Source organism: Salinicoccus albus DSM 19776 (assembly GCF_000385175.1).
In the GTDB taxonomy this organism is placed as follows: Bacteria; Bacillota; Bacilli; order Staphylococcales; family Salinicoccaceae; genus Salinicoccus; species Salinicoccus albus.
The window spans coordinates 1-57,671 of the sequence record NZ_ARQJ01000033.1 but is presented as its reverse complement, the minus strand read 5'-3'; the positions used below and the strand labels follow the sequence as shown (position 1 = coordinate 57,671).

Genomic DNA, 57,671 nt, shown 5'->3' with positions numbered 1-57,671 from the left:
TTACAGAAAGGTTATCGATGCCCGAAGGCATGTGTTCATAAGAAATATCATAATCTTCAATAATCTGCAGCAGTCTCCTCGTAAAACCGACCTGCTGGTTCATCAGATATTTTTTCAGTGTTATGGAGGTGAAACCTTCGTCGCAGCTGATGCCGATGACTGGCATCTCAGGAATGAATTCCCTGTCCGCAACAATTTTTGTACCTTCGATTTCCGGCTGATTCGTATTGCGTATCATAATCGGGGTTTTATTTTCATAGAGCGGCTGAATAGCTTCATCATGGAATACACTGAACCCGGAATATGATAATTCACGCATCTCTCTGTAGGTGATCTCCTTGATGGCGTGGGGGTTTTCAATCATCCCTGGATGTGCAGAGTAGATATGGCTGACGTCAGTGAAGTTTTCATATAAATCTGCATCGGTCCCCCGGGCAACTATTGCACCTGTAATGTCTGAACCGCCTCTGGGGAAGGCCACGATGCGATCATTTTCAGATACGCCGAAAAACCCTGGGATAACCAGGACATGTTCCTCATAGTTCAATTTTGACAGCGCATCATATGATCCAGCCAGCAGCTGTGCATTAGAAGGTTCATCCGTAACTTTGATGCCGGCTGCTTTTGGTGATACATATCTGGCAGGCACGCCCGACAGGTTCAAATAATCGCTGAGCAGCTGTGCATTGAAGTCCTCGCCGCACGATTTTAATGCATCGAGCAGACGGTTTTCGTCATCGATGGTATCCAGGTAGTGATTCAAAGTTTTTCTGTAAGTTAAGAGCAGCGATTCCGACAGCCCCAGTTCATTAATGATGGACTCAAATCTTTCGATGATTTGATTGATCGCCTCGTTCGTATCGAGTCCGGTTACCTTATTCCTGCGAAGTGCGATCAACAGATCCGTCACTTTGACATCACCATCGAAACGTTTGCCTGGAGCAGAAACGACAACGATGCGTCTGGTTGGATCATCTTTGATAATATTCGCTACTTTTTTCAATTGTTTGGCTTCAGAGAGGGAACTGCCTCCGAATTTTACGACTTTCATATATAAAACACCCCGTCAATTGGATTTTAGCAATAATAATACATGAAAAATTATGAATTGTGTAGACTTTTCTATATAATAGACCTTGAACTTTTTAATTTTACGGGGTAATATGTTATCTTAAATGATAATTTAAAATAGGAGGTCTAATGACAATATGAATATTGCTTTACTCGGTTTGGGTACAGTAGGCAGCGGTGTCGTCAATGTACTGACAAACAACAGTGACAAGATTACCAAGCTTACAGATGAAAAGATCATCATCAGCCACATACTTGTCAGTGATGTGGATAAACAGCGTGATGCCGATACAGGTGCGGCTGTCATTACTGATGATGTCAATGATATTATAGAAGATGACACCATTGATATTGTCATTGAGGTCATGGGCGGGATCGAAAAGACAAAGGATCTCTTGCAATCGTTTCTCAAACGGGGCGTTCACGTGGTCAGCGCCAACAAAGATATGCTGGCCGAACATATAGATGTACTGACTGAAACGGCAAATGAAAATAACGCCACACTGGCTTATGAAGCCAGTGTGGCCGGCGGACTCCCGATTGTCCGAAGTATTGAAAACAGCCTGAACAGCAACAGGATTACAAAAGTGCTTGGTATTCTGAACGGTACGACAAACTATATTCTGTCAAAGATGGCGATTGACGGCTGGGAATACAACAAGGCACTGGCGGATGCCAAAGAGAAAGGCTATGCAGAAACAGATCCCACAAATGATGTGGAAGGCATCGATGCCAAGCGGAAGATTGTTCTGCTTTCCCGTCTGGCGTATGATAGAAAGATTAATATGAGTGAAGTGCAGGTCAGGGGAATCAGCGATGTCAGTATCGTGGATATTGACAATGCAGCCAGGGAGAACCTGACTTTGAAACTCCTCGGTAAGAGCACGTATGATGCGGGCGGGCTCTGCGTCAGTGTAGAACCGGTGCTGCTGCCGTCAACGCATCAGCTTGCCAGTGTAAACTATGAGATGAATGCGGTCTATGTGAATGGCAATGCCGTTGGAGAAACAATGTTCTACGGTCCGGGAGCGGGCAGCCTTCAAACAGCTTCAGCTGTGGTCTCTGACCTGATCAACGTCATCCGGTATAAAGATGCCGGGGTGAAAAATTTTGCACCGGATGAAACCGTTGAAGTGAATCCAGATTCAGGAGCCGGCAGACACTATATCAGATTTGCCAACGAACAAAATGAAGCAGAAGCTGCACTTAACGGGATGTCGGTGGAATTTAAAATAGTGGACAGCGATGAGTTTGTAATCATTACAGAAGCAATTACGAACAAACAATTAGATGATTTGAAAGCAGATAGATTACTTGATATCAAAGCGTCATATCAAATTGATGGAGTTGAATAGCATGTTAAATTGGCAGGGTGTGCTTGAGGAATACAAAGACTTTCTCCCCACAGGAACAGAAACACCGGAACTCACGCTGTATGAGGGCGCCACACCTCTCATACATCTGAAAACACTGAGTGCCCAGTATGGTGCGGAAATTTATGCCAAATATGAAGGCGCCAATCCGACCGGTTCATTTAAAGACAGAGGCATGGTCCTGGCGGTTGCCAAAGCAAAAGAGCAGGGGGCACACACAGTCATATGCGCTTCTACAGGGAACACATCGGCCTCTGCAGCTGCTTATGCAGCGCGTGCAGGGCTGAACACGATTGTGGTCATTCCGGAAGGCAAAATTGCACTCGGTAAACTGGCGCAGGCGATGATGTACGGTGCCAGGATCGTATCGATCGAGGGCAACTTCGATGAAGCGCTGAAAGTGGTACGCAAGATTGCCGAAGAGAAGGATGGCATCACACTTGTCAATTCTGTGAATCCTTACAGGCTCGAAGGGCAGAAAACATCGGCTTTTGAAATCGTCGATCAGCTTGGCAGTTCTCCGGACTATCTGACAATCCCGGTAGGTAACGCGGGGAATATTTCCGCTTATTGGAAAGGATTCAAGGAGTATAATGAGAAGAAAAATGCTGCACTGCCCAGAATCTATGGTTTTGAAGCTGAAGGTGCAGCCGCGATCGTCAACGATAAAATCATAGAACAGCCGGAAACCGTGGCCACTGCCATCCGCATCGGCAATCCGGCAAGCTGGGAATTTGCCAAGGCTGCCCGGGACGAATCCGGCGGCATGATTGAAGCAGTATCGGACGACGAAATTCTCAATGCATATGAGACACTTGCAGCAGCCGAAGGGGTTTTTGCAGAACCCGGGTCCAACGCAAGTGTCGCCGGCATGCTGCGTTCACTGGAGAACGGTAAGATAGAACAGGGGGCTACGGTTGTGACAGTATTGACCGGAAACGGGCTTAAAGATCCTCAAACGGCTGTTGATCAAATTACTCAAAAACCAAAAGTCCTGCCAAATGATGAGGACCAGATCATAAAGTACATCGAAGGTATCACAGAAGATGGAAGCTACTGAGTTTAAAATACCGGCAACCAGTGCGAATCTGGGCCCGGGGTTTGATTCGATCGGTTTGGCGCTGGAGAAATTCCTTTATATCAAAGCGGAAAAAAACGACCGGTGGGAAATGAAATTTGAACGTGAAAGTCTTGAAGTCCTTCCTTCTGATGAGACGAACCTCTGTATTCGGACAGCGATGAATATCGCAGGAGAGTATCATAAAACACTGCCCAAGCTCAAAATCACCATGGACAGCGAAATACCGCTGACACACGGTATGGGCAGCTCTGCGTCAGCCATTGTTGCAGGCATAGAACTCGCCGATCAGTTCTGCGGTTTACATTTGAGTGAATATGAAAAAGTGCAGAGAGCCAGTGAAATCGAAGGACATCCGGATAATGTGGGACCTGCTGTAACAGGCGGTTTCTTTGTTGGATATTATAAAAACGGGGAACTTTTCTATTATAGTCATGACTTGAAAGGTCTGGCCGCCATTGTCAGTATACCTGGGTATGAAATCGATACGAAAGCGGCAAGAGCCGCTCTGCCGCAATCATACATAAAGCAGGATGCTGTGGATCAGAATGCCGTAACCAACGTCCTGCTGATGGCCATGATCAACCAGGATTACAACACGATGGGGCAGCTGATGATGAAAGACAGTTTTCATGAGCCATATCGCAGATATCTGATCCACGAATATGATGAAGTCAAAGCTGTTTCACTGAATCATGGCGCCCATGCAACAGTCATCAGCGGTGCGGGCCCCACACTTCTGACGCTGTGTGACACGAATGATGCAGCGCTTATAGTGGATGCATTATCCGTCATCCCGGATTGTGTCCATGAAGTGATTGATATACACACGAAGCGATAGAACAGGCGCATGGGAGTTCCCATGCGCCTGTTTTCAATTATCATTATACCTTTTCACGACACGTTCCCACATATCATAGGAAGCATGCTGTGCATGGGTGTCGTATATATAACTGACAGCCATGACTTCATCAACATGATACTGATTCTGGAACAGCCTCAGCTTCTCAAGTACCGTTTCCTCTGAACCCAGCATGGCTACAGGGAATCTGCTTTCGACTGCCTGCTTTTCCTGCGGGGACCATAATTCTTCCATATCATCCACAGGCGGCTGCAGCTTTTGACGGCCGCCGCGCATGATATTAAGAACAAATTGAGACATCGTCGTATTCAAATAGTTGGCGGCTTCATCCGTATCCGCACAAATAACATTCAGACAAGCAATTTTGTATGGTTCCGACAGTTGATCGGAAGGTTCAAATTCCCGTTCATAAATTTTAAAAGCTTCTCCCATCTGCTGGGGCGCAAAGTGGGCAGCAAATGCATAAGGCAGCCCGAGTCTGGCTGCCACGTGCGCTGAATCAGTCGAAGAACCAAGTATATACAGCGGGATATTGGTGCCTGTACCCGGAAATGCAACCACCTGTGTCTCCTCGACAGATAGATATTTCTTTATTTCCCCGACCTCAGAACCAAAACTGTAGACCCCTTCATGATTATTCCGCCGGATGGCAGAAGCTGTCCGCATATCAGTGCCGGGTGCGCGCCCGAGTCCAATATCCAGACGATCTCCAAATATTGCATTCAACGTACCGAATTCTTCAGATACAACCAGGGGAGAGTGGTTGGGCAGCATGACACCGCCGCTGCCCACACGGATATCATTCGTACTGTTCAAAATATGATGGATGAGCTGTCTTGTCGCTGATGAAGCAATGGTGGTCGTATTATGGTGTTCAGCCACCCAGTAGCGCTCATAACTACTCCCATCGACATGTTTGGCCAATTCAACCATGTCTTCTATCGCTTGAGAAACATCTTTCCCTTCACGCACTGGCACAAGGTTAAGGACAGATGTAGATAATTTCTCCATCATTTCAACGCCTCCTCTTTTAAAACAATTATCAGTGAATGTGTTTGAATTGTCTAACGAACGAGTTTGGAAAGTATAAAAATTGGCTGTTCCATGTTAGAATCTAATAATGTATAATAATGCTATTTAAGAAAGTGAAAGGTGATATCAGTGGGAGTATATGCAGATTATGCAGCAACAACGCCTCTGGATAAAGATATAATTGAAAATGTGATGGTTCATTCTGATGAATTTGGCAATCCATCCAGTATCCATAAACTCGGCAAGCGTGCGAAAGCACATCTTGAATCCTCACGCAGGGCGGTTGCTGATCTGTTGAATGCTTCCCCGCAGGAAATCATCTTCACCAGCGGTGCGACTGAAGCAAACAATATGGCAATCAGAGGGATTGTATCAAAATATGACCGTCCCCATATAATTACCACAGAAATAGAACATGCTTCAGTGCTCAACACTTATAAATCGCTGGAAGCACACGCTGAAGTCAGCTATATAAAAACCGATGAGAACGGTGTCATGAATATGGATCACTTCAGACAGGAACTGAGAGAAGATACGAGACTCATTTCCGTTATGTTTATTAACAATGAAACAGGTGTCATGCAGCCTGTCTATGAAATCGGGCAGATGCTGCATGACCACGCCGCACTGTTTCATGTCGATGCTGTCCAGGCATTCGGCCATATTGGCGTTGATGTCAAAAATCTGGGTATCGACCTTCTTTCCCTCAGCGGCCACAAGATTTACGGACCGAAAGGGGTCGGCGTGCTCTATCGCAAAACCGGGGTGATGATGACACCGTTGATTACGGGCGGTTCCCAGGAAAAAGATGCCAGAGGCGGCACAGAAAACAGTATGTTCATCTATGCCATCAGCCAGGCGATGCAGAAAGCACACGATGGCAGAACTGAGAGAACGATCAGGGAAATGCAGATGAAAGAGAAATTTCTCAATGATCTTACACAAGCTGAAATCCCGTTCAAGGTAAATGGTGACGTCAACCAGTCAGCCACCCATATCATTAATCTGTACTTTCCGTGGGCAAAATCGGAATTTCTGCTCACTGCACTTGATATGGCGGATATTTATATTTCCGCAGGATCAGCATGCCATGCGGGGACGGTTGAACCCTCCCATGTGCTCGCGTCAATGTATGGTGAGGATGAACGGGTAATGAAATCTTTGAGATTCAGCTTTTCCCATCTGACAGAAACTGAGGAGATCGAGCGGATTACAGAAGCGTTAAAGGAAATATACGAGAGATTGGTATAGATACATTTTGAAAGGATGTTGACAGTGGATAATTCAAAAACAACTGTAGTGGTAGGCATGAGCGGAGGTGTAGACAGCTCTGTTACGGCTAAATTGCTGAAAGATCAGGGGTACAATACCATAGGGATCTTCATGAAGAACTGGGACGACACAGACGAGTTTGGCATGTGTACTGCAACAGAGGATTATGAAGATGTGAGACTGGTCGCCGAGGAAATCGGCATCCCGTATTATTCGGTCAATTTTGAAAAGGAATATTACGACAGGGTCTTCCGTTATTTTCTCGATGAATACGAAAAAGGAAGAACGCCGAACCCGGATGTTATGTGTAATAAAGAAATTAAATTCAACGCGTTCCTGGACCATGCGATGCTGCTCGGTGCTGATTATGTCGCCACAGGACATTATGCACGGGTGGAACATGGAAGTGACGGTGTCAGGATGCTGCGGGGCATCGATGATAATAAAGATCAGACGTATTTCCTGAACCAATTGTCGCAAAGACAGCTTGCGCGCGTGATGTTCCCGCTCGGTCATTTGAATAAGTCCGAAGTGAGGGAACTGGCACAATCCTATGATCTGGCGACCAAGGACAAAAAAGATTCAACGGGCATATGTTTCATCGGTGAAAGGGACTTTAAGGAGTTCCTCAGCGGTTATCTGCCGGCGAACCCCGGACGTATGATCGATATGGACACGGGCGAAGATAAAGGCCAGCATGACGGTTTGATGTACTATACTATCGGCCAGCGTCAGGGACTGGGCATTGGCGGAGACAGCGGCCCTTATTTTGTTGCGGGCAAGAATCTTGAAACCAATGAACTTTACGTCGTGTCAGGCGCTGATAATCCTGCCTTGGATGCGTCCAGTCTCACGGCATCTGAACTTAATCTGATCAATGACATGCCGGAGACATTTGAATGTACAGCCAAATTCAGATACCGCCAAAAAGATGTTCCGGTCACAGTGAACAGGCTGTCGGACGGCAGGGTGAATGTGGATTTCCATGAATCGTCACGGGCAATCACACCAGGCCAGGCTGTTGTATTATACGACGGTGATGTCTGTCTTGGCGGTGCCACGATAGATACGGTCTATATGAATCAAAAAGAACTGGAGTATCTTGGATAATGGGTCTGGAATACGAAAAACTGATGCGTGACGGAAAAATGGAAGCGGCGATAGAAGCAATTTTCAATTCAATCGAGGCAGAACCCCGGGAAGAAGTTCATTATATCAATGGTGCAAACATGCTTCATAAGGCAGGCAGAGATCAGGAAGCGGAAAATTTTCTGCAGAAAGCCATCACTTTGAATTCTGGCAGTACAAGCGCATATTATTCCCTGGCAAACATCTATTTTGACAGCGAACGATACTCTGAAGCAGTGAGGCTGTATCTGCTTGCTTACAGCAGAAATCCTGAGGACGGCGATCTGAATTTCATGCTGGCCATGTCACATGTCCATCTGGATTCACCGGAGAAAGCGATTCAATTTTTTGAAGCGGCGCATAATGCCAAACCGGATGATTTGGATATATCATTTCAGTATGGTCTTCTGTGCTGCCAGGTCTCGCTGTATGACCCTGCGGAAAAACTGCTTGGCAAAGTGATCGATAAGACGGATCATGCCGACGCAGAGTACAACATGGGGCTGTTAAAACTGATGAAATATGATGATCAGAATGCTGCAATACATCATTTCAGAAATGCATCAGAAATTCAAAATGATCATCATCTTGCCCATCATGCACTCCGTAAGCTGACTGAAAGCAATGGATAGTGACAACCAAGGACAGTGATTTTGTATGGAACAATCGACAATTTATGATGACACTTATGTGACCGGTGAAGTGGAGCGTGTCATTTTCTTGAGTGAACAGACCCGTTTTGCCGTCCTTAAAGTGAATATTACCGAGACGAATACCCATTTCAATGACGACGTTATTGTGACGGGATATTTTCATGCAGTTACAGAAGGGGAGAGCTACCGCTTTTCAGGCAAAACAACTAATCACACCCGGTATGGCGAACAATTCAGTGCCGACTCTTTTAAGAAGGCACTGCCCAACACAGTGCGGGGCGTCATACATTACCTGTCGGGAGACACTTTTCCGGGCATCGGTGAAAAGACCGCAAAAAAAATCGTGGACACCCTTGGAGTGGATGCCCTTGAGAAAATATCCGACGACCCGGCAGCTTTAAAAACGGTCGACGGATTATCCGGAAACAAAATCGACATGATCCACAGAACGATACTGGAGAACCGCCAGACGGAGCAGATGATCATCAAGCTGACAGAATTGGGCTTTGGCGCCCGGATGAGTGCCAGGATCTTAAAGACCTACGATGAAGACACTCTGAATATCATTGATAAAGAACCCTACAGGCTGGTCATGGATATTGAAGGCATCGGTTTTGCGACAGCGGACAGGATTGCGCTCAGCTCCGGGATAACCTTGGATGACACCGGCAGGCTGAAAGCGGGGATCATGTATGTCATGGAATCGCTGGTCATGTCTGACGGACATACCTATATCAGAATGGAGGATCTGGTCAGTTCCGCTGATGAGCTCCTTGCGAAAGATGATACAAGCTATTTCGCCGATACGGAGATCATTGATGCTGTCCATGCATTGTGCGACAGTGATCAGCTGATCGATTTTGAAGGCAGTATTTACATCCCGTCGTTGTTTTATTCGGAGTATAAATCCGCGGAACAGATATACCGGCTTGTTAATGACCGTACTGACATATCAATCAGTACTGAAAAAGCGGGAGAAACGGTTGAGGAAGTCGGAGATCATTTTGATATTTCATATAATAGGAAACAAAAAGAGGGGATCATCCGGGCGCTGACACAAAAGATCTCAATAATTACGGGCGGACCCGGTACAGGTAAGACAACCATTGTCAAAGGCATCATCAATGCTTATCACAGAATTCATAAACTTAAGGACTATGGCGAATATTCAGCCGATGAATATCCGGTCAAACTTATCGCACCGACCGGCCGCGCCTCCAAACGGTTAAGTGAAACTGCCGGCATTTCAGCATCCACAATACACAGATTGATCGGCTGGGGCATGGAGACTGGTAAAGACGAACTGATCGATGCGGATCTGGATGCGGAGCTGATTATCATCGATGAAATGTCCATGGTTGATACTTGGCTGTTCTACCAGTTCATGCGCAATGTAAAACCTTATACCATACTTGTTTTTGTCGGGGACCGGGACCAGCTGCCCTCGGTCGGTCCCGGTACTGTATTTAAAGATCTGATAACATCGGATGTCATCCCAGTGACTGAACTGGATACCATCTATCGTCAAGGGGAAGGCTCCTCAATCATCCGTCTGGCGCATGAAATCAAAGAAGACAGACAGATGGATATACGGCAGAAATTCACCGATCGGCTGTTTATCCCGGCCGGGATAAACCAGATCCCCGAACTCGTAGAAAATGTCGTGGACAAGGCAGTGACTAAAGGGTATGATATGCGTGATATCCAGGTGCTTGCCCCAATATACAAGGGAAATGCTGGCATCACAAAACTCAACCAGATACTCCAGCGGATTTTAAATCCCGGTGAAGATGATAAGAATGAAATCGAGTTTGGTGATCTGCGCTTCCGTGAAGGTGATAAAGTCATCCAGCTTGTTAACAGAGCGGAGGACAATGTATTCAACGGGGACTCCGGGATCATTGACTCTATATTATTCAAAGATCAGGATGGAGCGGAGAAAGATACCATTACGGTTGACTTTGACGGCATTCATATCGCCTATGAAAGAAAAGAACTGATAGAACTTTCACATGCATATTGTACAAGCATTCATAAGGCACAGGGCAGCGAATATCCCATAGTCATTATGCCGGTCGTTAAAAGCTATCGGCATATGCTGATGAAGAACATCGTCTATACCGGCATCTCCAGAGCCAGGGAGTCCCTGATTATATGCGGGGACGACACCGCTTTTTACGATGCCTTGAAGCGGGAAGGTATTCAAAGGAATACATCGCTCACGGAAATGATCCATACCGTCTTCGGTATGGATGTAACGGGCAGTGACAGGGAAAACGCCTTGCCTGAAGAGACGGTTTTGACCGAGGAGAATATGGTAAGGATACCGGCGATGATCAACATGGGTGAGGTGTCACCATACGATTTTAATTGACACAGTATCCGTTTGAATCTATAATCATTGACAAGTGAAAAACTGGACTATCAATTCTTAGGAACGTAATTTTACAGAGACATTGTGGCAGCTGGAAACAATGATACGCCTTTTGACGTGCTGTAGTTCAGTAAAATGAGATAATCTTAGAGTGATGGCATCTGCCATAACCTGGGTGGTACCGCGGTTAAGACCGTCCCTTTATTGAGGACGGTTTTTTTATTCCGTAATTTGACAAGGAGTGAAAACAATGGAGCAATTATCAGGAAATGAAATCCGAGACCTTTTTATCAATTATTTCAAAGAAATGGATCATATGGTAGAGCCGAGCGCGCCGCTCGTGCCGATCGGTGACGATTCGTTACTGTGGATCAACTCAGGTGTAGCGATAATGAAAAAATACTTTGACGGCAGAGTGAAGCCTGAGAATCCTAAAATAGTCAACGCTCAAAAATCAATCAGGACCAATGATATTGAAAATGTAGGGTTCACAGCCAGACACCACACCTTCTTTGAAATGCTCGGCAATTTCTCGATTGGAGATTATTTCAAGAAAGAAGCAATCGAATATGCCTGGGATTTCCTGACAAATAAAAATTGGATCGGTTTTGATGAAAATCTGCTTTATGTCACAGTCCATCCTGAAGATGAGGATGCCTATGGTATCTGGAGAGAGACGATTGGACTGGCACCGGAGCGGATCATACGTATTGAGGGCAACTTCTGGGATATCGGTGAAGGCCCGTGCGGCCCGAACAGTGAGATATTCTATGACCGGGGAGATGCTTATGGGAGCGGAACTGCCGCTGAAGAGATGTATCCGGGCGGAGAAAACGAAAGGTATCTGGAAATCTGGAATCTTGTGTTCAGTGAATTCAATCATAATAAGGATGGTTCGTACACACCCCTGCCTAAACAAAATATTGATACTGGTATGGGACTCGAACGTATCGCAAGTGTCATGCAAGATGCTCCTACGAATTATGATACGGATCTGTTCACACCAATCCTTAAGAAAATCGAAGCGCTGAGCGGCATTAAATATGGGACAGACAGAAAAACAGATGCAGCATTTAAAGTGATCAGTGACCATATCAGAACAGTGAGCTTTGCTGTTGCGGACGGGGCGCTGCCTTCTAACGAGGGCAGGGGCTATGTGTTGAGAAGGCTGCTCAGACGGGCAGTCAGATTCAGTAAGGATCTGAAGATAAAAAGGGCTTTCATGTTTGAGCTTGTAGATACTGTGTCTTCAGTCATGAGCGGATTCTACCCGAATGTTGCCGATCGGAAAGATTTTATCAAGGAAGTCATCAAAAAAGAGGAAGAGAGATTCCTTGGCACTCTGGATGAAGGGATACGCATTTATGAAGGCCTTAAGGAGAAAGCTCTGGAACATGGTAGAATTATCAAAGGTGAAGATGCCTTCAGACTTTATGACACCTACGGCTTCCCCTTTGAACTGACTCGGGAATATGCCGAAAATGACGGATTGAGCATCGATGAAGCCGGATTTAAAGCTGAGATGGATAAACAGAGGGAAAGAGCGCGCAATGCAAGAAAATCCGGAGCATCCATGCAGGTCCAGTCTGAAACTCTGGCAAACATCGATTCTGACAGCATATTTACAGGCTACAGTTCAAAATCAGAACATGCGAAACTGCTTCATATTATCAATGAAGATGAAGCAGTCAGCCAGGCCGAAGCGCCCGGCACCGTCGAGCTCATTTTTGATAAGACACCGTTCTATGCAGTCAGCGGCGGGCAGGTGGCAGATAAAGGCATCATTTCCGGCAGCGGCACTGAGCTGGAAGTGACTGAAGTCTATAAGGCACCGAACGGTCAAAATGTTCATGTCGCCGATCTTAACACTGGGATAATCAAAAGAGAGCAAGGATACGACCTTGAAGTGGACCGTGATGAACGGAAATTTATCGTGAAGAACCATACCGCGACTCATCTGCTGCATCAGGCTTTAAGAGATACGCTCGGAGACCATGTCACTCAGGCAGGTTCGCTCGTCGAAAGCAGCCGGCTGCGTTTTGATTTTTCCCATCTGGACGGTCTTTCTTCCAAAGAACTCAAAAAGATTGAAGATACAGTCAATCGGAGCATTTTTGAAAACCTTGAAGTGTCAATCTCGCAGATGCCGATGGAAGAAGCCAGAGAAAAAGGGGCGATGGCCCTTTTCGGGGAAAAATATGGCAGTACTGTCCGCGTCGTCGATATTAATGCGTATTCCGTCGAACTGTGCGGCGGTATCCACGTAAGGAATACCTCCGAAATCGGTTTATTCAAAATCACATCTGAGACAGGAATCGGTGCGGGGATAAGAAGGATAGAAGCGGTCACAAGCAAGCATGCTGTCCGCCTGTATCAGGAAAAAGAAGATCGTTTATCTGAAATCGCTTCTCTGTTGAAAGTCAAAGAAGACCAGACAGAAAAAAGGATAGATGCACTGCTTGATGAAAATAAAACACTCAAGGAGGAGAACCGGGCGCTTAAGTCTGAAGTGCAGGACGAGAAGCTGGCCAATATCGATGATATGATCGAAGAGATCAATGGTGTGAAACTGATTGCCAGCGTTGTTTCCGCCGACAACGCAAAAGAACTCAGAGGGACCATGGATAATATTAAATCTAAAGCCCAGGATGCAATCATCGCCCTGGCTTCAGTTAATGATGGCAAAGTATCTCTTGTGGTTACTGTACCAAAAGTGCTGACAGACAGATATAAAGCAGGAGATATCATGCAAGGTATGGCCGCCGAAGTTGACGGCAAGGGCGGCGGACGTCCCGATATGGCCCAGGGCGGCGGCACGAACCCCTCTAATGTAACAAATGCATTACAATTTGTTAAAAATCATCTTTGACGTTCAATAGATTCCTTAAAAATGCTATAATGAAGGGCAAATGCTAGTAATGATGGGAGTGCTGAATTTGAATCAATTCGACGAGACAAGGAAGTTCAGTGTTGAAGATACGCAGGCACATAATGTAAAAGAGATTCTGACTAACGTCTACAAAACTTTGGAGGCGCGCGGATACAATCCAATCAACCAGATTGTGGGTTATCTTCAAAGTGGAGATCCTGCGTACATTCCACGCCATAATGAAGCGCGCAACAACATACGCCACGTTGACCGCGATGAAATTATGGAAGTTCTCGTGAGAACATACATCGAGCAGGAGATCAATGAGTAGGACACTCGGCCTGGATGTAGGCACTAAAACAGTAGGAGTGGCGCTCAGCGACGCTTTTGGCTGGACTGCTCAGGGACTGACAACTTTAAAGATTGATTCTGAAAACGGAAACTACGGTATAGACAAAGTCGAAAAGATTACCAAAGAGAATGATGTCACCAAAATCGTAGTCGGACTTCCAAAACATATGAATAACAGCATCGGTGAAAGCGGGGAACGATCCATACACTTTAGTAAATTGCTTGAAAATAGACTGCCAGATGTTAAAATACTATTGTGGGATGAGCGTCTCAGTACTGCAGGTGCTGAGCGGACACTGCTTGAAGCCGATGTATCCCGTAAAAAACGAAAAGCTGTAATCGATAAAATGGCTGCTGTTTTCATACTGCAGGGCTATCTCGATAATCCAGTAAAAGGAGAATGAATCATGAGCCAGGAAGAAATGGATTTCAATACAGATGAAGAGCTGCTGACTCTGTATGACGAAGAAGAAAATGAAGTACTTTATCGAAAAATGCTTGAATTTCATCATCCTGAATTTGCTAAGGATTATGTAATCCTGGCTGAAGAGGGCAATTTCTCAAACGACGAGGAAGAAATAGAGCTGATTCCAATGATCAATGTTGTGGATGAAGATGGTGAAGGCGGCAAGTTCCTTCCGGTTGAAACTGACGAAGAGTGGGACATGATTGAAGAAGTGGTCAATACTCAAATGGATGAACCTGAAGAGTAAATCATTGACATGTGATTCAGAATGGCTTCCAATTGCTAATTGGAAGCTCTTTTTGAGATAGGAGTTTAGTATGAGCAGACATGATGATATTAAATTTTCAAAAAATGTATCTTCCTACCTGTCCTTATTCATAATCGCTGCATTGTCGGTTATAATTATCGTCGTTATAATTATGCTCTATATGTACTTCCAGTCCAGTACGGAACCGCTGGATCCGAACTCGACCGAGACGCAGCAGGTGACGATTGAAGAGGGCGCCTCAGCAAGCATGATCGGCCAGCAGCTGGAAGAGGAGGAAATTATTAGAAATGGCACTATGTTTCAAATATTTCTTCGGCTAAACAACATTACGAATTATCAGTCAGGAGAATATGATTTATCTCCGGCGATGGACTTTGAACAAATTGCCCGGACGCTCGAGACCGGCAGTGTTTATGAGGAAGTACAGTATCGTCTGACAATACCGGAGGGCTATTCGGTCGAAGAGATCGCTGCCCGTGTTGAAGAGCAGCTGCCCGTCTCATCAGATCAATTTCTTGAACTGATGAATGATGAGGAATTTATACAGTCCCTGATCGAAGACTATCCGGACATGCTGAGCGAAGAAATTTTGAATGAGGAAGTGAAGTATCCGCTGGAAGGTTACTTATATCCTGCGACCTATGAGATAACCCAGGAAAGCCCGGACCTTCAGGCTCTAATAAGAAATATGCTCGATGCAACACAGAATAACAGTTATTCGGTATACACTTCAGCAGACGGTTATACGATCAATTATGAAGGTGAAGAGACTGACTTGTCTTTCCATGAATTTCTGACATTTTCTTCTATCATTGAAGAAGAAGCGACTTCAGTCGCAGACCGTTCAAGAATTGCCAGTGTTTTCCTCAACAGGATGAGTGAGAACCCGAGCATGCCGCTGCAAACTGACCCTACAGTCCTCTATGCTATCGGAGAACATCAGGAAACAACTACGTTTGAAGATCTTGAGGTTGAAGATCCTTATAATACCTATATCAACAGCGGCCTGCCGCCGGGACCGATTGCTTCCCCCGGTATGGAATCACTGCAGAGTACCATGAACCCTTCGGATACCGATTACTACTACTTCCTTGCCGATAGTGAAGGAAACAACCACTTTGCTGAAACGTTCGAAGAACATGTGGAAAATCGGGAAGAGTATATTAATAATGAGTAGAAAGATAAAATCTTCTTTTCAAGTGAATTAAACTATGCTACTATAAAACATGATAAATACAGCAACTGATAACTCTGTTATCAGTTGTATTTTTTATATGTGGTGAGAATATTGGATATATATGATTATGTTGCAGCGCTGAACAGTTCGGACGAATTGTTTGTGGATGTACACACAGATGCTGTTGAAAACAATGTCCCGATCATGGACCGGGATGCGCTTGAGGTGATGAAGCATTATATACATCTGACGGGGACCAGGCATATCCTTGAGATTGGCACTGCCATCGGTTACAGTGCATTGCATATGCTATCTGTCCATCCCGGTGTTTCAGTGGTGACGTTAGAAAAGAATGAAGACAGCCACCGGGCTGCAGAAGCAAACTTTGAAAAATATAATGTCACCGATAGGGTGAAACCAATACTTGGTGATGCCGCCGACACTTTGCATAAAGAAATTGCTGATCGTACTTTTGATATGCTTTTTATCGATGCTTCCAAGGGCAACAACCAGAAATTTTTTGAAATGTACAGCCCTTTCATTAAACAGGGCGGGCTTATCCTCGTTGATAACTTTCTTCTCAGGGGGATGGTGGTCGACAGGCATATACAGTCCAAAAACAGACGTAAAATGCAGGCCAGGGTGGATGCTTTCAATCAACATATCGCATCCTCCGAAATGTTCAGTTCATTTTTACCGGTGGGGGATGGACTTTTGGTCATCAGTAAGAATAAAGAGGTAAAAAACAGATGAAAAAGCCGACGATAATAGGCATAGCCGGTGGCTCGGGTTCAGGCAAGACATCCGTTACAAGAAAGATCATGGAGGCGTTGGACGAGCACAGTGTCGCACTGATTGAGCAGGATTATTACTATAAAGATCAGAGTGACAAAACATTCGAAGAAAGGCTCAATACAAACTATGATCACCCATTCGCTTTTGACAATGATCTTCTGACAGCCCATATCAGCCAGCTGCTCAAGCGTCAGCCGGTAGAAGTGCCGACATACAATTATGAAATACACACAAGGAGTGACACAACGATCTATGTCGAACCCAGGGATGTGATCATCATCGAAGGTATATTTGCTCTGGAAAATGAATCGTTGAGAGATCTGATGGATGTAAAAATATACGTGGATACTGATTCCGATATCAGAATTCTGCGGCGCCTGCAGCGGGATATCGAGACCCGTGGCAGAACACTCGATTCTGTCATCAATCAGTATTTGAATGTTGTGCGCCCGATGCATCTTCAATTTATCGAACCGACAAAACGTTTCAGTGATGTAATTATACCCGAAGGTGGAGAAAATAACGTAGCAATCGATTTAATCACGACCAAGATCAGAACTTTATTGAATAAGTAACCAATTTAATTTTACGAATACATGGAGGAATATTTAATGGATATGCAAAAAGAATTTCCAATGACACAGAGCGGATATGTACAACTGCAGGAGGACCTGGAAGAACTTAAAACTGTCAAACGGCCTGATGTGGTCGAAAAGATAAAAGTGGCGAGAAGTTTTGGCGACCTTTCCGAAAACTCAGAGTATGATGCCGCGAAAGATGAACAAGGCTTTATCGAACAGGAAATTACAAAGATTGAGGACATGCTCCGCCATGCGAAGATCATTGAAGACAACGGGAATAATAATATCGTGCAAATCGGCAAGACAGTGACTTTCAGCGAGGTGCCTGACGGAGATGAAGAAAAATATCAGATTGTCGGCAGTGCTGAAGCCGATCCGTTTGAAGGGAAAATTTCAAATGAATCTCCGATAGCAAAAGCCCTGCTTGACGCTGAGCTGAATGACTCCGTCATCGTGCCCCTCCCTGACGGCAGCGAGATGACAGTGAAGATTATTTCCATTGACTGATCATCAGGGTGTCATTGGAATCATCGGCGCCATGAAAGAAGAGACGGATATCCTCAGGGAGTGGATGGATGTATCATCTGTCGATACTGTCGCACACGCCGATGTTTACAGAGGCACACTCGAAGGCAGGGAAATTGCGCTTGTTGAGAGTGGTATCGGCAAGGTGAATGCGAGTATCATTACGGCACTCATTATCGACAGATATGATATAAAGATTGTCGTCAATACAGGTGTGGCCGGCGCTTTGTCAACAGCACTGGATGTCACCGATATGGTGGTAAGTACAAATGTACTGCACCATGATGCGGATGCATCCGAATTTGGTTATGAACCCGGGCAGCTGCCAGGCATGCCAAAGTTTTATATTGCAGATAAAGGTTTGAATAAGCTGGCGTTACAGGCGGTCAAAAAGAACACTGAAATTACGGGGCACAGCGGCCTGATAGTCAGTGGTGATGCTTTTGTCGGCAGTGCGCCACAAAAAGGAATGATCACTGAAAAATTCAGACAGGCGCTTGCCGTGGATATGGAGTCTGCCGCCATTGCACAGACATGCTATCAGCATTCGACAGCATTTGTCATCATCCGCTCCATATCCGATAAAGCGGATGATACCGCCGATATGTCATATAATGAATTTTTATCTAAAGCTTGTATTCATTCGTCTGAAGTTGTAAAATCATTACTGAAGGACTTGTAACTGGAGGGATATCCGTGACTTTTCTTATGATTATTGCATTCGTCATTACAGTTGTAATCGGATACTTGATATACAGGGATACCGAAACAGAGGATAATGAAATTAACGAGTAATCCATAAGTGCCTTAATTTATTAAGGCGCTTTTATTTTTGTGTTAAAATATAATAAAGCCCGATTGAGGTGCAAAATGTTGAACTTTTTGGAAAAGTATTTTCTGCCAAGCGATTATTTTGTCAATTTCAATATCATAACACCTGAATATTTGAAAGAACGTAATATAACGGCTGTCATTACCGATCTGGATAATACGCTTGTCGGATATGATGAGCCGCACGCTAATGAAACGGTGACCAGGTGGTTTAAGTCCATGAAAGAAAATGATATAAAGATTACGATAGTATCAAACGGCAATAAAGTCCGGGTGAGTGAATTTTGTGACCCGCATGATATCAACTACATCTTCAGTGCCAAAAAACCGCTGGGCAGGGGGTACAGAAAGGCAGTGAGAATGATGGGCACCAGAAAATCAGAAACGGTGATGGTCGGCGACCAGCTGATGACTGATATTCTAGGTGCGAACATGGAGGGTGTAAAAAGCATACTTGTGCTTCCTGTCAAAAGCAGGGACGGCTGGTCCACACGGGCCAATCGCAGTATCGAAAGAATTATTATGAGATATTTTAACCGCAAAGGTTTAATCAATTGGAGGCAGTAAAATTTGGAAGACGTAAAATGTATCGGCTGCGGGGCAGTACTTCAGTCTGAGCATGAACACCAGCCGGGGTATATACCCGCCAGCGGCTTGCGGAGGGAAGATGCTATCTGTCAGCGCTGCTACAGGTTAAAACATTATAATGAGATAATGGATCTGGATGTGGATTCAGGGGATTTTCTGACAATGCTGAATGCACTTTATGAAACTGAAGGCCTCATTGTCAAAGTGATCGATGTCTTTGATTTCCACGGCAGCCTGATTCCCTCGTTCAACCGGATTGTAGGAGATAAAAACGTGCTTGCCGTCGTCAATAAAATAGATCTCCTGCCGAAATCAGTGAATCAGAACAGAGTCGTTCACAGAGCGAAACATATGCTGAGTGAAGCAGGTATCAAAGCCCAGGATACTGTAGTCATCAGTGCGGAGAAAAACGAAGGTATCGACAGACTGATCGATAAAATATCTGAACTTGCAAACGGTCAGGATGTTTACGTTGTGGGTACAACGAATGTGGGCAAGTCCATGCTTATCAATAAACTGATTGAAAATACCACCGGCGATAAAGAAGTGATAACGACCAGCCGTTTCCCGGGGACTACTTTAGATCTGATAGACATCCCGCTTGATGAAGATACTTTCATCTATGATACTCCGGGGGTAGTCGTCCCCTCCCAGATGGCGCATTATATCAAACAGGAATCATTGAAGTCCATCATGCCTGAGAAAGAAATCAAGCCAAAAGTATTCCAGCTGAACAGCGGACAGACACTGTTCATATCTAACCTTGCAAGAGTTGATTTCACAGAAGGGGAAAAAGCATCCTTCACAGTTTATGCGGCTGATAAAATAACCATCCACAGGACAAAGCTCGATAATGCTGACGCGTTTTATAAAAATCACTATGATGGACTGCTGGCGCCGCCGGATATCGAATCTCCTTATCTGGAAAACGATTTTACCAGTTATGAATTTACCGTAGATAATGACAGTGATCTTTCAATCAGCGGACTGGCTTTCATATCAATCACCGCCGGTGCGAAAATTAGCGTGAGAGTTCCGAAAGGTGTAGATGCCGTCCTGCGGCCGACCATTTTTAAGGGGGGGTATAATGGGTAAATATGCAGTAATCGGGCATTCGATTGAACATTCGTTCTCCCCGACGATCCATCAGGCAAATTTTGATGCTAAAGGTACGGACGATGTATATAAAATCCTTGATATCAAACCAGAAAATTTACAGTTCATCCATGATATCGCCAGGCGAAACGCGCTGGATGGGTTTAATGTCACCATCCCCCATAAGGAGAAGATCATCGAATTTCTTGATGAGGTTGATGAGGGCGCTCAAAAAATTGGTGCAGTAAATACAGTCTCAATCATAAACGGACGTTTTGTCGGCCATAACACTGATATTACAGGGTACATGCACGCGTTTATTACACATTTTGGCAAGCAACAGAGAAATGTATTGATTATTGGGGCCGGCGGCGCAGCAAAAGCTGTACACCGTGCCCATGCAGATCGTGATGACCATGTAACTGTTGCTGCGAGAAGAAAGGAGAGCTTTGAGAGATTTAAGGAAACTGATTTTGAAGCGATATTAATTGAAGACATAAAGGAAACGGCAGCGTATGACGTCATTATTAATGCCACGCCGATAGGTATGAAGGGCGAGGATGTATTTGAAACGATGGACATCCCGCGCACACTGGTGACAGAGAATGTGCTGGGGGTCGATTTAATATACCAGCCTGAAAAAACCGAATTTCTGGGTTATTTCAATGAACATTCATATATGAATGGACTTTTCATGCTCGTGTCCCAGGCAATGGATGCCTATAAGATCTGGACCGGAGAAACAGGCAGCTATGAAGCTGTCAATAAAAAATGTAAGGAATATTTTGGAGGTAAGTCATGGACAAATTAACATCCCGTCAGGTAAAACAGCTCAAATCGGAAGCACATCATCTGAACCCGATTTTTCAAGTCGGTAAAAATGGAGTCAATGATAATTTTATAGTACAGATTGATGATGTATTGGAAAAGAGGGAACTGATTAAAGTATCTGTTCTGCAGAACTGCATTGAAGATAAGGATTCCATTGCGGAACAGATCAGCCGGCGGACGGACAGTCATATTGTAAATGTAATCGGCAGCACGATCGTGATCTACCGGAAATCAAAAAAGGAAAATAAGATAGAGCAGGCATGAAAATAGCGGTTTTCGGAGGGTCATTCGATCCGATTCATATCGGACATATCCACGCGGTCGTTGAGGCGAAGATTAAGATGGATTTTGATAAGATCATTTTTATCCCAGTGAAGCAGTCGCCGCTTAAGACATTAAAGCCGATTGAGGATGAACACAGGATAAATATGCTTGAAATGATTACCCGTGAGTACGATTTTATGGCACTGGATAAATACGAGATAGATCATGAACGTGCCAGCTATACGTATGACACCGCCAGGTATTTGAAGACTGAGTATCCCAATGACGCTTTGTATTTTCTGATGGGCTGGGATCAGTATCTCAATTTTGATAGATGGTATAAAAAGGATGAACTTCTGGAATTGATGCATTTTGTCGTTCTGGACAGGATAGGGGAGGGGCCCCATATCCAGGAACCGTTTATCCAGCTGAATCAGCCTGTGGTGGAAGTATCCTCAACTGTGATACGCAGCCGGATAATGAACAATGATCCGGTAAGACATCAATTGGACGCAGGTGTGTTTAAGTATATAAAGGAGCATGGGTTGTATGAATCATAAAGATGCAAAAACACTGGCAAAAGAAAAACTGCCTGAAAAAAGGTATAAGCATTCTAAACGTGTTGCCGAGACAGCTGTTGAAATGGCGAATATATTCAAAGGTGATGAGGAAAAATGCTTCCTCGCAGGCATACTCCATGATTATTGCAAGCACGATGAGCTCAGTGAAATGTATCAGTATGTTACTGAATATAAACTGGATCCAAACCTGTTGAGCTTTAAAGCGGAAATTCTCCATGGACCTGTGGCTGCCGTCAGGATGAGAAATGAGCATGGCATCGAAGATGAAGAAATCTATCAGGCGATCATGAACCACACATCCGGCAGAAGCCGGATGACATTGAATGAAAAGATTATTTTTGTGGCGGATTATATTGAACCCAAGAGATCACAGCCGGGAGTGGATGACATCAGATCAATCATCTACGACGATGAAGATCTGGATCTGGCGGTTTATGAAATAACCAAAGCAAATATGCTCCATCTCGTTTCAAATGATCGCACAGTCTACCCAAAAACTGTAGAATGCCTGAATTATTATAATATGGTGAAGGAGTGACAGAATGCAAAGCGAGGCACTTGTCAATTTAATGATAAAATCGTGTGATAATAAAAATGCAGAAAATATAATGAAATTTGATGTGACTGATACGAGCAGTGTAACCGATTATTATATTATATGTCATGGGCATTCCGACAGGCAGGTTCAGGCGATTGCTGATGAAGTGAAAAAAGCATCTATAGACAATAATCTTCATACGGTTACAGAGGGCTACAGAGAGGGCAAGTGGATACTGGTAGACGTAAACAATGTCGTCGTTCATATATTCCATAAACCTGAGAGGGACTATTACAATCTGGAACGTCTTTTCAAAAATGGTGAACACGTCGATGCCTCATGATGCCTATCAGAAATTCAGCAGATATTATGAGGAACTGACATATGATATGCCTTATCCTCTATGGCTGGATATCATTCACAGCTATAAGGACGGCAGACATTCAGTGCTTGATATCGGATGCGGTACCGGCGCATTGACAAGGGCGCTTGACTTTGACGAAATTCAAGCATTTGATCTGTCGGCCGGCATGATTGAAGCAGCTAACAGCTATCCGGAAAAATCCATTGATTATTTCACGGATGATATGCGGACATTTCAATTGAATAATCAATTTGATATCATCACGGCTACTGTTGATGTATTGAATTACGCAGCAGATGAACAGGAATTAATGCAGATTTTTGAACAGGTCAAAAAACATTTAAGTCACACCGGCGTATTTATATTTGATATACACAGTGTGTTTAAAATGGAGCAGGATTTTAATGATATGACCTATAGTGATGAAACAGAACATATCACATATATATGGGATTGCGTTAAGGGAGACGCGCCGCATTCGGTCATTCACGATATGAGTTTTTTTATCAAAGAAGATGATTCCGGTCTCTATACGCGTTTTGATGAAATCCATCATCAGAGAACTTATAATCATAAAGATATGCTCCGCATGATTGATAATTCAGGGATGTCGCTCGATATCGCATTCAGCGATTTTGATATGAGCAATCCTGTGTCTGAAATATGTGAACGTGTTTTTTATGTTATCAAAAAAGCTTTGTAACTATTAAGTTACAAAGCTTTTTTGAGTTAATAAATTTATCTGAACGTAAAAAAGAGCAAATCGACCATTTTTCACCATATATAGATAAAGACCTTTTTAAGGAGGACATCTATGGATATGAAAGAATTATGGAATCGCTACAATCTTTATATTGCTGGCGGGATGATGCTCATAATAATAATTATTATTGCTGTGCTGATTTTTCCCGGAAAAGGTGCGGTTGAAATTGTGGAAGAAACATCTTTGGATAACATTCAGGAGGAAAGTGAAGAAGCGGAGGGCAAACCGGAGTCTTCCAGTATTTTCGTCGAAGTTAAAGGCGCAGTGAAACACCCGGGAGTTTACGAAATGGCAGCAGATGCACGTGTGAAAAATGTTCTTGAAATAGCTCAGCTTGAACATGCCGCAGATTTGATTTCAGTTAACCAGTCCATGAAGCTCTCGGATGAGATGGTGATATACATTCCGACAAAGGAGGAATCTGAAGATTTCAATCCCAGTGAAGGGTATGATCCTCCAGCTGAAGAGGGAGCTGACAATACAACGGTTAATATTAATACCGGAGAAATCGCGGAATTGACCACTTTAAATGGAATCGGTGAGAAAAAAGCACAGCTGATTGTTGATTATCGTGAAGAAAATGGATTATTTATGAAACCTGAAGATCTGATGAACATACCGGGCATCGGTGAAAAAACGTTTGAAAGTCTTGAACCGTATATTACAATAGATTGAAAATATATAGATGAAGAGGGATAAAAAAATGAGAATAGGCTGGAATGAGTATTTTTTGGCACAAAGCCATCTTTTGAGTCTGCGTTCTACCTGTGAACGATTGAAAGTAGGCGCAACGATTGTGAAAGACAACAGGGTTATTGCAGGTGGGTATAATGGCTCAGTTTCCGGTGAGGACCACTGTATCGATGTCGGTTGTCTGCTGGAAGACAGTCATTGTATAAGAACAATACATGCTGAGATAAATGCCCTGCTTCAGTGTTCAAAATTTGGTGTCTCAACTGAAGGAGCGAGTGTGTACGTCACTCATTTCCCGTGTGTTCACTGTACAAAGTCGTTGGTGCAGGCAGGCATCAAGAATATTTTTTACGCCAAAGGCTATAAGAATCATGAGTACGCACTGAATCTTCTTGATAAGACAGGGGTCAATTATGAACGGATCGATTTTGATAATCACAGAGTAGCAAAATACTTTGAATCAGAAATATGATTATATTTTTAATTTTCTTATCCATAGTAAACGGGTATATCACATTGGTTTCTCCGGCACTGGGATTATTCGGTCTTACTGTTACAGCATTCATCGCATATCGGAAAATACACTTACTGAGATTTAATCTGCTTCTTATTTTCATAACAGCTGTCACGATGACAGCTGTTTTTATTTTGCCTGAAAGTCTTGAGGAAAAACGGGTGAATTCTGTAACCGTTACCGGTTATAAGTATTATCAGGACCACACCGCACACATCGTCGTCCATGACGGAATGACCTTTGATATGTTTTTGGACGAAGAGACAAAGATACCGATCGGGAAAACATGCAGCGGTCTGTTTGATGTGACGGTGCCTTCTGAGCAAAGGAATTTCATAAAAAAAGATAACAGGCTCAATTTAAAAATAAATGGACTGGATGGGCGGATCTATCATGAATCGGTCAAACTAAAACATTGTTCAAGCACCCCATTGACCCTGAATATGAAAGTGTCACAGCTGCGTGACAAATATATAACAAGAGTGCATTCCAAGTCCCAGTATGACTATACTTACGATATACTGACACTTTCCATCGGCAATAAGTCCTATATCGAATCCGATTTCTTCGGTGCACTGCAAAAACTCGACATTTATCATCTTTATGTTATATCCGGTACACATGTCGCCTTTATCAGCGGTATTTTATTCTTTATGTTGAAAAGACTGGGACTGACCATCAACGTGATAAAACTCATTATGATTATAGTGCTTTTGCTGTTTCTGGCGATCAACTTTTTCAGCCCGAGCGTGTTAAGGGCTGTGCTTATGGCCGTGCTGCTGATCATGACCTCATTTGCGAGAAAAAAGCCGTATCTGGCCGTCATTTCACTGACAGCTATCGTCCAGGTGATTATCAACCCTTTCATAATGTATCATGCCGGATTCCAGCTGTCCTACATAACGACATATCTGATCATATTGACTCGAAATTTCTGGGTGAACTGTCCGTCGCCGGTTCAACTCTTCGGCATAACTGCGATTGCTGAAGTATCCACACTGATGATCGTGCTCATCCAATTCAATGAAATAAGCATCAGCGGGATATTCATGAATATGATCTTCGTCCCTCTGTTTTCATTCATCATTTTCCCGATGGTCATCCTGTATAATATAATGATTTTTGCTGGTTTCCCGGCACTGTTTGATCAATTGTATGACTTGGTCTTTACGGGATTCAAAGCCTTGATACATTTTCTGTCTGGTCTGGGCAGGCATCGATTTTCCGTACAGAACATCAATACATTATGGATGATATTTTTAATCATTCTCTCATATATGATGATGAAAGAGATATGTATGAAGAATGCAGGGAAAGTACTTCTGTACAGTCTGATATTCGCACTATCCCTGACGATAATCAATCGGTTATCATGGTACGACTATACGATGACAATGGTCGATGTCGGGCAAGGGGATGCTTTTATCATTGAAGATCACAGGAACAGTAATACTGTGATGGTTGATACGGGCGGCAGATACTATTCTCAGGCATCTGCCTTGCGTCTGTCGGATCAGACAGTGCTGCCTTATTTAAAGGAAAGCGGCACAGACCAGATCGATCTCTTGATTCTGTCCCATATGGATATGGATCACAGCGGTGAAGCGGATCATATTATCCAGAACAAAGATGTGAAAAATGTGATGGTAAATCCGTTCGACCCGGGGTTTCAGGAATGGTACCAGACTTCTGTGACCGAGGATTACCAGGGCGGATTCATCAATGGAACAAAAACCCGGACAATGACAGTCGGTGATATAGATTTTGAGATCCTATTCCCGCATGGCAATCTGAACAGCGATGATTCCAATCAGCATTCGCTTGTTAAACGGGTCACTTTAGGGAAATTTGAATTTCTATTTACCGGTGATACAGATACAGAAATGGAGTCTGCACTCATCGATTTATACGGAAATCTTTCTGTTGATGTGCTGAAATTGGCGCATCACGGTTCAAATACTTCAACAGGAGATAAATTCCTGAAACATACAGACTTTAATTATGCACTTGTTTCTGCAGGCACAGGTAACCGTTACAATCACCCGCATCCGGAAGTCATCAAAAAGCTGGATGGAAAGACTGTCTATGACACTTCTAAAGAAGGCATGGTCAAATTCAAAATCAGGGGAGACGTTATGTGTGTGGAATCAAAACTCACACCCGAGCGGAATCATTGTATAAAAAAAGAGCTGCCGCAGCAGCCCTTTGACGATTAGAGTAAATCTGAGACAATCTGGAAGACCTGAGCAATGATGTAGATGGCTGAAAGTCCCACAAAACCTACAATAAAGCCCATGCCCGAATCGATGATATCATTGTTCTTGGATTGTACATTTTTTTCGAATTTATTCATGAGATTACCTCCTAAACATATCAATATCAGTATATGATATTCTCTTTAAAAAAGCTATAATAGATTAAGAAATATTATGGGAGTGACGTATTTATGGAACGACTGCAGCTTGTCTATGGCAATAATACCATGCGTGTAACCGAAGTGGCAAAGGAGCTGGCGCGTTCATTTTTAAAAGAACCTGACGAATTCAGTCTCGTCACTCTGAACTACAGGGAAACCTCCATCGAAACGATTATGGAAGAAGCACAGACGCTGCCGCTTCTCTCAGATAGGAAGGCAGTGATCGTGAATGATGCATTTTCATTTACAGGGGCCCGAGTCAAAGCGGAGGTTACTCATGATATCGACCGGCTGGCAGACTACTTGACCAACAAGAATGATGATGCGCTGGTAATTTTTAAAGTTTTCAGTGAACAGCTCGACAAGCGTAAACGGATTACAAAAATCATGAAACAGCGCGGCAATATTACAGAAGTCGGTGAGATGAATGAGCAGGAAATCAGAGATTATCTGCAGAAAACAGTGAATGACAATGGAGTTTCCATGGACCGGCCGGCCATGGACGCATTCATCCACAGAACCGGGATCGATTATGAAACGGTGACGAATGAAATCAACAAGCTGATGCTGTTTGCAGATGATTCAATCGTAAAAGCGGATGTTGAATCAGTTGTCAGCATCAGTCTGGAGCAGAATATTTTCAAACTGACCGACCTGATCCTGAAAAATCAGAAAGCTGATGCCGTCAATCTGCTCAGAGATCTGCTGCTTCAGAAAGAAGAACCGATGCAGCTGCTTCATCTGATCATCGGTCAGTTCAGATTGTTATATCAGGTAAAATTGATGCTCGGAGAAGGGTATCAGCAGGATTATATTGCGAAATCTTTAAAGGTCCATCCGTACAGGGTGAAACTCGCTTCAAAGGATGTCAGAAAATACGACCAGGCTGTACTGGAAGGCAAAATGGTCATGTGCAGGAATATGGATTATCGTTTCAAATCAAGCTATCTTGACCGGCAGACACTGTTTGAACTGTTTGTTCTTGAAATTTAGACAAAAATTTAGGATTCGCTATACCTTAATTACGCTTATTCAGTAAAAAAGGCAAAATAAAAAACCTTCATCGTAATGAAGGTTTTATTTTGCCATCAGTTTTGATTTCATACGGGCAGCTTTGTTGGAATGCACCAGGTTGTTCTTGGAAGCTTTATCCACACGTTTGACAGCACCGGAAATAAGGGTCTCAACGTTTTCAGAATTATTCTTCTTTGCTGTCATTGCGCGTTTCACTGCAGTACGCATCGCATTCTTCTGAGCGATATTTTGATGCTCCTGCGCCTGGCTGGTTTTTACGCGTTTGTTAGCTTGTTTAATATTAGGCATATCTTTCACCTCCAGTTGAATCTTGTACAACGTTTATTGCAACATGATTCATTTTACCAAAACCGGTTGCGATATGCAATAAAAAAATAGAAAAATCAATTGAATGAGTATGGTATAGTTGATATAATACTATCATTGTAAAACTGAGAAAGTTGGAAGATATATGAATGATTTCGAGCGTATTGAAAGACAGGAAAACATCAGAAATTTCTCTATCATTGCTCATATCGATCATGGCAAATCCACGCTGGCTGACCGCATTCTGGAAAATACGAGCTCGGTCGCCTCGAGGGAAATGAAAGAACAGCTTCTGGATTCGATGGAATTGGAGCGTGAGCGGGGGATTACAATCAAATTGAACGCTGTTCAATTGAAATACACGGCAAAAGATGGAGAAGATTATATTTTTCATCTGATTGATACGCCGGGCCATGTCGATTTTACATACGAGGTTTCCCGTTCACTTGCGGCTTGTGAAGGCGCTGTGCTGGTTGTCGATGCTGCCCAGGGTATTGAAGCCCAGACGATGGCGAACGTCTATCTGGCACTGGATAACGATCTCGAACTCCTGTCGGTCATCAACAAGGTTGACCTGCCAGCGGCTGAACCCGACAGGGTGGCCCAGGAAGTTGAAGATGTGATCGGGCTGCCGAAAGAAGACGCAATCAAAGCATCAGCCAAAGCGAATGTTGGCATTGAAGAAATTCTTGAGAGCGTTGTTGAAAATGTTCCGGCGCCCGCCGGTGACCCGGCCCAGCCGCTTAAAGCATTGATTTTCGATTCAGCCTACGATCCATACAGAGGAGTAATATCCTCGATCAGAATTATCGACGGCACTGTAAAACCCGGCGATAAAATTAAAATGATGGCAACGGGTAAGGAATTCGAAGTCGCTGAAGTGGGGATCAACACGCCGAAACCGATGGCCGCGAAAGAATTGACTATCGGTGATGTCGGATACCTGATGGCATCCATTAAAACTGTATCGGATTCAAAAGTGGGTGATACGATTACGCATGCAGACCGCCCGGCGGAAAAACCGCTGGAAGGTTATAAAAAGATGAATCCAATGGTGTTCTGCGGCATGTTTCCGATTGATTCCGGCAGGTATAATGATTTGAGGGAAGCCCTTGAGAAATTGGAACTGAGCGATTCCTCCATAGAATATGAACCTGAAACATCACAGGCGCTCGGCTTCGGTTTCAGAACAGGATTCCTTGGCATGCTTCATATGGAGATCATCCAGGAGAGAATCGAAAGAGAGTTCGGTATCGAACTGATTGCCACTGCCCCCTCAGTGATCTACGATGTCCATATAACAGACGGCAGTAAAATAGTTGTGGATAATCCTTCTGAGATGCCGGATCCGCAAAAGATCTCACATGTTGAGGAACCTTATGTGCAAGCGACGATTATGGTACCGAATGACTATGTCGGACCGGTGATGGAGTTATGTCAGAAAAAACGGGGCAATTTTGTCAACATGGATTACCTGGATGATATCAGGGTGAATATCATCTATGATATCCCACTATCTGAGATCGTATTTGATTTCTTTGACCAGCTGAAATCTCAGACGAAAGGATACGCATCGTTCGAATATGACTTTATCGGCTATAAGGAAAGCAATCTCGTGAAAATGGATATTCTATTAAACAATGAAAAAGTGGATGCACTGAGCTTCATCGTCCATAGGGATTTTGCATATGAACGCGGTAAAGTCATCGTTGAAAAACTGAAAAACCTGATCCCTCGGCAGCAGTTTGAAGTGCCGGTTCAGGCAGCTATCGGACAGAAGATCATTTCCAGGTCCAACATCAAATCGATGGGGAAAAACGTTCTTTCCAAATGTTACGGCGGAGATATCAGCCGTAAGCGTAAACTGCTGGAGAAACAAAAAGAAGGTAAAAAGAAAATGAAAGCCGTCGGCAATGTTGAAATACCACAGGAAGCATTCCTGGCAGTATTAAAAATGGATGAAGATTAACACCTTGAATAGCCACTCTCAAAGTGGCTATTCATTATGATTGGAGTGAACACAATGCCAAAAAGCATGTATATCCACATTCCTTTTTGTAACCGTATATGTACCTATTGTGATTTTAATAAAGTGCTGATTAAAAATCAGCCTGTCGATGCGTATGTTGACGCGCTGATTAAAGAAATTGAAATGATCGAACCGCAGACATTGAAAACAATCTATGTCGGTGGAGGCACACCGACCGCACTGTCAGAACAGCAGCTTGAAAAACTGCTGGCGGTCATTGATGGCCGGTTTTCTGTGGAGGATGAATTTTGCTTCGAAGGCAATCCGGATGAACTGACACTGGATAAATTGGATCTGCTGCACAACTATGGTGTAAACCGGATCAGTCTGGGGGTGCAGACTTTTAACAATGATCTGCTTGAAGTGCTGGGCCGTTCCCATAATTATGATGATATTTTCCGTGCCATCAATCATATGGAGAAAATCGGCCTGGATAACTATTCCATCGATTTGATGTACAACCTCCCCGGCGAAACGATGGATGATCTCGATCAGAGCCTCAAATATATAGAGGAACTGAAACCCCGGCATATTTCATGGTATTCTCTGATCATCGAACCTCACACCGTATTCTATAACCGGATGCGCAAAGGGGAGCTGACAGTGGATGACGATGAAAAAGAAGGCGAAAAATACCTTTACGTTATCAAGGAATTGGAGAAGCTCGGGTATCCCCAGTATGAGATCTCGAACTTCGCACAGCCCGAGTTTGAATCTTCCCATAATAAAACCTATTGGAAGAATGATAACTATTATGGTTTAGGCGCCGGCAGCCACGGCTATATTAACGGCACAAGATATTACAACGTCAAACCGGTCAACCATTACATTCAAGCGATGGAAGAAAAAAGCGATGCATTAAAAGAGTCCCTTGAACTCTCTGTGAAGGAACAGATGGAGGAAGAGATGTTCCTCGGTCTGAGGATGAACCGCGGCGTGGATATCACCCGCTTTGAAGAAAAATACGGGAAGACACTGGACTCGGTGTACGGCAGTGTGATCGAGGAGGAATGTGCCAAAGGCAATCTGGTCAGAGACAGCGGTCATGTGGCTCTGACACCTCAGGGCAGGCTTGTCGGAAACAGTGTATTTCTTGGTTTCTTAGACTGAGCAAAATAAATCAGCCTTAATAATTGACATACTTTGACCATTTTGTTAGATTATCATTAGCACTTTAAGAGGCAGAGTGCTAATGAGGTGATGTCAATATTAACAAGTAGACAGGAAATCATCCTATTTTCAGTTGTGGATGATTTTTTGAATGTTATGATGCCGATTAGCTCTAAACATCTAATTGACAAGTATAACCTTGACATTTCATCAGCAACTGTCAGAAATGAGATGGCTAAGCTGGAATCCATGGGGTTTTTAACTAAACCGCACACTTCAGCAGGCAGAATACCTTCCCGGCCGGCATTAAGACATTATGTCAAGATGCTGGCTGACAAGCTGGAGAGGCACCCTGAACACAATAGCTTTTCTTTTAATACACATCTCAGTGATGACATGAAGCAAAGTGAGAGAAGTCAGTTTCTGGCTGATGCAATCAGCGGAATGACAAGTTATCTGACTCAGGTTTCATTGTCACAGGAAGACGAATTGGTCAAAGGGATGTACCTGACGCCAATCACTGTCTCAACTTTACTTGTAATCATTGTTCTTGAAACGGGGAATATTAAAAAGGTCCCGATTAACATGGACGAAGGAATCACTATTACAGACCTTGAAAAACTGAGTAATGAATTGAATTCAATTGTTATCAATGAACCGTTGAGCCGGATTTCGATGCGTATGCAGCAAAAGGTAACAAATGATCGGGTCAATGTTTTAGTGACGAGCATCATTGAAGGTGTTTCGGAAGGGATTAGCAATCAGAAGCTGATCAGTGGCCGTTCCGGCTTTAATCATTTGATGCATCAGATCAGCAGGGATGTCTACACATTACAGCATCTGTATGACGATATGGAATCAGATCAGTTGAATGATATCATCGATCTCAATACAATAGACAATGTTGATGTCTATTTTGGGGATGAACTTAAAAGAGACTATGATTCAATATCGGTCATAACAACCAACTTTGACATATTGGGTCAGAGAGGCAATCTGATGATCATTGGTCCTGAAATTATGAGTTACAAAGAAGTCATAAGGCTGTTGTACTCTTTCCGGAACCAAGAACCGAAAGGAAGTGACTGCAATGGCAGAGGAAAAAGAAAATGAAGATCTAAAACAGGACGAAACAGTTGACAGTTCTGAAGAAAAGGTGAATGTTGGCACAGATGAGCCAGCCAGCGATTCATCAGAAGAAACAGCTCAGTCCGATGAACAACCGGACACTGATGAAAAAGATGAGGAAATCAAAGATTTAAGGGAACAGGTAGAGGCCGAAGAAAATAAATTTCTGAAACTTTATGCGGAATTTGAAAACTACAAGAAAAGAACCAAACAGGAAATCGATTTGAACAATAAGTACAAAGATCAGAAAATTGCTGAAGGTCTCCTGCCGATTCTCGATAATTTCGAAAGAGCACTTTCAATCGAGGGTGACTCCGAAAGTTTCAATTCCCTTTCCAAAGGTGTAGAGATGGTCTATAATGACCTGGTCAACCTATTGATGAGTCATGATGTGACCGAAATCAAATCGACCGGTGAAGTCTTTGATCCGAACTACCATCAGGCAGTAATGACGGAGCCGTCGGACGGTGAACCTGGCATGGTCATCGAAGAGTTCCAAAAAGGATATATGCTCAAAGACCGCGTAATACGTGCCAGCATGGTTAAAGTAAGTGAATAATCTATTTCAATAATATTATTATGTATGCAACTTCAACTAGGAGGAATTTTATTATGAGTAAAGTAATAGGTATTGACCTTGGTACGACAAACTCTGTTGTGTCAGTACTCGAAGGTGGAGAATCCAAAATCATTCAAAATGCGGAAGGCAATCGAACAACGCCTTCGGTAGTATCGTTTAAAGATGGTGAAAAACAGGTAGGTGAAGTGGCCAAGCGCCAGGCAATCACCAACCCAAATACGATCATGTCCATAAAACGCCACATGGGTACGGATCATAAGGAAACAATTGAAGGTAAGGATTATACCCCTCAGGAAATCTCTGCAATGATCCTGCAAAACCTGAAGGAAACTGCGGAAAGCTATCTGGGTGAAGATGTGTCCAAGGCTGTTGTTACAGTACCTGCCTACTTTAACGATTCTGAAAGACAGGCGACGAAAGATGCCGGTACGATTGCCGGACTGGAAGTCGAACGTATTATCAACGAGCCGACTGCTGCAGCGCTGGCATACGGTCTCGACAAACAGGAAAACAACGAGAAAGTCCTTGTATTCGACCTCGGCGGCGGTACATTCGACGTATCCCTTCTTGAACTCGGGGACGGTGTATTCGAAGTACTGTCCACTGCCGGCGACAATAAATTGGGCGGTGATGACTTCGACAATCTGATCATCGATCATCTCGTTGATATCTTCAAAAAAGAAAACGGTATTGACTTATCCCAGGATAAGATGGCCATGCAGCGTTTGAAAGATGCAGCTGAAAAAGCGAAGAAAGACCTTTCAGGTGTATCTTCAACACAAATTTCACTGCCGTTCATTTCTGCCGGTGAAGCCGGTCCGCTGCACTTTGAAACCAATCTGACACGCGCCAAGTTTGAGGAGCTGACCCACAAACTTGTTGAACGTACAATGGGGCCTACACGTCAGGCGATCAAAGATGCCGGCATCGATAAAAGTGAAATCGACCAGGTCATCCTTGTCGGCGGGTCCACACGCATCCCGGCTGTACAGGATGTCATCAAGAAAGAGGCCGGCAAAGACCCCAACAAAAGTGTCAACCCTGACGAAGTCGTGGCGCTGGGCGCGGCAATCCAGGCCGGTGTACTTTCCGGAGACGTACAGGACGTTGTCCTCCTTGACGTCACGCCATTGTCTCTTGGTATCGAAACGATGGGCGGTGTTTCCACAGTTCTGATTGAAAGGAATACAACGATCCCTACAAGTAAATCACAGGTATTCTCAACAGCGTCGGATAACCAGCCGGCAGTGGATATTCATGTATTGCAGGGCGAGCGTCCAATGGCTGCTGATAACAAGACACTCGGACGTTTCCAGCTGACGGATATCCCGCCGGCGCCAAGAGGTGTGCCTCAGATCGAAGTGACTTTTGACATTGATAAAAACGGTATCGTGAATGTTGGAGCGAAAGATCAGGGCACCGGCAAAGAGCAGAAAATTACAATCGAATCCAGCTCTAACCTGTCTGATGACGATATCGACAGAATGGTTAAAGAAGCCGAAGAAAATGCTGAAGCGGATAAATCCCGCCGTGAAGAAGTCGATCTCCGCAATGAAGCAGATCAGCTTGTATTCACAACTGATAAGACAATCGAAGATCTTGGCGAAAATGTAGAAGCCGAAGAAAAAGAAAAAGCGGAATCAGCCAAGGAAGAGCTCAAGAGTGCACTGGAAGGTTCCGATATGGATGACATCAAAACCAAAAAAGATGCGCTTGAAGAGATTGTTCAGGGTCTGTCAGTGAAAATGTATGAGCAGATGGCTCAGGAACAGCAGGCTGAAGGACAGGAAAATGCATCCGGTGAAGAGTCTCAGGATGATGTCGTAGATGCTGATTATAAAGAAGTGGACGACGACGGCGAAGAAGAAGAAGAAGATAAGAAATAAAAAATATGTAATGGAATCAGTGATGAAAGTCAAAGCCAACCGCATTGGCTTTGGCTTTTTTAAATGGTATAGTAAATGAGTTGGAGGCGATAGAATGGCTAAAAAAGACTATTATGATGTACTTGGAATTGACAAGAGTGCCTCAAAAGATGAAATCAAAAAGGCATACCGCAAACTTTCCAAGAAATATCACCCGGATATCAACCAGGAAGAGGGCGCAGATGAAAAATTCAAAGAGGTGTCGGAAGCTTATGAAACACTGAGTGATGATGATAAGCGTGCACAATATGACCGTTTCGGACATGAGGGTATGAACCAGCAGTTCGGCGGTGGCGGAGGATTTTCCGGAGCGTCAGGGTTTGGCGGTTTTGAAGATATTTTCAACTCGTTCTTCGGCGGTGGCGGAAGAATGGACCCGAATGCACCGAGAAAAGGTGACGACCTCCAGTATACGATGACCATCAACTTTGAAGAAGCCGTGTTCGGTGTGACCAAAGATATTACGATTAAAAAAGAAGTCGCCTGCGATACTTGTGACGGCAGCGGCGCTAAACCAGGTACTTCCAAAAAGACATGCAGCATGTGTTCAGGGGTCGGCCGTGTTGCAGTAGAACAGAACACACCGTTTGGCAGGATACAGACGGAACGTACCTGCCCGACATGTAATGGTGCAGGGGAAGAAATAGATGACCCTTGTGACAACTGTAAAGGTGCTGGAACGGTCACTGAGAATGTTGAAATTGAAGTGACTGTTCCGGAAGGTGTTGACAACGGTCAGCAGATCCGTTTGCAGGGCAAAGGCGAACCCGGTGCTAACGGCGGACCAGCCGGAGACCTGTATATAGTATTCAGGGTCAGACCCGATTCAAGGTTTACCAGAGATGGAGATGACATTCATTATGAACTGCCAATCTCATTTGCACAGGCTGCATTAGGTGATGAAGTGAAAGTGCCTACCCTAAGTTCTGAGATCGTACTGACCATCCCAGCAGGTACACAGACTGGCAAAAGGTTCCGCCTGAAAGAAAAAGGGGTTAAAAATGTACACGGCTATGGCTTCGGTGATCAGTTTGTAACAGTCAGAATCGTTACGCCGTCAAAACTGTCGGATAAAGAAGCAGAGCTGTTCAGAGAACTTGCTGAACACGGCGGGGAAGAGATCAATGAACAGAATGAAAATTTCTTTGAGAAAACGAGACGATTCTTTAAGGGTGACTAAGTATGAAATGGCATGAAGTATCCATCAGCACCGACAAAGCCAATGAAGATCAATTGTCATTCTTCCTGGGCGAGATTGCCGGCGGTGTCTCTGTGGAACATTCATTGGCGCTGCTTAAAGCAGACATAAAGGATTTTGATGATAAATACCGGCTGGATGCTAGCAGCCTGCCCGCAAGCGGAATAAGGCTGCTGGCATATTTTGACGAATCAGGAAATATTGAAGAACGGATGGCCCAGATCACAGCCTTTATCGATTCTTCTTCACTCAAAAACAAGGATGATATAAAAATCAGCCGTCAGATCATCGATGAAACTGACTGGGAAAATGAATGGAAAAAATATTTCCACAGTTTCAGGGTGTCTGACAAATTTGTCATTGTACCTTCCTGGGAGATGGATGATTATGAGTTTTCCCCGGGCGACAGTCTGATCAAGCTTGATCCCGGCATGGCTTTTGGCACCGGCGATCATCCGACCACAGCCATGTGCCTGAAATTCATAGAACAAGTTGTAAAACCTGAGGATAAGATTATCGATGTCGGTACTGGATCAGGAATCCTGTCAATCGGCGCCCATCTGATGGGGGCGCAACAGCTTAAAGCAACGGATATAGATGAATTGTCCATCAGAGTTGCCATGGAGAATTTTGTATTGAATCACTGTGCTGATGATATTCTTCTGGAAACAGGCGACCTGCTAAAGTCAGAAGGTGATCAGCACGATATCATCATTGCGAATATACTTGCTCATATCATTGAGGATATGGCCGCCGATGCTTTTTCTCACTTGAACCCGGGGGGCAGTTTTATCGCCTCGGGGATCATAGTTAAAAAGAAGGATGCTGTCATCAGACGTATGGAAAATGCAGGATTTACCATTATAGAAGTGATGGAAGATAGCGGATGGATCAGTATACTAGCCCAAAAGGCGTGATATTTTGCAGAGATATTTTACCAACCAGCGACTCACACAAGACCACACTTTCATTCCGGAAGACACAGATATTCACCACATGAAAAATGTGATGAGATTCAGGCCAGCCCATCAGTTTCATATGGTGGATGCCGACAGGAAAGCTTTTCTGTGCGAAGTGACCGATGTTGATGATACCGTCCATTATAAAGTAGTTTACGAATTGGATGAGCATCCGGAACTGCCTGTAGAAATCTCGGTATTCTGCCCCCTTTTAAAAGGTGAGAAATTCGAGTGGATGATTCAGAAATCGACAGAGCTCGGCGCGCATCATTTTGAAGTTTTTGACGCCGACAGAAGCATAGTAAAACTCGATCATAAAAAGCGTGCAAAAAAGCTTCACAGATATCAGAAGATCATCAGGGAAGCCGCTGAACAAAGCCGCAGGAACACACTGCCCGGGATTGATTTTTGCCACAGTCTGAAAACGTCTGATTTCAGTGACTTCAATGCAGTATTGTTTGCTTATGAGGGTAATGTGGACCAGCCGGCTGCGAGCATGCGCAAAGTGCTTAACGGTTTAAGCGAAAATCATAGGATTGCATTGGTTTTCGGGCCTGAGGGCGGCTTCAGCGATTCGGAAGTGAAAGCCATGGTAAATCATCATTCAATCCGTCTCGGCGCACGGATACTTCGTGCGGAGACAGCACCAATATATGCGCTGTCTGCGATCAGTTACCATTTTGAACAGCCTGCCTCTAATTGAATTAGGGCGCAGGCTGTGCTATTATATTCAGCAGATGAAATCAATAAATATAATAAGAAAGATTTGATTTAGATGACTGAAAAAACAATCGCATTTCACACTTTGGGATGTAAAGTAAACCATTATGAAACAGAGGCCATGTGGCAGGTGTTCAAAAATGATGGATACAGCCGTATTGATTTTAATCAGAATGCAGACGTTTTTGTGATTAATACCTGCACAGTTACAAACACCGGCGATAAAAAGAGCAGACAGGTAATCAGGCGTGCGATTCGGAACAACCCTGATGCCGTCGTATGTGTGACCGGATGCTATGCGCAGACTGCGCCAAAAGATATTATGAATATACCGGGTGTCGATATTATCATCGGTACTGAAGATCGAGACAAACTGCTGGATTATGTTAATGAATACCACCAGGAACGCCAGCCGATTAACGGTGTCAAAAACATAATGAAAAAGCGTACATATGAAGAAATGGATGTCCCTTACTTCACCGACCGTACAAGAGCGACGCTTAAAATACAGGAAGGCTGCAACAACTTTTGTACCTTTTGCATCATCCCATGGGCCCGCGGCCTGATGCGCTCCCGTGAGCCTGAGAAAGTGATTGAACAGGCATCGCAGCTTGTCAGTCAGGGATACAAGGAAATTGTACTGACCGGTATCCATACCGGCGGGTATGGGGAAGATCTCAAAAATTATAATCTTGCACAGCTGCTTCGTGACCTGGAAGAAGTCGACGATTTAAACCGTTTGAGAATTTCAAGCATTGAAGCGAGCCAGCTGACTGATGAAGTCATTGATGTGATTAACAATTCCAACAAAATCGTCCGGCATCTGCATGTACCAATCCAATCAGGCAGTGATTCCGTCCTGAAACGTATGCGCAGGAAATACACGATGGAGTTCTTCGAATCAAGAATTATCAAACTTAAGGAAATCATGCCGAATGTTGCGATTACCAGTGATGTCATCGTTGGTTTCCCGGGAGAAACCGAAGAGGAGTTTATGGAAACATACAGCTTTATCAGCAGGCATCATTTCTCCGAACTGCATGTCTTCCCTTATTCAACCCGCACGGGTACCCCGGCGGCCAGAATGACGGACCAGGTGGAGGAAAATGTTAAGCATGAACGCGTCACACGTCTGATTGACCTGTCAGATGCACTGGCAGAACAATACGCAGAACGTTTCAAGGATGACGTGCTTGAGATCATCCCTGAAGAAGAAAAGAATGGTAAACTGATCGGTCATTCAGACAACTACCTGAAAGTTGAAATCGACGGGGATGAATCACTGACAGGTGAACTGGTAAAAGTGAAGATCACTGAACCCGGTTACCCGGTCTCTAAAGGTGAAGTCGTCAAAGTTCTCCAGCAGCCAATGGTGAAGAATTATGCATATCTGGAACGCACAATCTGAGGCTGGACATGAAAAGCTGATTATAATTATGAAAAAAGGTCTTAACAGACGAATACGGAGGGGCAGTAATGAAACTATCCAAATATATCGACCATACCTTGTTAAAACCTGCAGTCACACAGGATGAAATCTTTGCATTGTGTAAAGAAGCAATCGAGTATGATTTCTGCAGCGTGTGTCTCAATCCTGCCTGGGTATCCACGGCTCAGGAATTACTCCAGGAAAGTGATGTAAAAGTATGCACAGTCATCGGTTTCCCGCTTGGTGCAAGCACATCAGAAGTTAAAGCATTTGAGACAATGAATGCCATTCAGAACGGCGCGGATGAAATCGATATGGTAATCAATATCGGCGCACTTAAATCCGGCAATGAAGACCTTGTATTCAACGACATTAAAGCAGTTTGTGATGCTGCCGGCAATGACGCACTGATTAAAGTAATCATTGAAACTGCACTGCTCGACAGCGATGAAATTGTCAGGGCATGTGAAATCAGTAAAAAGGCTGGTACTGATTTCGTTAAAACATCAACAGGATTTAATGGTGAAGGGGCAAAAGTTGAAAATGTTTCACTGATGCGGCTGACTGTCGGTGAGGATATGGGTGTTAAAGCCAGCGGCGGCGTACGTTCTTATGAAGACGCAAGACAGCTGATAGAAAGCGGTGCGACTCGTATTGGCGCATCCAGCGGGATAGCCATCGTATCAGGAGGCAGCAGTGACAGCGTCTATTAATTAGCAGTTGACCGACAATTTACATTGTATTATAATATGTAGATACATAGAAAATTTCTATGTAAAAATAGAAAGCCTTTTACTTATTCGGAGGGAGGGAAGACGATGTCTAAAGTTGTGAAAAAGACAAATGAACCAATTGATGACGCACTGCGCCGTTTCAAACGTACAGTTTCAAAAAGCGGTACGATTCAGGAAGCGCGTAAAAGAGAATTTTACGAGAAGCCCAGCGTAAAGCGTAAAAAGAAATCTGAAGCTGCCCGCAAGCGCAAATTCAAATAGTCCGAACTCCCTCGGATAAATTTATGATACGAAAGACAGCATATACGAAATATGCTGTCTTTTTTTAAACTTGTAATTATAATTTAAATAATCATACAATTGATGTATAATAAAATTAATGGAGGGGATACAATTGGCATTTTCGGATACATTCATACTGGGAAGCTTGCTAATCAGCTTCAGAGATGTCGTCACTATGCCATTGGTTGCCTTTATTTTACTTGCTTTATTCTTCCTCGGGTGTATTTATCAATTGTTTTCGGAACGGGTCAGTATTATCGGTATACTATCTGTGGTTGCCATCCTTGTCTTTTACTCGGCACACCTGCTGGTTGGCGGCAATAACGGAATTGCCCTTATTCTGCTGATTGTCGGTATTGTATTCCTCATAATGGGTTTTTTTATCATTGGGGCGTTTCTCGGTCTTTTCGGCGCCATAATGATGCTGATCAGCATCATTATTGTCAGCGGTAATGCTTTGCTGTTCAGTCTGTTTCTGCTGGTCATCTTCATACTAGGAGCTATTGAATTGGTGATATTTATGAAATTCAAAAAAAGAAAAATACCTTTTCTCAGCCGTTTTATCCTGACGGATGCAACAGACGCGGAATCCGGATACACTTCTTTTGATGACAGGTCCGATCTTGTCGGGGAAACAGCGACAACAATGACACCGTTCCGTCCAGCCGGAATCATACGGCACGGGGAGGAACGCATAGATGCTGTAACAGAAGGGGCATTCATCGAAAGCAATGTGAAAGTTAAAGTCATAGAAGTGGAGGGAACAAGGATCGTTGTCAGGCCATTGGAAGAGTAAGAATAATTTAAAGGAGAGTTGAACATGGATTTATTCTTTATCACGGGAAGCGGGCTGCTGATTGTTTTTCTTGTCATCGTAGCCTTCATCCTCATTTCGCTCTTATTTACTTTTGTTCCGGTCGGGCTGTGGATTTCAGCCATCTCAGCCGGGGTAAATGTAGGGATCTTTTCCCTTGTCGGGATGAGGTTGAGACGTGTCAGGCCCAAGCGGGTGATTGAACCAATGATCAAGGCCCATAAAGCAGGCTTGAAAATCAAAACAAACCAGCTTGAATCACACTACCTGGCTGGAGGGAATGTAGACCGTGTGGTCGATGCATTAATTGCTGCACAACGCGCAAACATCAACCTGACATTCGAACGGTGTGCGGCGATCGATCTTGCCGGCCGTGACGTACTTGAAGCAGTTCAGATGAGCGTCAATCCAAAAGTCATTGAAACACCGTTCATCAATGGTGTTGCAATGGATGGGATCGAAGTTAAAGCCAAATCGCGTATTACTGTACGTGCAAACATTGACCGTCTTGTCGGGGGCGCCGGCGAAGATACAATTGTCGCCCGTGTCGGTGAAGGGATTGTCTCAACCATCGGTTCCTCTGAAAAACATGCTGCCGTTCTTGAAAACCCGGACAGCATATCCCAGACGGTACTTTCCAAAGGTCTGGATTCAGGGACAGCATTTGAAATCCTGTCTATCGATATTGCTGATGTCGATATCGGCAAGAACATCGGTGCCGATCTGCAGACTGAACAGTCTGAGGCTGATAAGAACATTGCGCAGGCTAAAGCCGAAGAACGCCGTGCGATGGCTGTAGCCCAGGAACAGGAAATGAAAGCACGCGTTCAGGAAATGAGAGCGAAAGTTGTAGAAGCAGAATCCAAAGTACCGCTCGCATTCGCGCAAGCGCTTGAAAATGGAAATATCGGCGTTTCTGACTACTACAATCTTAAAAACGTTGAAGCAGACACGAGCATGAGGGATTCCATCAATAAGATGACTAACCCGACGCATTACAATGAAGAAGACGAATAGGTCGTGATACTATGGAATTACTGCCTTTGCTTATTTTTATCGGGGGCATCGTGTATACTGCTATCGCCAGCCAGAGTAAAAAAAAGTCCAACGAAGAAAAGAGAAATATCGATCGCAGCAAGATGGACAGACAGGCTGGAAAAGTCAGGCAGCAGGTACAGGACAGACGCAGTTCCAGCACTCAGCAAAATTCCGATCGAGGCCTGTTTGACTCATTGAAGGGTGAAATCGAACGCTCTTTTGGCGGGGGAGATGAATCGGATTCAAAGTCTTCATCTGAATCTTCCAGAGCACAGCCCTACTCGCGACCGAGCAGACAGGCCGCCAGTTCAGATTCAGATCGTCCCCAGTCGAGCGATGGTGGCAGAAATATAGAAGAGACTGCCAGAGAGTCACAGCTCGGACAAAAGATTGGAGACACTTACAAGGATAAGGTGCCTGCAGATCGCTCCAAACAGCGTGAACGTGCAGAAAAAGCCAGAAACACTGTGTATTCAGGCGGTATAGACCAATCGAAAGCAGAACAGAAAGTCAGTGGATTAGGAAGAGAAGCTGCAGAAGAGTCAGGATACAGTCTCGATGAGGAAGAAATTTCATCTGATTCTGAAAATAGAGAACGTACCGATAAACCCGCACCTGTGCTTACAAAAGGAGACCTTAATTTTGACAGGAAGGCGGTTGTCAACGGTATTATCTTCTCTGAAATATTGGGCAGGCCTAAATCCAAAAAGTAGCACCAGCTTGTACTGGTGCTACTTTTTTGTAATTACTGATTGAAATTGAATTATTTTGATTGACTATGATCGTATTTTACATTACAATTAAATTGGTGATGATATGATAACAAATCAGAGATACGAACGAATTTTGGATTATCTCAATACCCATGGGACAGGTTCTGTGAATGATCTGGTGGAAATAACAGACAGTAGTACAGCAACAGTGAGGAGAGATCTGACATATCTTGAATCAGAAGGCGTCTTAAAAAGAATTCATGGCGGCGCAACTCTGGGCGGACTGCAAAAAGAGGAGGACTATTCTGACAAGTCTGTCAAGAATCTTACTAAAAAGATCAGAATCGCTCAAAATGCTGCAGCATTGATAGAGAACGGTGACACTATTTTCATAGATGCTGGTACAACTACATATGAAATGATGCCATTTATAAGAGCAGCTGACATCACTGTAGTCACCAATAACGTCACCCTGATAGCGCAGCTGGTTAAAAACGGTCATCAGACACATGTTTTAGGCGGTAAAGTCAAACCGGCCACCAAAGCGGTAGTGGGCTATGATGTTGTTGAAAAATTGAAAGCGCTATCCTTTGACAAATGTTTTGTGGGTGTCAATGCAATTGATTTGAATCACGGGTTTTCAACACCGGATGACGATGAAGCATTGATCAAAAAGACAGCACTCAGCCAGTCCCGTTACGCCTATGTGCTTTCTGACAGCTCTAAATTCGAAAGGAGTGCGTTCGTGAAATTTGCAGATTTGGAAGAAGCCATAATTATAACAGATACAGAAAAGCATCCTTTTATTCAGCAATTGAATACAAAGACCCATATTATCGAAGGAGGTGGAGATGGATGATCTATACGGTGACTTTCAACCCTTCGGTGGATTATGTCGTCAGGCTTCCCAAAGTAACTGTCGGCGGTCTGAACCGTACGGATGATACCGAAAAATATGCTGGAGGGAAAGGCATCAATGTTTCGAGAGTATTGAAACAGCTTGATACAGAAACGACAGCGCTTGGCTTTTGCGGTGGATTTACCGGACAATTCATTAAAGATGCTCTGGAATCAGAGGGGATCAACCAGAATTTTATAGAGGTGGAAGGGGATACCAGAATCAATATCAAGCTCAAAACCGGGGCTGAAACTGAAATTAATGCCGCCGGCCCTTCAATCAGAGACCGCCATATTATTCAGCTGAAAGCGCAGTTAAAGACAATGACAAAAGATGATCATGTCGTATTTGCAGGCAGTGTGCCGAATGGTTTTGATTATCTTTATCAGGAACTGGCAGACATTTTATCTGCAAAAGGTATACCATTTACCATTGATGCTGAGGACAGTAAATTGACTTCAACATTACAATACATGCCTAATCTGATCAAACCCAATCGTGTTGAACTGGCAGGTGTAGTCCGCAGAGAATTGACCAGTGAAACGGATATTACAGCCGCAGCTATGGAAATGGTTGAAAAAGGCGCGCAGAATGTGTTGGTTACATTAGGGAGGGAGGGTGCGATATTCGTCAATAAAGATTACCAATACCGCATACCTTCTCCCAAAGGCATCCTCAGAAATTCTGTCGGTGCCGGTGATTCCACGGTCGCTGGTTTCATCAGCCGAAAAGACTGTTCGATAGAAGAACGCATAAGATACGCGATCGCTTGCGGCAGTGCCACCGCATTCAGTGATGATCTGGCACAGAAGGAGAATATCGGCGCATTGCTGAAAGAAATAGAAATCCAACCTATTTAAGAGGTGAAAAAATGAGAATAACAGAATTATTGACCAGAGACACAATCACGATGGCATTGGCAGCGGATGACAAACAATCTGTAATCGAGGAATTGGCCGCAGGGCTGTATGAAGCGGATAAAATCAATGATAAGGATAAATTCGAACAGGGAATTTTCAGCAGGGAAGCACAGAGCACCACCGGTGTGGGTGATGGTATCGCCATTCCCCATGCACAAACCGAAGAAGTTAAAGTACCCGCCATTATGTTCGGCCGGAGCAGGGCGGGCATCGACTATGATTCCATGGACGGTCAGCCTGCATTTTTATTCTTTATGATTGCAGCGCCTGTAGGGGAAGCCAGCACCCATCTGGATGCATTGGCCAAACTTTCTACAATTCTGATGAACAAGGACGTCAGGGATAAATTGATGGAAGCACAAAGTGCGGATGACATCCTCAGCATCATCGATCACTATGATGAATCAGAAAGCAGCGGAGAAGCAGAAACAGGCGAAATGAATGCTGATGATCCAGCGCGGCCATTCATCGTCGGGGTTACTGCCTGCCCTACAGGAATCGCACATACCTATATGGCCGCCGATGCCATAAAGCAAAAGGCTGAAGAGCTGGGTTATGACGTCAAAGTGGAAACAAACGGGTCTGCCGGCGTTAAAACTCCGCTTAATGACACGGACATCGAGCGCGCTGATGGTGTGATCGTGGCGTCTGACACCAACGTACAGATGGCACGCTTTGACGGCAAGAGTGTCGTTGAAGTACCTGTCGCCGACGGCATGCAACGTCCCGGGGAACTGATTGAGCAGGCGCTCGATAAGAACAGACCAGCATATAAGGCAGGAAAGAATGAGAGCCGGGAATCGGATATGGAAGGCAAAGGATCGAAAGGCCGGCCGGCGGTTTACAAACATCTAATGAATGGTGTTTCCAACATGCTCCCCTTTGTCGTTGCCGGCGGTATACTGATTGCAATCAGTTTCATGTTTGGCGTCAACGCAGCGGATCCTTCACATGAAAGCTATAATCCGATTGCTGAAATGCTCAGTTTTATCGGAAATAATGCATTTGATCTCATGATACCGATTCTGGCTGGATTTATCGCCATGAGTATTGCAGACAGGCCTGGGCTTGCACCCGGTATGGTCGGCGGCATTATGGCTTCTGTGATGGGCTCAGGATTTCTGGGGGCACTGGTCGCCGGTTTTCTTGCCGGCTATCTGATGGTTGGCATCAAAAAGATGCTGGAAAGTCTTCCGCAGGCACTTGACGGCTTAAAACCGGTATTGCTCTATCCATTAATTGGTGTCTTTCTGACCGGTGTCATTATGTATTATATCGTTGACCCGCCGGCAACAGCACTTAACGAATGGATGAATACAACGCTCGGTAATATGAGCGGCGGCAACATTGTATTGCTGGGTGCAATCGTTGGGGGCATGATGGCGATTGATATGGGCGGACCGATTAACAAAGCCGCCTATGCCTTCGGTATTGCTGCATTGTCTGCCAACAATCCTGAACCGATTACAGCTGCGATGATTGGCGGCATGGTACCGCCGCTCGCAATTGCTGTCGCCACAATGATGTTCAGAAACAGATTTACGGAAGTCGAACGTTCATCCGGCCCGACCAACCTGATTATGGGGGCATCGTTCATTACAGAAGGAGCGATCCCTTTTGCAGCAGCAGATCCGCTCAGAGTCATTCCAGCGATGGTAGCTGGATCAGCGACAGCCGGCGCCCTTGCCATGGCATTCACTACAGCTGTCAATGCGCCGCATGGCGGACTGTTTGTCGCGTTGACCATCGGGGAAGGCAGACTCATGTTTCTGCTGGCATTATTAATCGGCACAATCGTCGGTGCATTACTGCTGGGGGCGGCCAAGAGAACTGCAAAACAGTAGTTGAATATACAAAAACAGAGCTGCGGGGTTCCGCAGCTCTGTTTTTGTATTCCTCTGTCTATTGATCCAAATAACGATTCAGGAACCGGAGATCGTCCACCCCTATAATATCGACCCCAAACTGTATCAATATAGAAATGGTGACTGTTGATACGATGACACTCAACGTCACCCACCAGAAAGTCGCTTTTTGGGAGCCGCCCAATATTACGGCGGTAAGTGCGGCGAAATGGCTGCCGACAATGAAAGGACCGAAAAAACCCAGTCCGGGCACCCCATATTTTTTGAATATCCTTTCCGCTCTTTCAGACTGTCTGCTTTTTCCCTTACCCTTTCGCTGCCTTCGCCTCAGATACCAGCGTTTGATACGGTCCATCATGACGATTATGATGAACAGTGTAAGGATATTCCCAGCAATACCGATAATATTGGTCAATAAAAAATTCATACCTCCGAGTACACCAATTGGCACCACGATAAATGCCTCAAGCAGCGGTATTGCTGAAAAAGTAAATACGACCAGATAGGCGATAATCGCTGATGTGTTCATGGTAATCCTCCAATAACAGTCGTACTTCATGTGAAAAATTGACTGTAATATAAATTATAAATGATTTTGAATGTAAGTCTATGGATACGGGATAAAAAGTTCGATTTTCATTTCGAATTCAGTTGAATTTATCAAGCCGCAAAGCCTATAATATAATTAAGAATATTCTAAAATTATACAGGGAGATGAACTTTTGAAAATCCGAAGTGATATCGTAGAAGATGCTGTAGAATTCAGAAGACTGCTGCACAGAAATCCGGAACTCAGTAACGGGGAGCATGAAACATCGGAGAGAATACAGGCACAATTGGATACACTCGGCATCCCTTATACGACAGGATATGCTGGAACTGGCGTGCTTGGTGTCATTGAAGGCAGCCACCCGGGGAAAACGGTGGGACTGAGGGCCGATATAGATGCCCTGCCCATTACGGAAATATCGGGAGAGGATTTCAGTTCTCAAAATGAAGGGGTTATGCATGCATGTGGTCATGATGCGCATACTTCCATGCTGATTGGCACAGCCAGAGTGCTGCTTGAACGCAGAGACGAGATAAATGGAACGGTTCTGCTGATATTCCAGCCCGCGGAGGAACTGTCTCCGGAAGGCGGATCCAGAAAAATGATGGCGGACGGCGTGTTTGAAACATACACCCCTGATGTACTCATCGGCCAGCATGTATGGCCAGGGCTGCCTGTCGGCCAGTTTGGTATCATGTCCGGACCGATTATGGGCAATTCGGATAAGTTCATTCTGCGTATCAAGGGGGCTGGCGGCCACGCCTCTATGCCGCACGATACGGTGGATGCCATCATCGTGGCGAATCAGGTGGTGAGCAGTCTCCAGACTATCGTCAGCAGAAATGCTGATCCCGCAGAGCCTGCAGTCGTCACCGTCGGCAGGTTCGAGGGGGGGACGAAGCATAACGTAATCGCCGAATCTGTGGAAATGGAGGGGACAATCAGGACACAATCTGATTCGATGAAAAAATTGGCAAAAGACCGTTTTTATAAAATTGTTGAGCAAGTGACCGCGGCAATGGGCGCAGCGGTTGAAATAGAATTCTATGATGGATATCCCGCCACCGTCAATTCAGAACGATGGGCAGACGAACTGTATAAAACAGTGAGCGGGCTGTATGGAGAAAAAGCTGCACCAAATCTGAATCCCAGCCTTGCCGGTGAAGATTTCAGCCGATTCCTGCAGCAATATCCAGGGGTTTACTACTGGCTGGGCAGTTCAGTTGGCGAGGATCAGAAACCATTGCATAACCCTGCTTTCAGATTTAATGAGGCGGCTGTGCCGTACGGTATCGAAGTCATGTCGCAGGCAGCAGTGGATGTATTAAATGCGTTGGAGGAGGATGTTGAATGAATTATGGAACACTGCAGGATTTTGCAGTAAAAAAACGAAAACAGCTTCATCAGACACCGGAAACTGGATTTACAGAATTCATTACAACCTACGAAATTTATCAGGAAATCAAAGATACCGATTTCCAACTGCACATAGGCAGAGATATACTGGTTTCTGACAAACGGATGGGGATACCGGGGGAAGAAAAAATAAGTCAAAGCCGTGACCGTGCGCTGGCTTACGGTGTCCCCGAAACATTTCTGAGATTCGTTGATGACGGACATACCGGTATTGTTGCTGTGCTGGACACACAAAAACCGGGCAGCCATACTGCCTTAAGATTTGATATTGACGGCCTGCCGATAAATGAAAGCGAGGCAGACAGTCATATCCCGGAATCTGAAGGGTTCCGGTCTTTACACTCAGGTGAAATGCATGCATGTGGTCATGACGGCCATGCTGCCATCGGTATTTCTGTGGTGAAATTTATAAATGACCATCAGGAAAAGCTGTCCGGTAAATTCACTATTATCTTCCAACCGGCAGAAGAAGGGGGCAGAGGTGCCCGAAGTGTCGTGGAAAAAGGATGGCTTGATGATACCGACTATTTCATCAGCGGCCATCTGGGTATAGGCGATCACCCGGCCGGAACGATTTCAGCAACATCCAAAGATTTTCTTGCGAGTACGAAATTTGATGTTGAATTCAAAGGTAAAAGCGCACATGCCGGTGTTGAACCGAATGAAGGTAAAAACGCAATCCTTGCTGCTTCAACTGCAGTACTTAATTTGAATGCCATCCCGAGACACCGTGACGGTTCAACACGCATAAATACCGGCGTGTTGAAAGCGGGCAGCGGCAGAAATGTGATCCCGGACACAGCCCATATGATGATGGAAACGCGAGGTGCAACTTCTGAACTGAATGATTATATGTATCATCAGGCCGAAAGAATCATGAGCGCTTCAGCAGCAATGTACGACCTGCAGGCAGATATAAAATTTATGGGACATGCACCGGCTGCGTGTTGCAGCGAAGAATTCATCGACATAGTCAAAGCAGCCTGCAAAGACAACAGTGATATCGATGAGATTCATGATGTTCTGCCTTTAGGTGCTTCTGAGGATGCCACATATATGTTGAACAGGGTGATTGAAAAAGGCGGCAAAGCAACTTATATGGTCTTTGCTTCACCGCTTCAATTTGGTCACCACCATCCGGAATTTGATATAGCGGAACATTCAATCAGAACATTCGTATCTTCAGCATGTGATATTATCAAATATTTAAATGGTTCCGGTTAAACCCCCTTCAATGTGATGGGGGTTTAACTGATTGTATCTATCTTCAGGCGGCAGAATTCAATTGCTTCTTCCGTGGCATCTATCAAATCGATCTCATTTTTCTCTTTCCTTAATTTCAATGCTTCATTAAAAGCATCCAACGCCAGCTCGTATTTCTGCAGTTCAAGGTAGTATTTACCCATATGCTGTGCTTTGAGGTCGAGGAGTTCGAAGCATTCTCTCTCATTAATGATAATCTCTGCTTTTTCAAGGCAGAGCAGTGCCATTTTGTAGTCACCAGCATATTGATAACCCTCCCCTAAGCTTATGAAGGCTGTGATCTGCTTTTTTGGATCGTCCGGGACATTTCTTAAGTATTCCGAATAATAATGTATGGCCTCTGACGGCTTGCTGATCACTTTATACAAATGGCCGAGATCCATTAGAATATCCAGTCTGTCTTCATCTGCTAAATAATCATCCAATTGATCTTCCAGTTCAAAGATAACGTTAAACACATGAGACTGCTCCGCAATCTGTGCGCTTAAATTCCGGTCTGGATTAAAAAATGTCTTCTGTAATATGAAATTCACTCTTTCTTTTTTCAATCGGTTCATCCATATCATCCCCTTCATTTGATGAGATCACCATTAACTTTTTACACATTCATCATACCACTATTCACCCTTATCAGAAAGGAATGTTAATAATGACTGCCGGCGGCTGTTTTCTGTATAATGGTATTGATTCCAATTGAATCGAAAGGATGAATAACTGTGGCAAAAAGTGTAGTACTTGCTGAAAAACCTTCAGTGGCACGAGATATTGCAGGTGTGCTGAAGTGTCATAAAAAGGGAAATGGCTTTCTTGAGGGGGAGAGACACATCGTTACATGGGCACTCGGCCATCTGGTAACACTGGCAGACCCCGAAAGCTACGATGATAAATATAAACAATGGAAATTGGAAGACCTGCCAATGCTGCCGGAAAAACTCAATCTCTCGGTCATAAAAAAATCGGGGAAACAATTCAACACCGTAAAATCACAGCTGTTAAGGAAAGATGTAGATAAAATCATCATTGCAACTGATGTGGACGTATCTCTATAAATAATTATGGGCATACAGTAATTATTTATCCTCTCTACTGTATTTATAGTGTGGAAAAGCTTATTGTTACGTGTACAAAAATAAAATTATGTACAGAAACATTTTCGAGATACTAATTATGTACAGTTTTATTAATCTCGGCTACGAAATTAACTGATAAATATAATATTTTAGTTTATTCTATTCCATTATTTATTTTAATAATGAGATTTTCAAATTAAAGAGGATTGATATTTATGAATGCAAAAAACTTTGAATATTTAGATTGGCTATATAATGATACAAGTGGTAAAAAGACATTGTCAACAGGTGAGGTCGTAGACATATGGTTTTTTACGTACGACGAAAAATCGACTATTATGAGTAAGTGGGCAAAACATTTGCGAAATCATTATTGTGATGATTATGAAATTGATTGTATGAGAAGGGCAGAAGGCTTATCCAGAACAGATTATTTAAGATTGAGAAAGTTTCCAGATGAAATTTTTCCACCTGGCCCTGCGACACGTTCAGGTGATTTTAGTGAGATTATGATTGCAGATTTTCTTGAGTATTTCTTTGATTATTTCGTACCCCGAACGCGTTATGATAGAAAAGTTAATCCAAACTCATCTACACAAGGAAGTGACCTTATAGGATTTAAGTTCACAAATGACTTCCGAACTCCTTCACCAGACGATGAGCTGATTGTTTACGAAGTAAAAGCAAATTATACTGGGACAACAAAACCTGATGCAAAACATACTCTACAAAAAGCTGTTGATCACTCAGCAAAAGACCTAGCCAGGTTAAGTGAATCTTTAAACGCGGTCAAACAAAGATACAAAGATAAAAACAAAAAAGATGAATTTCAGATGGTTGAAAGATTCCAAAACTTAGTAGATAGACCGCATAGAAGAATTTTTGGGGCTGCAGCACTGTTCTCATCAGATATCTATAATCCGGATACTATTTCGGAAGTTGATATTTCAAAACATCCAGAAAAAGAGAACTTAGAATTACTGGTTATTAGTGGCGACGATATGATGAACCTTGTACATAATCTTTATAGGAGGGCTGCTGATGAAGCCTGATACAGATTCTCTGGATATCTTAAACATAACACGGTCAAAGGCTAAAATGTTTGAGTATAACGTAGATTTTAAGGATCAAATTAAACTTCAAGTAGACAGGCACCCCTCTCGTCTTTTTGACATCTCAATAGGGATCTTGGGTGATCTGACTTATCTAATTAATGAAACACCATTTAAAGAAGATGAGTTAGACAATTTGGATAATAGTACAGTCCAATTTTCTGCGCAATTCTTTGATTACTATCTAAAAGCTCGTTTAAATGAGGAAATGAACCCGTACCTTTTGTTAATTGGGGCTGCATCGTATTATCTTTGTGATTTACCTGGTAGCACACGTGTTTTAATTGACCAATTAAAAGGACATGATATTGATTTAGAGGTACAAGGTATAGAAGATTTATTACACTGGATTCTTAAAGGAGAATTTAGTAGTTTTTTATATGTAAAAAATACAATATTTGAAAATAATCTCATGGAAATTTATGACGGATACCGTAAATTTTATAAAACAGGAGCTGGTTTAAATGAACTACTGGAAGCAACCAATAGATTAAGAAAAGAAAGTTATGAATATGGGACAGCCAGGGAACTGTTGTTTGCCGATGTAATCTGTGCGCTTACAAAAAAAAGATTAAGAAACTCTGTTTGGTTTACTTTGCCAAAGTACTCGAAATTGCCATTGGAAGTGTGGAGAAATGTATTTGAAAAAGATTCCTTTATACAAGAACTTTGGCCAGCGCAACATATGATTGGTAAAGCAGGTATTTTTAAAGGTGATTCTGGACTTATACAGATGCCCACCAGTGCTGGTAAAACAAGGGCAACAGAAATAATTGTGCGTAGTGCTTTCCTTTCTACCAGAACTTCATTAGCAATAATTGTTGCTCCTTTTAGAGCACTTTGCAATGAGATCAGTACAGACTTAAAAACCAAGTTTTATAATGAGGAAGTTAGTGTGAACGAAATGACCGACGTTTTTCAGATGGATTTTGAGATTACCGACATTATAAGGCGAAAACAAATATTAGTAGTTACTCCAGAAAAATTATTATATATTTTAAGAAACTCTCCAGAATTAAGTAATGAGATTGGTTTAATTATATATGATGAAGGTCACCAATTTGATAATGGTTCTAGAGGGACTACGTACGAATTGCTTTTGACCTCATTAAAGTTTTTAATTCCTGAAAATGCTCAATCAATACTTATTTCAGCAATAATAAATAACGTAGATTCACTTAATGAATGGTTGAATGGTGAAAAAGGTGCGATAATTTTAGGTAATAATCTTTTACCAACGTATAGGAATCTAGCACTAGTAAGATGGTATGAAGATAATAATGATTTAGTGTTTTTTTCAATAGATAAAAAGCCTGAACTAGATTTTCTTATACCTAACGTACTTATGGAATATCCTTTAGAGTTAAGTAGTCGAGAAACAAAAGAAAGATTCTTCCCTGACAAGAATGATGCACATAGTATTGCCCTATTTTTGGGCGTGAAACTTGTCGGAAAAGGTGCTGTAGCAATTTTTTCGGAAAGAAAAGATTCCATCAATTTGATGTGTAATTTGATAATTGACGCCTACGAAAGAGGGTTTTCTTTCCCAACACCAGTAGAAGAATCAGATTTTAACGAGATTAAACGTCTTCATTTTTTATATGAGAAAAATCTTGGTGTCAACCCTACTACACGTGCTGCTAAAATTGGCATTCTTACTCACCATGGTGATATACCTAGAGGAATTCGTATCTCGGTTGAGTATGCGATGAGAAAAGGATTAGCCAAATATTTAATTTGTACATCCACCTTAGCCCAAGGAGTGAACTTACCAATAAGATACTTAATCCTATCTAAACTTAACCCAAACCCAAGATATGGAGGACTTAGAGTTAGAGATTTTCATAATTTAATAGGTCGTGTGGGTCGGTCTGGTATGCATACAGAGGGAAGTATAATTTTTGCAGACCCAGAGATACTAAAAAATTTAGTACCTAGAGGAAATGGTAGAAAATGGAAGCAAATAAATACATTACTTAACCCAGATAATACTGAGTCCATTTCAAGTTCATTACTAAATGTATTTAAACCTATCTATGCTGATAATGGAGGTGGATATTTCGAAATTGATATTCCACACCTTGTCAAAATTAACTATGAAAATATAGAGGACGTGGATGACGAGCTTCAAAATATCGCCTTGGAAAATGAGGATTTTTCACTAAATGGATTAAGAAGACAAGTAACTCAACGATTAAATGTCATCTCTTCCGTAGAAAGTTTTTTAATGGCGAATTGGGAAGATTCATTTGATGATGATGAGAATGAAATAGACGAACTAGCTAAAAAGACACTTGCTCATTTTTTAACTACGGAAGAACCAGATAAAAAGAACGATAATATTGCGCAAGAAATAATTAAATTATTTAAAGTGGTTGCAAAAAATATTTCTGATAAAATACCAGAGAATAAAAGAAAAAAAGACTTTGGAACAACATTATATGGAACGAATAAAGTTCTTGGTATAGAAAACTGGGTCTTCACCTATGTGCATGAAATAAATGAGTGTGGTAATGAAGAGGAATTGCTAAAAACTATTTGGCCTTTAATAGAAGAAAACATACAAAACAGCTATTTTAATAACTTTAATAAACCTGAGATTTTGCAAGATATGGCAATTAATTGGATGAATAGTACTCCTTACGTTGAGATTATTGAAATAGAATCTATAGACAAAATAATGATAGGTCAAAGAAATCTCACGATGAATCATATCGTAGGAATTTGTGATAATGCCTTTGCTTACGATGCGACATTAGTTATTGCATCTATCATTAAAGTTATTGAATCACATGAAATGGATGTAGATCCAGAGACAATTGAAAGGTTAAAATTACTCCAGAAAAACTTAAAATATGGTTTAAGATATAAAAAGGAAATATCAATTTTCGAACTTGGCTTCTCTGATCGTATTATTTCAAATGAAATATATTCTCTTTTAGATGAGAACTATATAAATAAAAACTCTTTAATAGCTGAAATAAAATCCAACAGGAAGAAAATAGAAGAAAAATTAACTGCTTATCCTTCATATTTTTCAAATGTATTAATTAACGTACTAGAATAACAATAAACTATTGCCTAATTAACAATCCGCATTGTATCTATAAATGCGGATTGTTTTATGTTAACTAGCAAGAAATGAGTTTAAAATATATTTATTTAATCTTTAAGTTTTGATAAAGCTTCTGCAAATGGGTTATTTACAAATTCATCCTCTTGATTATTTACATATTTATCAATGTCTTTCTTAGATACCTTAGATTTTTGATATTTTTTGCGTCTTTCTTCGAAAGTAACTAGTTTTTCTCTATGTCCACATACACATGTAAATGTTTGTCCATCACCTTCACCCTAGAGCTTTAACCGTTTCTTACATTTAGGACATCTAGCATTAGTGTTTTTATAGATATTTTTTTATGATTACATGATTGGTTTTTACACCTTAAAAATTTACTCTGTTTATTTTCTACTTCTAGCATAAAATCATCACAATTGGGACACTTAGTTCCAGTGATATTATCGTGTTTAAAAGTTTCTTCCATATTCTTAATCTGGTGAACAATATCTTTAGTATATGACTTTATTTCAGAGATAAATTGACTTTTTCTCAACTCGCCTTTTTCAATTTTGAGCAGTTTTTCTTCCCATTCTGCCATCAGCGCTGGGGAACATAGATCTTCAGGAGCAAGATCCAATAGTTGTTTTCCAGTTCTAGTTAGATGCAAATACTTTCCTCTCTGTTCTATATACTGACCGTTTATAAGCTTGTCTATGACATCAGCACGGGTTGCTACAGTGCCAATCCCTCCAACAATTTGAAGTGTCTTTGCCATTTTTCGATCAGTTTCTTCCATGTATTTTGCTGGATTTTCCATCGCTTTTAATAATGAATCTTCTGTATGTCGCTCAGGTGGTAATGTGCTTCCTTCTCTAAGAAGAAGCTGACCTTTGATGTGTTGTCCTTGTCTAAGGTTGCCTCCTTTGGTACTTTGTTTCTCTCCGTAAATCTCTTTCCAACCTATCTTTGTAGTGAGGTTTTCCTTAGCGATTAGTGTTTCTCCGTTAATTTCTGCTATCATTTTTATTTGTTCATATTCAAAAGGTTCACTAAGTACTGCTAAAAACCTCTTTGTTACTAAATCATAAATTCGTTTTTCATTGCTATTCAATGTATCGATTTTTGATAAGTGAAAAGTTTTATGAACTAACTTACTAGTATATTTATCATATTCACCAAAACTACATGCTTTAATTCGGTCTTTAAGTGTCGGTACAATATCTGATGAAATAACTCGAGAATTAGTTCTCGGGTATGTTAAAACTTTATGTCTCTCATAGAGTTGCTGCATGATGCGCAACGTTTGTTTCCCGGAAAACCCATAGATTTTATTGGCATCTCTTTGTAACTCGGTTAAATCATATAACTGTGGTGCAAAGTTTTTCTTCTGCGCCTTTTCAATAAAATTTATAATTGATGTTTGGTTATTCATCTTATTATAAAGGTTGTCTGCTTGTTCCTTATTAAAAATTCTGGAATTATTTTTACTATCGTTCCAGACGAAAGTTATTCCGTTGTCTGACTTAAAAGTAACTTCATTATATTTTCTTGGAGTAAAACTTTTTATTTCTGTCTCACGTTGAGCAATTATCCCCAAAGTAGGTGTTTGTACACGTCCTGCAGATAACTGGGCGTTAAACTTAGTAGTAAGTGCTCTTGTTGCATTCAAGCCAACATACCAATCGGCTTCAGATCGCGCAGCTGCTGCGTGGTATAAGTTTTCATAATGTTTACCGTCTTTTAAGTTTTTGAACCCTTCTTGAATTGCCTTATCAGTCACTGATGAAATCCAGAGCCTTTTAATAGGCTTACTTACGTTAGCTTTATCAATTATCCATCTTGCGACTAATTCTCCTTCTCTTGCACTATCGGTTGCTACTACAATCTCATCTATATCCGAACGATTCAGTAATCTCTTTATTGAGTTGAATTGTTTTTGAGTTTTCTTTATTGTAGTTGTCCTTAAGTTAGTAGGGATCATAGGAAGGTCTTCTAAGTTCCACATTTTATATCTAGTGTCGTATGATTCTGGATCTGCGAGAGTGACTAGATGACCAAGTGCCCAAGTTATAATATATTTATCGCTTGGTGGATTTTATAATGAACTTAGCCACCTAAGGCATAAAAAACGCCATGTGAATTTCATGTTATATTGAAGTTAGC

The 57,671-nt window shown here is 43.0% G+C and carries 56 protein-coding genes and 1 pseudogene (1 of these 57 running past the window's edge); 50 read left to right on the top strand and 7 right to left on the bottom strand.

The window, feature by feature from the left end:
• Positions 1–1,051 carry the 5' portion of an aspartate kinase gene (locus tag G343_RS0112625; protein ID WP_020008519.1) on the bottom strand. 314 nt of this gene lie to the left of the window's left edge, so the window shows 1,051 of its 1,365 coding nt (coding positions 1–1,051); the start codon lies at positions 1,049–1,051; its stop codon lies beyond the left edge, outside the window.
• Positions 1,052–1,208: 157 nt separating this feature from the next.
• Between G343_RS0112625 and G343_RS0112620 the strand changes: the two genes are divergently transcribed.
• Genes G343_RS0112620 through thrB form a run of 3 tightly spaced genes read left to right on the top strand, consistent with a single transcriptional unit; the run spans position 1,209 to position 4,363 of the window.
• Positions 1,209–2,426, top strand: a complete 1,218-nt coding sequence (locus G343_RS0112620; RefSeq protein WP_020008518.1) for a homoserine dehydrogenase — start codon at positions 1,209–1,211, stop codon at positions 2,424–2,426.
• Between the two features lies 1 nt (position 2,427).
• A complete protein-coding gene (gene thrC, locus G343_RS0112615) occupies positions 2,428–3,504 on the top strand; it encodes a threonine synthase (RefSeq protein ID WP_020008517.1) in 1,077 nt (358 codons plus the stop codon).
• Entirely contained in the window at positions 3,491–4,363 is an 873-nt protein-coding gene (gene thrB, locus G343_RS0112610; RefSeq protein WP_020008516.1) for a homoserine kinase, read from the top strand. Before thrC ends, thrB begins: the two co-directional genes overlap by 14 nt.
• Before the next feature lie 33 nt (positions 4,364–4,396).
• Here thrB and G343_RS0112605 read toward each other — a convergent pair whose 3' ends face one another.
• A complete protein-coding gene (locus G343_RS0112605) occupies positions 4,397–5,398 on the bottom strand; it encodes an LLM class flavin-dependent oxidoreductase (RefSeq protein WP_020008515.1) in 1,002 nt (333 codons plus the stop codon).
• Between the two features lie 147 nt (positions 5,399–5,545).
• Between G343_RS0112605 and G343_RS0112600 the strand changes: the two genes are divergently transcribed.
• The 24 genes from G343_RS0112600 to G343_RS0112480 all read left to right on the top strand — a co-directional run bounded on the left by G343_RS0112600 (position 5,546) and on the right by G343_RS0112480 (position 27,153).
• Complete coding sequence (locus G343_RS0112600) at positions 5,546–6,667, top strand: cysteine desulfurase family protein (RefSeq protein WP_020008514.1); 1,122 nt, start codon at positions 5,546–5,548, stop codon at positions 6,665–6,667.
• 24 nt (positions 6,668–6,691) lie between these two features.
• The gene (gene mnmA, locus G343_RS0112595) at positions 6,692–7,798 is read left to right on the top strand and encodes a tRNA 2-thiouridine(34) synthase MnmA (RefSeq protein ID WP_020008513.1); all 1,107 of its coding nucleotides are present in this window, start codon (positions 6,692–6,694) and stop codon (positions 7,796–7,798) included.
• A complete protein-coding gene (locus tag G343_RS0112590) occupies positions 7,798–8,448 on the top strand; it encodes a tetratricopeptide repeat protein (RefSeq protein ID WP_020008512.1) in 651 nt (216 codons plus the stop codon). Before mnmA ends, G343_RS0112590 begins: the two co-directional genes overlap by 1 nt.
• 25 nt (positions 8,449–8,473) lie before the next feature.
• Positions 8,474–10,843: an SF1B family DNA helicase RecD2 gene (recD2, locus tag G343_RS0112585; RefSeq protein ID WP_020008511.1), complete on the top strand. Its 2,370-nt coding sequence runs from the start codon at positions 8,474–8,476 to the stop codon at positions 10,841–10,843.
• A 250-nt stretch (positions 10,844–11,093) separates the two neighbouring features.
• Positions 11,094–13,712 (top strand): alanine--tRNA ligase, encoded by a 2,619-nt coding sequence (gene alaS, locus G343_RS0112580; RefSeq protein ID WP_020008510.1) that lies wholly within the window; start codon positions 11,094–11,096, stop codon positions 13,710–13,712.
• A 67-nt stretch (positions 13,713–13,779) separates the two neighbouring features.
• A complete protein-coding gene (locus G343_RS0112575) occupies positions 13,780–14,043 on the top strand; it encodes an IreB family regulatory phosphoprotein (protein ID WP_026366398.1) in 264 nt (87 codons plus the stop codon).
• Entirely contained in the window at positions 14,036–14,467 is a 432-nt protein-coding gene (ruvX, locus tag G343_RS0112570; RefSeq protein WP_020008508.1) for a Holliday junction resolvase RuvX, read from the top strand. Before G343_RS0112575 ends, ruvX begins: the two co-directional genes overlap by 8 nt.
• 3 nt (positions 14,468–14,470) lie before the next feature.
• Positions 14,471–14,776, top strand: a complete 306-nt coding sequence (locus G343_RS0112565; protein WP_020008507.1) for a DUF1292 domain-containing protein — start codon at positions 14,471–14,473, stop codon at positions 14,774–14,776.
• Positions 14,777–14,846: 70 nt separating this feature from the next.
• Positions 14,847–15,974: an endolytic transglycosylase MltG gene (mltG, locus tag G343_RS0112560; RefSeq protein ID WP_020008506.1), complete on the top strand. Its 1,128-nt coding sequence runs from the start codon at positions 14,847–14,849 to the stop codon at positions 15,972–15,974.
• 111 nt (positions 15,975–16,085) lie between these two features.
• On the top strand, positions 16,086–16,727 hold the full coding sequence (locus G343_RS0112555) for an O-methyltransferase (protein WP_020008505.1): 642 nt from the start codon (positions 16,086–16,088) through the stop codon (positions 16,725–16,727).
• Positions 16,724–17,344 carry a uridine kinase gene (udk, locus tag G343_RS0112550; protein WP_020008504.1) on the top strand — a complete coding sequence of 207 codons (621 nt, stop codon included), beginning with the start codon at positions 16,724–16,726 and terminating at the stop codon, positions 17,342–17,344. The genes G343_RS0112555 and udk overlap by 4 nt, the downstream gene beginning before the upstream one ends.
• A gap of 36 nt (positions 17,345–17,380) precedes the next feature.
• The gene (gene greA, locus G343_RS0112545; RefSeq protein ID WP_020008503.1) at positions 17,381–17,857 is read left to right on the top strand and encodes a transcription elongation factor GreA; all 477 of its coding nucleotides are present in this window, start codon (positions 17,381–17,383) and stop codon (positions 17,855–17,857) included.
• Complete coding sequence (locus tag G343_RS0112540) at positions 17,850–18,557, top strand: 5'-methylthioadenosine/adenosylhomocysteine nucleosidase (protein ID WP_020008502.1); 708 nt, start codon at positions 17,850–17,852, stop codon at positions 18,555–18,557. Before greA ends, G343_RS0112540 begins: the two co-directional genes overlap by 8 nt.
• A 188-nt stretch (positions 18,558–18,745) precedes the next feature.
• Positions 18,746–19,273 (top strand): YqeG family HAD IIIA-type phosphatase, encoded by a 528-nt coding sequence (locus tag G343_RS0112530; protein WP_020008500.1) that lies wholly within the window; start codon positions 18,746–18,748, stop codon positions 19,271–19,273.
• 3 nt (positions 19,274–19,276) lie between these two features.
• A complete protein-coding gene (yqeH, locus tag G343_RS0112525; RefSeq protein ID WP_020008499.1) occupies positions 19,277–20,389 on the top strand; it encodes a ribosome biogenesis GTPase YqeH in 1,113 nt (370 codons plus the stop codon).
• Positions 20,382–21,200 (top strand): shikimate dehydrogenase, encoded by an 819-nt coding sequence (gene aroE, locus G343_RS0112520; protein WP_020008498.1) that lies wholly within the window; start codon positions 20,382–20,384, stop codon positions 21,198–21,200. The genes yqeH and aroE overlap by 8 nt, the downstream gene beginning before the upstream one ends.
• Positions 21,188–21,484, top strand: coding sequence for a ribosome assembly RNA-binding protein YhbY (gene yhbY / locus G343_RS0112515; protein WP_020008497.1), 297 nt, complete (start codon positions 21,188–21,190; stop codon positions 21,482–21,484). The genes aroE and yhbY overlap by 13 nt, the downstream gene beginning before the upstream one ends.
• Complete coding sequence (nadD, locus tag G343_RS0112510) at positions 21,481–22,044, top strand: nicotinate (nicotinamide) nucleotide adenylyltransferase (protein WP_020008496.1); 564 nt, start codon at positions 21,481–21,483, stop codon at positions 22,042–22,044. The genes yhbY and nadD overlap by 4 nt, the downstream gene beginning before the upstream one ends.
• Positions 22,034–22,603 carry a bis(5'-nucleosyl)-tetraphosphatase (symmetrical) YqeK gene (yqeK, locus tag G343_RS0112505; RefSeq protein ID WP_020008495.1) on the top strand — a complete coding sequence of 190 codons (570 nt, stop codon included), beginning with the start codon at positions 22,034–22,036 and terminating at the stop codon, positions 22,601–22,603. Before nadD ends, yqeK begins: the two co-directional genes overlap by 11 nt.
• Positions 22,604–22,607: 4 nt before the next feature.
• Positions 22,608–22,946 (top strand): ribosome silencing factor, encoded by a 339-nt coding sequence (gene rsfS / locus G343_RS0112500; RefSeq protein WP_020008494.1) that lies wholly within the window; start codon positions 22,608–22,610, stop codon positions 22,944–22,946.
• Positions 22,936–23,670, top strand: a complete 735-nt coding sequence (locus G343_RS0112495) for a class I SAM-dependent DNA methyltransferase (protein ID WP_020008493.1) — start codon at positions 22,936–22,938, stop codon at positions 23,668–23,670. Before rsfS ends, G343_RS0112495 begins: the two co-directional genes overlap by 11 nt.
• Positions 23,671–23,781: 111 nt before the next feature.
• Entirely contained in the window at positions 23,782–24,405 is a 624-nt protein-coding gene (locus G343_RS0112490; RefSeq protein ID WP_020008492.1) for a helix-hairpin-helix domain-containing protein, read from the top strand.
• A 28-nt stretch (positions 24,406–24,433) separates the two neighbouring features.
• On the top strand, positions 24,434–24,895 hold the full coding sequence (locus tag G343_RS0112485; RefSeq protein ID WP_020008491.1) for a ComE operon protein 2: 462 nt from the start codon (positions 24,434–24,436) through the stop codon (positions 24,893–24,895).
• Positions 24,892–27,153 (top strand): DNA internalization-related competence protein ComEC/Rec2, encoded by a 2,262-nt coding sequence (locus tag G343_RS0112480; protein ID WP_020008490.1) that lies wholly within the window; start codon positions 24,892–24,894, stop codon positions 27,151–27,153. Before G343_RS0112485 ends, G343_RS0112480 begins: the two co-directional genes overlap by 4 nt.
• On the opposite strand, the gene G343_RS15255 is transcribed toward G343_RS0112480, so the two are convergent.
• Positions 27,150–27,290, bottom strand: a complete 141-nt coding sequence (locus G343_RS15255; protein WP_020008489.1) for a YqzM family protein — start codon at positions 27,288–27,290, stop codon at positions 27,150–27,152. The genes G343_RS0112480 and G343_RS15255 overlap by 4 nt on opposite strands.
• Positions 27,291–27,383: 93 nt before the next feature.
• On the opposite strand from G343_RS15255, the gene holA reads away from it, so the two are divergent.
• Positions 27,384–28,346, top strand: coding sequence for a DNA polymerase III subunit delta (gene holA / locus G343_RS0112470; RefSeq protein WP_020008488.1), 963 nt, complete (start codon positions 27,384–27,386; stop codon positions 28,344–28,346).
• Positions 28,347–28,430: 84 nt separating this feature from the next.
• Here the strand turns inward: holA and rpsT are convergent, their stop codons facing one another.
• The gene (rpsT, locus tag G343_RS0112465) at positions 28,431–28,676 is read right to left on the bottom strand and encodes a 30S ribosomal protein S20 (RefSeq protein WP_020008487.1); all 246 of its coding nucleotides are present in this window, start codon (positions 28,674–28,676) and stop codon (positions 28,431–28,433) included.
• Between the two features lie 163 nt (positions 28,677–28,839).
• On the opposite strand from rpsT, the gene lepA reads away from it, so the two are divergent.
• The 17 genes from lepA to G343_RS0112380 all read left to right on the top strand — a co-directional run bounded on the left by lepA (position 28,840) and on the right by G343_RS0112380 (position 47,015).
• On the top strand, positions 28,840–30,663 hold the full coding sequence (lepA, locus tag G343_RS0112460; protein WP_020008486.1) for a translation elongation factor 4: 1,824 nt from the start codon (positions 28,840–28,842) through the stop codon (positions 30,661–30,663).
• A 54-nt stretch (positions 30,664–30,717) separates the two neighbouring features.
• Positions 30,718–31,833, top strand: coding sequence for a radical SAM family heme chaperone HemW (gene hemW / locus G343_RS0112455; RefSeq protein ID WP_020008485.1), 1,116 nt, complete (start codon positions 30,718–30,720; stop codon positions 31,831–31,833).
• A gap of 90 nt (positions 31,834–31,923) precedes the next feature.
• Positions 31,924–32,946, top strand: coding sequence for a heat-inducible transcriptional repressor HrcA (gene hrcA, locus G343_RS0112450; protein ID WP_020008484.1), 1,023 nt, complete (start codon positions 31,924–31,926; stop codon positions 32,944–32,946).
• Positions 32,924–33,520, top strand: coding sequence for a nucleotide exchange factor GrpE (gene grpE, locus G343_RS0112445; RefSeq protein WP_020008483.1), 597 nt, complete (start codon positions 32,924–32,926; stop codon positions 33,518–33,520). Before hrcA ends, grpE begins: the two co-directional genes overlap by 23 nt.
• A 53-nt stretch (positions 33,521–33,573) precedes the next feature.
• Complete coding sequence (gene dnaK, locus G343_RS0112440; RefSeq protein WP_020008482.1) at positions 33,574–35,427, top strand: molecular chaperone DnaK; 1,854 nt, start codon at positions 33,574–33,576, stop codon at positions 35,425–35,427.
• A gap of 94 nt (positions 35,428–35,521) precedes the next feature.
• The gene (gene dnaJ, locus G343_RS0112435; RefSeq protein WP_020008481.1) at positions 35,522–36,646 is read left to right on the top strand and encodes a molecular chaperone DnaJ; all 1,125 of its coding nucleotides are present in this window, start codon (positions 35,522–35,524) and stop codon (positions 36,644–36,646) included.
• A gap of 2 nt (positions 36,647–36,648) precedes the next feature.
• Positions 36,649–37,581, top strand: coding sequence for a 50S ribosomal protein L11 methyltransferase (gene prmA, locus G343_RS0112430; RefSeq protein WP_020008480.1), 933 nt, complete (start codon positions 36,649–36,651; stop codon positions 37,579–37,581).
• Positions 37,582–37,585: 4 nt separating this feature from the next.
• The gene (locus G343_RS0112425) at positions 37,586–38,326 is read left to right on the top strand and encodes an RsmE family RNA methyltransferase (protein WP_020008479.1); all 741 of its coding nucleotides are present in this window, start codon (positions 37,586–37,588) and stop codon (positions 38,324–38,326) included.
• 72 nt (positions 38,327–38,398) lie between these two features.
• Positions 38,399–39,751 carry a tRNA (N(6)-L-threonylcarbamoyladenosine(37)-C(2))-methylthiotransferase MtaB gene (gene mtaB, locus G343_RS0112420; RefSeq protein ID WP_020008478.1) on the top strand — a complete coding sequence of 451 codons (1,353 nt, stop codon included), beginning with the start codon at positions 38,399–38,401 and terminating at the stop codon, positions 39,749–39,751.
• Positions 39,752–39,819: 68 nt separating this feature from the next.
• Positions 39,820–40,485, top strand: coding sequence for a deoxyribose-phosphate aldolase (gene deoC / locus G343_RS0112415; RefSeq protein ID WP_020008477.1), 666 nt, complete (start codon positions 39,820–39,822; stop codon positions 40,483–40,485).
• A 105-nt stretch (positions 40,486–40,590) separates the two neighbouring features.
• On the top strand, positions 40,591–40,767 hold the full coding sequence (rpsU, locus tag G343_RS0112410) for a 30S ribosomal protein S21 (RefSeq protein ID WP_020008476.1): 177 nt from the start codon (positions 40,591–40,593) through the stop codon (positions 40,765–40,767).
• A gap of 133 nt (positions 40,768–40,900) precedes the next feature.
• Complete coding sequence (locus G343_RS0112405; protein ID WP_020008475.1) at positions 40,901–41,584, top strand: NfeD family protein; 684 nt, start codon at positions 40,901–40,903, stop codon at positions 41,582–41,584.
• 24 nt (positions 41,585–41,608) lie between these two features.
• Complete coding sequence (gene floA / locus G343_RS0112400) at positions 41,609–42,619, top strand: flotillin-like protein FloA (RefSeq protein WP_020008474.1); 1,011 nt, start codon at positions 41,609–41,611, stop codon at positions 42,617–42,619.
• A gap of 11 nt (positions 42,620–42,630) precedes the next feature.
• Positions 42,631–43,353, top strand: a complete 723-nt coding sequence (locus G343_RS0112395; protein WP_020008473.1) for a hypothetical protein — start codon at positions 42,631–42,633, stop codon at positions 43,351–43,353.
• A gap of 103 nt (positions 43,354–43,456) precedes the next feature.
• Positions 43,457–44,212, top strand: coding sequence for a DeoR/GlpR family DNA-binding transcription regulator (locus G343_RS0112390; RefSeq protein ID WP_020008472.1), 756 nt, complete (start codon positions 43,457–43,459; stop codon positions 44,210–44,212).
• Positions 44,209–45,111 carry a 1-phosphofructokinase gene (gene pfkB, locus G343_RS0112385; protein ID WP_020008471.1) on the top strand — a complete coding sequence of 301 codons (903 nt, stop codon included), beginning with the start codon at positions 44,209–44,211 and terminating at the stop codon, positions 45,109–45,111. Before G343_RS0112390 ends, pfkB begins: the two co-directional genes overlap by 4 nt.
• A gap of 11 nt (positions 45,112–45,122) precedes the next feature.
• Entirely contained in the window at positions 45,123–47,015 is a 1,893-nt protein-coding gene (locus G343_RS0112380; protein WP_020008470.1) for a PTS fructose transporter subunit IIABC, read from the top strand.
• A gap of 58 nt (positions 47,016–47,073) precedes the next feature.
• Here G343_RS0112380 and G343_RS0112375 read toward each other — a convergent pair whose 3' ends face one another.
• The gene (locus G343_RS0112375) at positions 47,074–47,565 is read right to left on the bottom strand and encodes a small multi-drug export protein (RefSeq protein ID WP_020008469.1); all 492 of its coding nucleotides are present in this window, start codon (positions 47,563–47,565) and stop codon (positions 47,074–47,076) included.
• 193 nt (positions 47,566–47,758) lie between these two features.
• Between G343_RS0112375 and G343_RS0112370 the strand changes: the two genes are divergently transcribed.
• Positions 47,759–48,940, top strand: a complete 1,182-nt coding sequence (locus tag G343_RS0112370; RefSeq protein ID WP_020008468.1) for a M20 metallopeptidase family protein — start codon at positions 47,759–47,761, stop codon at positions 48,938–48,940.
• Positions 48,937–50,226, top strand: a complete 1,290-nt coding sequence (locus G343_RS0112365) for an amidohydrolase (protein WP_020008467.1) — start codon at positions 48,937–48,939, stop codon at positions 50,224–50,226. Before G343_RS0112370 ends, G343_RS0112365 begins: the two co-directional genes overlap by 4 nt.
• 23 nt (positions 50,227–50,249) lie before the next feature.
• On the opposite strand, the gene G343_RS0112360 is transcribed toward G343_RS0112365, so the two are convergent.
• On the bottom strand, positions 50,250–50,822 hold the full coding sequence (locus G343_RS0112360) for a tetratricopeptide repeat protein (protein WP_020008466.1): 573 nt from the start codon (positions 50,820–50,822) through the stop codon (positions 50,250–50,252).
• A 159-nt stretch (positions 50,823–50,981) separates the two neighbouring features.
• Here G343_RS0112360 and G343_RS0112355 point away from each other — a divergent pair.
• The 3 genes and pseudogenes from G343_RS0112355 to G343_RS0112345 form a co-directional block, all read left to right on the top strand.
• Positions 50,982–51,296 (top strand): annotated as a pseudogene (locus G343_RS0112355) (toprim domain-containing protein); the annotation flags it as partial.
• Positions 51,297–51,550: 254 nt separating this feature from the next.
• Positions 51,551–52,387, top strand: a complete 837-nt coding sequence (locus G343_RS0112350) for a Hachiman antiphage defense system protein HamA (RefSeq protein ID WP_020008464.1) — start codon at positions 51,551–51,553, stop codon at positions 52,385–52,387.
• The gene (locus tag G343_RS0112345) at positions 52,377–55,514 is read left to right on the top strand and encodes a DEAD/DEAH box helicase (protein ID WP_020008463.1); all 3,138 of its coding nucleotides are present in this window, start codon (positions 52,377–52,379) and stop codon (positions 55,512–55,514) included. Before G343_RS0112350 ends, G343_RS0112345 begins: the two co-directional genes overlap by 11 nt.
• 295 nt (positions 55,515–55,809) lie before the next feature.
• On the opposite strand, the gene G343_RS14875 is transcribed toward G343_RS0112345, so the two are convergent.
• On the bottom strand, positions 55,810–57,579 hold the full coding sequence (locus G343_RS14875) for a DNA topoisomerase 3 (protein WP_083931400.1): 1,770 nt from the start codon (positions 57,577–57,579) through the stop codon (positions 55,810–55,812).
• Between the last annotated feature and the right edge of the window lie 92 nt (positions 57,580–57,671).

Bases quoted from the DNA above. Each gene is read 5' to 3' on its own strand.
- G343_RS0112620 (WP_020008518.1), top strand. From the start codon at position 1,209: ATGAATATTGCTTTACTCGGTTTGGGTACAGTAGGCAGCGGTGTCGTC.
- thrC (WP_020008517.1), top strand. From the start codon at position 2,428: ATGTTAAATTGGCAGGGTGTGCTTGAGGAATACAAAGACTTTCTCCCC.
- thrB (WP_020008516.1), top strand. From the start codon at position 3,491: ATGGAAGCTACTGAGTTTAAAATACCGGCAACCAGTGCGAATCTGGGC.
- G343_RS0112605 (WP_020008515.1), bottom strand. From the start codon at position 5,398: ATGATGGAGAAATTATCTACATCTGTCCTTAACCTTGTGCCAGTGCGT.
- G343_RS0112590 (WP_020008512.1), top strand. From the start codon at position 7,798: ATGGGTCTGGAATACGAAAAACTGATGCGTGACGGAAAAATGGAAGCG.
- recD2 (WP_020008511.1), top strand. From the start codon at position 8,474: ATGGAACAATCGACAATTTATGATGACACTTATGTGACCGGTGAAGTG.
- alaS (WP_020008510.1), top strand. From the start codon at position 11,094: ATGGAGCAATTATCAGGAAATGAAATCCGAGACCTTTTTATCAATTAT.
- ruvX (WP_020008508.1), top strand. From the start codon at position 14,036: ATGAGTAGGACACTCGGCCTGGATGTAGGCACTAAAACAGTAGGAGTG.
- G343_RS0112565 (WP_020008507.1), top strand. From the start codon at position 14,471: ATGAGCCAGGAAGAAATGGATTTCAATACAGATGAAGAGCTGCTGACT.
- mltG (WP_020008506.1), top strand. From the start codon at position 14,847: ATGAGCAGACATGATGATATTAAATTTTCAAAAAATGTATCTTCCTAC.
- udk (WP_020008504.1), top strand. From the start codon at position 16,724: ATGAAAAAGCCGACGATAATAGGCATAGCCGGTGGCTCGGGTTCAGGC.
- greA (WP_020008503.1), top strand. From the start codon at position 17,381: ATGGATATGCAAAAAGAATTTCCAATGACACAGAGCGGATATGTACAA.
- G343_RS0112530 (WP_020008500.1), top strand. From the start codon at position 18,746: ATGTTGAACTTTTTGGAAAAGTATTTTCTGCCAAGCGATTATTTTGTC.
- aroE (WP_020008498.1), top strand. From the start codon at position 20,382: ATGGGTAAATATGCAGTAATCGGGCATTCGATTGAACATTCGTTCTCC.
- yhbY (WP_020008497.1), top strand. From the start codon at position 21,188: ATGGACAAATTAACATCCCGTCAGGTAAAACAGCTCAAATCGGAAGCA.
- nadD (WP_020008496.1), top strand. From the start codon at position 21,481: ATGAAAATAGCGGTTTTCGGAGGGTCATTCGATCCGATTCATATCGGA.
- yqeK (WP_020008495.1), top strand. From the start codon at position 22,034: ATGAATCATAAAGATGCAAAAACACTGGCAAAAGAAAAACTGCCTGAA.
- rsfS (WP_020008494.1), top strand. From the start codon at position 22,608: ATGCAAAGCGAGGCACTTGTCAATTTAATGATAAAATCGTGTGATAAT.
- G343_RS0112495 (WP_020008493.1), top strand. From the start codon at position 22,936: ATGCCTCATGATGCCTATCAGAAATTCAGCAGATATTATGAGGAACTG.
- G343_RS0112490 (WP_020008492.1), top strand. From the start codon at position 23,782: ATGGATATGAAAGAATTATGGAATCGCTACAATCTTTATATTGCTGGC.
- G343_RS0112485 (WP_020008491.1), top strand. From the start codon at position 24,434: ATGAGAATAGGCTGGAATGAGTATTTTTTGGCACAAAGCCATCTTTTG.
- G343_RS0112480 (WP_020008490.1), top strand. From the start codon at position 24,892: ATGATTATATTTTTAATTTTCTTATCCATAGTAAACGGGTATATCACA.
- G343_RS15255 (WP_020008489.1), bottom strand. From the start codon at position 27,290: ATGAATAAATTCGAAAAAAATGTACAATCCAAGAACAATGATATCATC.
- holA (WP_020008488.1), top strand. From the start codon at position 27,384: ATGGAACGACTGCAGCTTGTCTATGGCAATAATACCATGCGTGTAACC.
- rpsT (WP_020008487.1), bottom strand. From the start codon at position 28,676: ATGCCTAATATTAAACAAGCTAACAAACGCGTAAAAACCAGCCAGGCG.
- lepA (WP_020008486.1), top strand. From the start codon at position 28,840: ATGAATGATTTCGAGCGTATTGAAAGACAGGAAAACATCAGAAATTTC.
- hemW (WP_020008485.1), top strand. From the start codon at position 30,718: ATGCCAAAAAGCATGTATATCCACATTCCTTTTTGTAACCGTATATGT.
- hrcA (WP_020008484.1), top strand. From the start codon at position 31,924: ATGTCAATATTAACAAGTAGACAGGAAATCATCCTATTTTCAGTTGTG.
- grpE (WP_020008483.1), top strand. From the start codon at position 32,924: ATGGCAGAGGAAAAAGAAAATGAAGATCTAAAACAGGACGAAACAGTT.
- dnaK (WP_020008482.1), top strand. From the start codon at position 33,574: ATGAGTAAAGTAATAGGTATTGACCTTGGTACGACAAACTCTGTTGTG.
- dnaJ (WP_020008481.1), top strand. From the start codon at position 35,522: ATGGCTAAAAAAGACTATTATGATGTACTTGGAATTGACAAGAGTGCC.
- prmA (WP_020008480.1), top strand. From the start codon at position 36,649: ATGAAATGGCATGAAGTATCCATCAGCACCGACAAAGCCAATGAAGAT.
- mtaB (WP_020008478.1), top strand. From the start codon at position 38,399: ATGACTGAAAAAACAATCGCATTTCACACTTTGGGATGTAAAGTAAAC.
- deoC (WP_020008477.1), top strand. From the start codon at position 39,820: ATGAAACTATCCAAATATATCGACCATACCTTGTTAAAACCTGCAGTC.
- rpsU (WP_020008476.1), top strand. From the start codon at position 40,591: ATGTCTAAAGTTGTGAAAAAGACAAATGAACCAATTGATGACGCACTG.
- floA (WP_020008474.1), top strand. From the start codon at position 41,609: ATGGATTTATTCTTTATCACGGGAAGCGGGCTGCTGATTGTTTTTCTT.
- G343_RS0112395 (WP_020008473.1), top strand. From the start codon at position 42,631: ATGGAATTACTGCCTTTGCTTATTTTTATCGGGGGCATCGTGTATACT.
- G343_RS0112390 (WP_020008472.1), top strand. From the start codon at position 43,457: ATGATAACAAATCAGAGATACGAACGAATTTTGGATTATCTCAATACC.
- pfkB (WP_020008471.1), top strand. From the start codon at position 44,209: ATGATCTATACGGTGACTTTCAACCCTTCGGTGGATTATGTCGTCAGG.
- G343_RS0112380 (WP_020008470.1), top strand. From the start codon at position 45,123: ATGAGAATAACAGAATTATTGACCAGAGACACAATCACGATGGCATTG.
- G343_RS0112375 (WP_020008469.1), bottom strand. From the start codon at position 47,565: ATGAACACATCAGCGATTATCGCCTATCTGGTCGTATTTACTTTTTCA.
- G343_RS0112365 (WP_020008467.1), top strand. From the start codon at position 48,937: ATGAATTATGGAACACTGCAGGATTTTGCAGTAAAAAAACGAAAACAG.
- G343_RS0112360 (WP_020008466.1), bottom strand. From the start codon at position 50,822: ATGAACCGATTGAAAAAAGAAAGAGTGAATTTCATATTACAGAAGACA.
- G343_RS0112350 (WP_020008464.1), top strand. From the start codon at position 51,551: ATGAATGCAAAAAACTTTGAATATTTAGATTGGCTATATAATGATACA.
- G343_RS0112345 (WP_020008463.1), top strand. From the start codon at position 52,377: ATGAAGCCTGATACAGATTCTCTGGATATCTTAAACATAACACGGTCA.